This is a genomic window from Bacillus sp. 17RED48, assembly GCF_019837545.1.
Taxonomy (GTDB): domain Bacteria; phylum Bacillota; class Bacilli; order Bacillales; family Bacillaceae_G; genus Bacillus_A; species Bacillus_A wiedmannii.
In genome coordinates, this window is record NZ_JADAXG010000002.1 from 748,598 (window position 1) to 804,674 (window position 56,077).

73 protein-coding genes and 2 pseudogenes (2 of these 75 cut by a window edge) are annotated in these 56,077 nt (G+C 35.5%); 20 read left to right on the plus strand and 55 right to left on the minus strand.

The window, feature by feature from the left end:
- On the minus strand, positions 1–814 hold the 5' portion of the coding sequence (locus ILT06_RS10585; RefSeq protein ID WP_088047837.1) for an alpha-amylase family glycosyl hydrolase. Its footprint begins 500 nt before the window's first position; 814 of the gene's 1,314 nt are visible here — the first part of the coding sequence; its start codon is at positions 812–814; its stop codon lies beyond the left edge, outside the window.
- Positions 815–1,027: 213 nt separating this feature from the next.
- Here ILT06_RS10585 and ILT06_RS10590 point away from each other — a divergent pair, with 213 nt between their 5' ends.
- Complete coding sequence (locus tag ILT06_RS10590) at positions 1,028–2,260, plus strand: ammonium transporter (RefSeq protein WP_088047839.1); 1,233 nt, start codon at positions 1,028–1,030, stop codon at positions 2,258–2,260.
- Positions 2,261–2,425: 165 nt separating this feature from the next.
- Here the strand turns inward: ILT06_RS10590 and ILT06_RS10595 are convergent, their stop codons facing one another.
- From ILT06_RS10595 to ILT06_RS33045, 4 genes and pseudogenes are all read right to left on the minus strand, one after another.
- Positions 2,426–2,665 carry a hypothetical protein gene (locus tag ILT06_RS10595; RefSeq protein ID WP_261784489.1) on the minus strand — a complete coding sequence of 80 codons (240 nt, stop codon included), beginning with the start codon at positions 2,663–2,665 and terminating at the stop codon, positions 2,426–2,428.
- 60 nt (positions 2,666–2,725) lie between these two features.
- Positions 2,726–4,192, minus strand: a complete 1,467-nt coding sequence (gene katB, locus ILT06_RS10600) for a catalase KatB (protein WP_064476830.1) — start codon at positions 4,190–4,192, stop codon at positions 2,726–2,728.
- Between the two features lie 59 nt (positions 4,193–4,251).
- Positions 4,252–5,211: a ferrochelatase gene (hemH, locus tag ILT06_RS10605; protein ID WP_088047842.1), complete on the minus strand. Its 960-nt coding sequence runs from the start codon at positions 5,209–5,211 to the stop codon at positions 4,252–4,254.
- A 188-nt stretch (positions 5,212–5,399) separates the two neighbouring features.
- Positions 5,400–5,492, minus strand: a pseudogene (locus tag ILT06_RS33045) (aspartate--ammonia ligase); the annotation flags it as partial.
- Between the two features lie 201 nt (positions 5,493–5,693).
- Here ILT06_RS33045 and ILT06_RS10615 point away from each other — a divergent pair.
- The 5 genes and pseudogenes from ILT06_RS10615 to ILT06_RS10635 all read left to right on the plus strand — a co-directional run bounded on the left by ILT06_RS10615 (position 5,694) and on the right by ILT06_RS10635 (position 8,321).
- Positions 5,694–6,527, plus strand: a complete 834-nt coding sequence (locus ILT06_RS10615; protein WP_222655042.1) for a helix-turn-helix domain-containing protein — start codon at positions 5,694–5,696, stop codon at positions 6,525–6,527.
- Positions 6,528–6,621: 94 nt separating this feature from the next.
- Positions 6,622–6,867 (plus strand): annotated as a pseudogene (locus tag ILT06_RS10620) (LexA family protein); the annotation flags it as partial.
- The gene (locus tag ILT06_RS10625) at positions 6,845–7,093 is read left to right on the plus strand and encodes a hypothetical protein (RefSeq protein WP_222655044.1); all 249 of its coding nucleotides are present in this window, start codon (positions 6,845–6,847) and stop codon (positions 7,091–7,093) included. The pseudogene ILT06_RS10620 and the gene ILT06_RS10625, both read left to right, overlap by 23 nt.
- A gap of 88 nt (positions 7,094–7,181) precedes the next feature.
- The gene (locus ILT06_RS10630) at positions 7,182–7,514 is read left to right on the plus strand and encodes a hypothetical protein (RefSeq protein WP_222655045.1); all 333 of its coding nucleotides are present in this window, start codon (positions 7,182–7,184) and stop codon (positions 7,512–7,514) included.
- 57 nt (positions 7,515–7,571) lie between these two features.
- Positions 7,572–8,321: a hypothetical protein gene (locus tag ILT06_RS10635; protein WP_222655046.1), complete on the plus strand. Its 750-nt coding sequence runs from the start codon at positions 7,572–7,574 to the stop codon at positions 8,319–8,321.
- A 32-nt stretch (positions 8,322–8,353) separates the two neighbouring features.
- On the opposite strand, the gene ILT06_RS10640 is transcribed toward ILT06_RS10635, so the two are convergent.
- From ILT06_RS10640 to ILT06_RS10760, 26 genes are all read right to left on the minus strand, one after another.
- Complete coding sequence (locus ILT06_RS10640) at positions 8,354–9,187, minus strand: GH25 family lysozyme (protein ID WP_222655047.1); 834 nt, start codon at positions 9,185–9,187, stop codon at positions 8,354–8,356.
- Positions 9,187–9,399, minus strand: a complete 213-nt coding sequence (locus tag ILT06_RS10645; RefSeq protein ID WP_222655048.1) for a hypothetical protein — start codon at positions 9,397–9,399, stop codon at positions 9,187–9,189. Before ILT06_RS10645 ends, ILT06_RS10640 begins: the two co-directional genes overlap by 1 nt.
- A gap of 8 nt (positions 9,400–9,407) precedes the next feature.
- The gene (locus tag ILT06_RS10650; RefSeq protein WP_222655049.1) at positions 9,408–9,659 is read right to left on the minus strand and encodes a hemolysin XhlA family protein; all 252 of its coding nucleotides are present in this window, start codon (positions 9,657–9,659) and stop codon (positions 9,408–9,410) included.
- Positions 9,660–9,688: 29 nt separating this feature from the next.
- On the minus strand, positions 9,689–10,087 hold the full coding sequence (locus ILT06_RS10655; protein ID WP_222655050.1) for a hypothetical protein: 399 nt from the start codon (positions 10,085–10,087) through the stop codon (positions 9,689–9,691).
- On the minus strand, positions 10,087–12,120 hold the full coding sequence (locus tag ILT06_RS10660) for a phage tail spike protein (protein ID WP_222655051.1): 2,034 nt from the start codon (positions 12,118–12,120) through the stop codon (positions 10,087–10,089). The genes ILT06_RS10655 and ILT06_RS10660 overlap by 1 nt, the downstream gene beginning before the upstream one ends.
- 94 nt (positions 12,121–12,214) lie before the next feature.
- Positions 12,215–13,378, minus strand: coding sequence for an acyltransferase family protein (locus tag ILT06_RS10665; protein ID WP_222655052.1), 1,164 nt, complete (start codon positions 13,376–13,378; stop codon positions 12,215–12,217).
- 104 nt (positions 13,379–13,482) lie between these two features.
- Entirely contained in the window at positions 13,483–15,441 is a 1,959-nt protein-coding gene (locus tag ILT06_RS10670; protein ID WP_222655053.1) for a hypothetical protein, read from the minus strand.
- Between the two features lie 15 nt (positions 15,442–15,456).
- The gene (locus tag ILT06_RS10675) at positions 15,457–16,266 is read right to left on the minus strand and encodes a phage tail domain-containing protein (protein ID WP_222655054.1); all 810 of its coding nucleotides are present in this window, start codon (positions 16,264–16,266) and stop codon (positions 15,457–15,459) included.
- The gene (locus ILT06_RS10680; protein WP_222655055.1) at positions 16,263–19,550 is read right to left on the minus strand and encodes a phage tail tape measure protein; all 3,288 of its coding nucleotides are present in this window, start codon (positions 19,548–19,550) and stop codon (positions 16,263–16,265) included. The genes ILT06_RS10675 and ILT06_RS10680 overlap by 4 nt, the downstream gene beginning before the upstream one ends.
- Before the next feature lie 246 nt (positions 19,551–19,796).
- Positions 19,797–20,183 carry a hypothetical protein gene (locus tag ILT06_RS10685; RefSeq protein ID WP_222655056.1) on the minus strand — a complete coding sequence of 129 codons (387 nt, stop codon included), beginning with the start codon at positions 20,181–20,183 and terminating at the stop codon, positions 19,797–19,799.
- A gap of 10 nt (positions 20,184–20,193) precedes the next feature.
- Entirely contained in the window at positions 20,194–20,829 is a 636-nt protein-coding gene (locus ILT06_RS10690) for a major tail protein (protein ID WP_222655057.1), read from the minus strand.
- Between the two features lie 11 nt (positions 20,830–20,840).
- Positions 20,841–21,218 carry an HK97-gp10 family putative phage morphogenesis protein gene (locus tag ILT06_RS10695; RefSeq protein WP_222655058.1) on the minus strand — a complete coding sequence of 126 codons (378 nt, stop codon included), beginning with the start codon at positions 21,216–21,218 and terminating at the stop codon, positions 20,841–20,843.
- A complete protein-coding gene (locus tag ILT06_RS10700) occupies positions 21,218–21,547 on the minus strand; it encodes a hypothetical protein (RefSeq protein WP_222655059.1) in 330 nt (109 codons plus the stop codon). Before ILT06_RS10700 ends, ILT06_RS10695 begins: the two co-directional genes overlap by 1 nt.
- Complete coding sequence (locus ILT06_RS10705; protein ID WP_222655060.1) at positions 21,537–21,866, minus strand: hypothetical protein; 330 nt, start codon at positions 21,864–21,866, stop codon at positions 21,537–21,539. The genes ILT06_RS10700 and ILT06_RS10705 overlap by 11 nt, the downstream gene beginning before the upstream one ends.
- Positions 21,847–22,107 carry a head-tail connector protein gene (locus tag ILT06_RS10710; RefSeq protein ID WP_086709356.1) on the minus strand — a complete coding sequence of 87 codons (261 nt, stop codon included), beginning with the start codon at positions 22,105–22,107 and terminating at the stop codon, positions 21,847–21,849. The genes ILT06_RS10705 and ILT06_RS10710 overlap by 20 nt, the downstream gene beginning before the upstream one ends.
- Before the next feature lies 1 nt (position 22,108).
- Complete coding sequence (locus tag ILT06_RS10715; RefSeq protein WP_222655061.1) at positions 22,109–23,419, minus strand: phage major capsid protein; 1,311 nt, start codon at positions 23,417–23,419, stop codon at positions 22,109–22,111.
- Position 23,420: 1 nt separating this feature from the next.
- Positions 23,421–24,002, minus strand: a complete 582-nt coding sequence (locus ILT06_RS10720; RefSeq protein WP_222655062.1) for an HK97 family phage prohead protease — start codon at positions 24,000–24,002, stop codon at positions 23,421–23,423.
- A complete protein-coding gene (locus tag ILT06_RS10725; RefSeq protein ID WP_222655169.1) occupies positions 23,992–25,176 on the minus strand; it encodes a phage portal protein in 1,185 nt (394 codons plus the stop codon). Before ILT06_RS10725 ends, ILT06_RS10720 begins: the two co-directional genes overlap by 11 nt.
- A 14-nt stretch (positions 25,177–25,190) precedes the next feature.
- Entirely contained in the window at positions 25,191–25,667 is a 477-nt protein-coding gene (locus ILT06_RS10730; protein WP_222655063.1) for a hypothetical protein, read from the minus strand.
- 65 nt (positions 25,668–25,732) lie between these two features.
- Positions 25,733–27,460 carry a terminase large subunit gene (locus tag ILT06_RS10735; protein ID WP_222655170.1) on the minus strand — a complete coding sequence of 576 codons (1,728 nt, stop codon included), beginning with the start codon at positions 27,458–27,460 and terminating at the stop codon, positions 25,733–25,735.
- Complete coding sequence (locus ILT06_RS10740) at positions 27,457–27,894, minus strand: P27 family phage terminase small subunit (RefSeq protein WP_222655064.1); 438 nt, start codon at positions 27,892–27,894, stop codon at positions 27,457–27,459. Before ILT06_RS10740 ends, ILT06_RS10735 begins: the two co-directional genes overlap by 4 nt.
- A gap of 85 nt (positions 27,895–27,979) precedes the next feature.
- Positions 27,980–28,372 carry an HNH endonuclease gene (locus tag ILT06_RS10745; RefSeq protein WP_222655065.1) on the minus strand — a complete coding sequence of 131 codons (393 nt, stop codon included), beginning with the start codon at positions 28,370–28,372 and terminating at the stop codon, positions 27,980–27,982.
- A complete protein-coding gene (locus ILT06_RS10750; protein ID WP_222655066.1) occupies positions 28,369–28,692 on the minus strand; it encodes a hypothetical protein in 324 nt (107 codons plus the stop codon). Before ILT06_RS10750 ends, ILT06_RS10745 begins: the two co-directional genes overlap by 4 nt.
- Before the next feature lie 46 nt (positions 28,693–28,738).
- Positions 28,739–28,870, minus strand: coding sequence for a hypothetical protein (locus ILT06_RS32475; RefSeq protein ID WP_261784490.1), 132 nt, complete (start codon positions 28,868–28,870; stop codon positions 28,739–28,741).
- Between the two features lie 149 nt (positions 28,871–29,019).
- The gene (locus ILT06_RS10755) at positions 29,020–29,199 is read right to left on the minus strand and encodes a sporulation protein Cse60 (RefSeq protein ID WP_222655067.1); all 180 of its coding nucleotides are present in this window, start codon (positions 29,197–29,199) and stop codon (positions 29,020–29,022) included.
- Positions 29,200–29,404: 205 nt separating this feature from the next.
- A complete protein-coding gene (locus tag ILT06_RS10760; protein ID WP_222655068.1) occupies positions 29,405–29,791 on the minus strand; it encodes a hypothetical protein in 387 nt (128 codons plus the stop codon).
- 101 nt (positions 29,792–29,892) lie between these two features.
- On the opposite strand from ILT06_RS10760, the gene ILT06_RS10765 reads away from it, so the two are divergent.
- The gene (locus ILT06_RS10765) at positions 29,893–30,717 is read left to right on the plus strand and encodes a hypothetical protein (protein ID WP_222655069.1); all 825 of its coding nucleotides are present in this window, start codon (positions 29,893–29,895) and stop codon (positions 30,715–30,717) included.
- Between the two features lie 342 nt (positions 30,718–31,059).
- On the opposite strand, the gene ILT06_RS10770 is transcribed toward ILT06_RS10765, so the two are convergent.
- The 18 genes from ILT06_RS10770 to ILT06_RS10855 form a co-directional block, all read right to left on the minus strand.
- A complete protein-coding gene (locus ILT06_RS10770) occupies positions 31,060–31,497 on the minus strand; it encodes a hypothetical protein (protein ID WP_222655070.1) in 438 nt (145 codons plus the stop codon).
- 50 nt (positions 31,498–31,547) lie between these two features.
- Positions 31,548–31,820, minus strand: a complete 273-nt coding sequence (locus ILT06_RS10775; RefSeq protein ID WP_222655071.1) for a hypothetical protein — start codon at positions 31,818–31,820, stop codon at positions 31,548–31,550.
- 1 nt (position 31,821) lies between these two features.
- Positions 31,822–32,361 carry an ERCC4 domain-containing protein gene (locus ILT06_RS10780; RefSeq protein ID WP_222655072.1) on the minus strand — a complete coding sequence of 180 codons (540 nt, stop codon included), beginning with the start codon at positions 32,359–32,361 and terminating at the stop codon, positions 31,822–31,824.
- Positions 32,358–32,525 (minus strand): hypothetical protein, encoded by a 168-nt coding sequence (locus ILT06_RS10785; protein WP_222655073.1) that lies wholly within the window; start codon positions 32,523–32,525, stop codon positions 32,358–32,360. Before ILT06_RS10785 ends, ILT06_RS10780 begins: the two co-directional genes overlap by 4 nt.
- 2 nt (positions 32,526–32,527) lie before the next feature.
- The gene (locus tag ILT06_RS10790; RefSeq protein WP_222655074.1) at positions 32,528–32,956 is read right to left on the minus strand and encodes a hypothetical protein; all 429 of its coding nucleotides are present in this window, start codon (positions 32,954–32,956) and stop codon (positions 32,528–32,530) included.
- 319 nt (positions 32,957–33,275) lie between these two features.
- Positions 33,276–35,618 (minus strand): phage/plasmid primase, P4 family, encoded by a 2,343-nt coding sequence (locus ILT06_RS10795; RefSeq protein ID WP_222655075.1) that lies wholly within the window; start codon positions 35,616–35,618, stop codon positions 33,276–33,278.
- 17 nt (positions 35,619–35,635) lie between these two features.
- Positions 35,636–35,848 (minus strand): hypothetical protein, encoded by a 213-nt coding sequence (locus ILT06_RS10800; RefSeq protein WP_222655076.1) that lies wholly within the window; start codon positions 35,846–35,848, stop codon positions 35,636–35,638.
- Between the two features lie 108 nt (positions 35,849–35,956).
- A complete protein-coding gene (locus ILT06_RS10805; RefSeq protein WP_222655077.1) occupies positions 35,957–36,415 on the minus strand; it encodes a DUF669 domain-containing protein in 459 nt (152 codons plus the stop codon).
- Between the two features lie 26 nt (positions 36,416–36,441).
- Positions 36,442–37,113, minus strand: coding sequence for an AAA family ATPase (locus tag ILT06_RS10810; RefSeq protein WP_222655078.1), 672 nt, complete (start codon positions 37,111–37,113; stop codon positions 36,442–36,444).
- Between the two features lie 16 nt (positions 37,114–37,129).
- A complete protein-coding gene (locus ILT06_RS10815; RefSeq protein WP_222655079.1) occupies positions 37,130–37,726 on the minus strand; it encodes a hypothetical protein in 597 nt (198 codons plus the stop codon).
- A gap of 5 nt (positions 37,727–37,731) precedes the next feature.
- Entirely contained in the window at positions 37,732–38,280 is a 549-nt protein-coding gene (locus ILT06_RS10820) for a host-nuclease inhibitor Gam family protein (protein ID WP_222655080.1), read from the minus strand.
- A complete protein-coding gene (locus tag ILT06_RS10825) occupies positions 38,258–38,539 on the minus strand; it encodes a hypothetical protein (protein ID WP_222655081.1) in 282 nt (93 codons plus the stop codon). The genes ILT06_RS10820 and ILT06_RS10825 overlap by 23 nt, the downstream gene beginning before the upstream one ends.
- Complete coding sequence (locus ILT06_RS10830) at positions 38,539–38,742, minus strand: hypothetical protein (RefSeq protein WP_222655082.1); 204 nt, start codon at positions 38,740–38,742, stop codon at positions 38,539–38,541. Before ILT06_RS10830 ends, ILT06_RS10825 begins: the two co-directional genes overlap by 1 nt.
- Before the next feature lie 15 nt (positions 38,743–38,757).
- Complete coding sequence (locus ILT06_RS10835; RefSeq protein WP_222655083.1) at positions 38,758–38,913, minus strand: DUF6906 family protein; 156 nt, start codon at positions 38,911–38,913, stop codon at positions 38,758–38,760.
- A gap of 87 nt (positions 38,914–39,000) precedes the next feature.
- Complete coding sequence (locus ILT06_RS10840) at positions 39,001–39,159, minus strand: YqaI family protein (RefSeq protein WP_222655084.1); 159 nt, start codon at positions 39,157–39,159, stop codon at positions 39,001–39,003.
- Positions 39,160–39,327: a hypothetical protein gene (locus ILT06_RS10845; RefSeq protein WP_222655085.1), complete on the minus strand. Its 168-nt coding sequence runs from the start codon at positions 39,325–39,327 to the stop codon at positions 39,160–39,162.
- Positions 39,328–39,396: 69 nt separating this feature from the next.
- Positions 39,397–39,561, minus strand: a complete 165-nt coding sequence (locus tag ILT06_RS10850; protein ID WP_179955920.1) for a hypothetical protein — start codon at positions 39,559–39,561, stop codon at positions 39,397–39,399.
- A gap of 65 nt (positions 39,562–39,626) precedes the next feature.
- The gene (locus ILT06_RS10855; RefSeq protein WP_222655086.1) at positions 39,627–39,899 is read right to left on the minus strand and encodes a helix-turn-helix transcriptional regulator; all 273 of its coding nucleotides are present in this window, start codon (positions 39,897–39,899) and stop codon (positions 39,627–39,629) included.
- A 150-nt stretch (positions 39,900–40,049) separates the two neighbouring features.
- On the opposite strand from ILT06_RS10855, the gene ILT06_RS10860 reads away from it, so the two are divergent.
- The 3 genes from ILT06_RS10860 (at position 40,050) to ILT06_RS10870 (ending at position 42,529) form a co-directional block, all read left to right on the plus strand.
- Positions 40,050–40,745, plus strand: coding sequence for a LexA family protein (locus ILT06_RS10860; RefSeq protein WP_222655087.1), 696 nt, complete (start codon positions 40,050–40,052; stop codon positions 40,743–40,745).
- A 15-nt stretch (positions 40,746–40,760) separates the two neighbouring features.
- On the plus strand, positions 40,761–40,979 hold the full coding sequence (locus ILT06_RS10865) for a helix-turn-helix domain-containing protein (RefSeq protein ID WP_222655088.1): 219 nt from the start codon (positions 40,761–40,763) through the stop codon (positions 40,977–40,979).
- A gap of 146 nt (positions 40,980–41,125) precedes the next feature.
- Positions 41,126–42,529, plus strand: a complete 1,404-nt coding sequence (locus ILT06_RS10870; RefSeq protein ID WP_222655089.1) for a recombinase family protein — start codon at positions 41,126–41,128, stop codon at positions 42,527–42,529.
- 30 nt (positions 42,530–42,559) lie between these two features.
- On the opposite strand, the gene asnB is transcribed toward ILT06_RS10870, so the two are convergent.
- Positions 42,560–44,338, minus strand: a complete 1,779-nt coding sequence (gene asnB / locus ILT06_RS10875) for an asparagine synthase (glutamine-hydrolyzing) (protein WP_103655890.1) — start codon at positions 44,336–44,338, stop codon at positions 42,560–42,562.
- 239 nt (positions 44,339–44,577) lie between these two features.
- Between asnB and ILT06_RS10880 the strand changes: the two genes are divergently transcribed.
- Positions 44,578–45,132 carry a DUF2777 domain-containing protein gene (locus tag ILT06_RS10880; protein WP_088047844.1) on the plus strand — a complete coding sequence of 185 codons (555 nt, stop codon included), beginning with the start codon at positions 44,578–44,580 and terminating at the stop codon, positions 45,130–45,132.
- Between the two features lie 58 nt (positions 45,133–45,190).
- On the opposite strand, the gene ILT06_RS10885 is transcribed toward ILT06_RS10880, so the two are convergent.
- Positions 45,191–45,556, minus strand: coding sequence for a YisL family protein (locus tag ILT06_RS10885; RefSeq protein ID WP_000233490.1), 366 nt, complete (start codon positions 45,554–45,556; stop codon positions 45,191–45,193).
- 150 nt (positions 45,557–45,706) lie between these two features.
- Here ILT06_RS10885 and rocD point away from each other — a divergent pair, with 150 nt between their 5' ends.
- Together rocD and ILT06_RS10895 are read left to right on the plus strand one after the other, a co-directional pair.
- Positions 45,707–46,897, plus strand: coding sequence for an ornithine aminotransferase (gene rocD / locus ILT06_RS10890; protein ID WP_000616651.1), 1,191 nt, complete (start codon positions 45,707–45,709; stop codon positions 46,895–46,897).
- Positions 46,898–47,006: 109 nt separating this feature from the next.
- The gene (locus tag ILT06_RS10895; protein ID WP_046956998.1) at positions 47,007–47,291 is read left to right on the plus strand and encodes a hypothetical protein; all 285 of its coding nucleotides are present in this window, start codon (positions 47,007–47,009) and stop codon (positions 47,289–47,291) included.
- 34 nt (positions 47,292–47,325) lie between these two features.
- On the opposite strand, the gene ILT06_RS10900 is transcribed toward ILT06_RS10895, so the two are convergent.
- A complete protein-coding gene (locus ILT06_RS10900; RefSeq protein WP_154131398.1) occupies positions 47,326–48,225 on the minus strand; it encodes a fumarylacetoacetate hydrolase family protein in 900 nt (299 codons plus the stop codon).
- Between the two features lie 246 nt (positions 48,226–48,471).
- Here ILT06_RS10900 and ILT06_RS10905 point away from each other — a divergent pair, with 246 nt between their 5' ends.
- The 7 genes from ILT06_RS10905 (at position 48,472) to gerPF (ending at position 50,731) form a co-directional block, all read left to right on the plus strand.
- Positions 48,472–48,651, plus strand: coding sequence for an aspartyl-phosphate phosphatase Spo0E family protein (locus tag ILT06_RS10905; protein WP_000462847.1), 180 nt, complete (start codon positions 48,472–48,474; stop codon positions 48,649–48,651).
- Between the two features lie 93 nt (positions 48,652–48,744).
- On the plus strand, positions 48,745–48,966 hold the full coding sequence (gerPA, locus tag ILT06_RS10910) for a spore germination protein GerPA (protein WP_001111187.1): 222 nt from the start codon (positions 48,745–48,747) through the stop codon (positions 48,964–48,966).
- A 14-nt stretch (positions 48,967–48,980) separates the two neighbouring features.
- Positions 48,981–49,187 (plus strand): spore germination protein GerPB, encoded by a 207-nt coding sequence (gene gerPB, locus ILT06_RS10915; protein ID WP_048559586.1) that lies wholly within the window; start codon positions 48,981–48,983, stop codon positions 49,185–49,187.
- A gap of 68 nt (positions 49,188–49,255) precedes the next feature.
- Positions 49,256–49,870 carry a spore germination protein GerPC gene (gerPC, locus tag ILT06_RS10920; protein ID WP_064476837.1) on the plus strand — a complete coding sequence of 205 codons (615 nt, stop codon included), beginning with the start codon at positions 49,256–49,258 and terminating at the stop codon, positions 49,868–49,870.
- Positions 49,871–49,876: 6 nt separating this feature from the next.
- Positions 49,877–50,071, plus strand: a complete 195-nt coding sequence (gerPD, locus tag ILT06_RS10925; RefSeq protein WP_001102341.1) for a spore germination protein GerPD — start codon at positions 49,877–49,879, stop codon at positions 50,069–50,071.
- Between the two features lie 15 nt (positions 50,072–50,086).
- Complete coding sequence (locus tag ILT06_RS10930) at positions 50,087–50,473, plus strand: spore germination protein GerPE (RefSeq protein ID WP_222655090.1); 387 nt, start codon at positions 50,087–50,089, stop codon at positions 50,471–50,473.
- A gap of 42 nt (positions 50,474–50,515) precedes the next feature.
- Entirely contained in the window at positions 50,516–50,731 is a 216-nt protein-coding gene (gene gerPF, locus ILT06_RS10935; RefSeq protein WP_001141570.1) for a spore germination protein GerPF, read from the plus strand.
- A 79-nt stretch (positions 50,732–50,810) separates the two neighbouring features.
- Here gerPF and ILT06_RS10940 read toward each other — a convergent pair whose 3' ends face one another.
- The 3 genes in view from ILT06_RS10940 to addB are tightly spaced (at most 12 nt apart) and all read right to left on the minus strand, a layout consistent with a single transcriptional unit that may run on beyond the window.
- Positions 50,811–51,098, minus strand: a complete 288-nt coding sequence (locus ILT06_RS10940; protein ID WP_064476838.1) for an RNA polymerase alpha subunit C-terminal domain-containing protein — start codon at positions 51,096–51,098, stop codon at positions 50,811–50,813.
- 12 nt (positions 51,099–51,110) lie between these two features.
- Positions 51,111–54,836: a helicase-exonuclease AddAB subunit AddA gene (gene addA / locus ILT06_RS10945; protein ID WP_222655091.1), complete on the minus strand. Its 3,726-nt coding sequence runs from the start codon at positions 54,834–54,836 to the stop codon at positions 51,111–51,113.
- On the minus strand, positions 54,833–56,077 hold the 3' portion of the coding sequence (gene addB / locus ILT06_RS10950) for a helicase-exonuclease AddAB subunit AddB (RefSeq protein ID WP_222655092.1). It continues 2,271 nt past the right edge of the window; only the last 1,245 of its 3,516 coding nucleotides appear in the window; its start codon lies off the right edge, out of view; the stop codon is at positions 54,833–54,835. The genes addA and addB overlap by 4 nt, the downstream gene beginning before the upstream one ends.

The following is a 56,077-nucleotide window of genomic DNA, read 5'->3' on the forward strand; positions in this document are numbered from 1 at the left end:
TCGGAATGCCTGGTGCTGTTAATAAATATGTAAGAGCTAGTTTCAAACGAGATGGCGGATAATTCATATTCTCTTTTGCAATACGGGCAAACCTTTTTGTATCTTGATTATCTAAAAATGTAACGGATTCCCCTTCTTTTTTACTCACATCATATAAAGGTTTCACCGATACATCCACTTTAGAAAAAGATTCTACTATTTTTTCGTTATATTCACTATCTTCCTCTGTCATAATACGAAAATCTTTCTTTATCGCTTGCATATCTTTTTGCACGTCATCCCAGAAAGAACGCGACATTTTTTCACTATGCATCACATAGCTTCCATCTAAATCAACTTCTTTGATCCACCATTTCATCGCGTCAATGACTTGTTGTTCGTTTTCTCCAAGCGGAAATTGAAGTACAACTTTTATTCCTTTTGCGTGCGCTTCTTGTACAAATTCTTTCACATCATTTTCTGTTCCAAAATGTTCATTTACCTTTTGAAAATTGTGCACGTCTAACCCATCGTACTTTCCACTTTCAAAAAGTGGAGAAAGCATAACAGCGGTAAAGCCCATTTCTTTTATGTAATCCAGTCTTTTTATAGTCCCTCTTATATCTCCGCCCTGATATCCTTCTAAATTACCAACTTCTAACTGCTTGTCATTTTTCGGTTCTCCATTATTAAAGCGATCAATCATAATGGAATATATAACTTCGTCTCTCCACTCTCTTTTTTCGTCTGCAAACGTATGTATTGGTACAAATAAGACGACAGCTAAACAAAAACAAATGAATAGTTTCCTAGTCCGTATTTTTCCCACACGCATCCCCCATGTTTTTTAATTGTAAGAATATTATACCAATTTTCCGAACAAATCGCATATGTTGATTTCTTTCTCCTCAAAATACTTCATGTTAGATTTCCTAACATGAAGTATAAATTTTTCTGAATTTTTAGTTGATTTTTCATTTCATTTCGAATATGATATGAAACATAACAAGTTGATGTTATTATTTCTAACATTATAGGAGGAGAGAGAATGAATATGGGGGATACGGTTTTTATGTTTGTAACGACAGTAATGGTCATGTTAATGACACCAGGATTGGCACTTTTTTACGGGGGCATGGTTCGCAGTAAAAACGTACTCAGTACGACAATGCATAGCTATAGCGCAATGGCTATCGTTTCGATTCAGTGGATTGTGATCGGCTATTCTTTATCATTCGGACCAGACTGGCACGGACTTATCGGTACACTCGATTGGTTCGGTTTAAACGGCGTTACCTACGCACCAAATCCAGACTACTCATCTACTATTCCTCACAATTTATTTATGATGTTCCAACTCATGTTCGCTATTTTAACTCCCGCTTTAATTTCAGGTGCATTCGCCGAAAGAATGCGATTTTCTGCTTTCCTTATTTTCATCCTTCTATGGACAACAATCGTTTACAATCCTGTCGCTCATTGGGTATGGAGCGTTGGTGGATGGCTAAGAGAACTTGGCGCGTTAGACTTCGCTGGTGGTAACGTCGTTCATATTACATCTGGCGTGGCCGGCCTTGTATTAGCCATTTTTCTTGGAAAACGAAAAAATATAAACGGTACTTCTCCTCACCATTTACCATTCACAATGTTAGGCGCAGGCTTACTATGGTTCGGCTGGTTCGGTTTTAACGTCGGAAGTGCATTATCTTTAAACGACGTAGCTTTAACTGCATTTATTAATACAAATATAGCCGCTGCTGCCTCTGCATTAACTTGGATGCTTTCAGAATGGTTCTTCCAATCAAAACCGACTGCGATGGGAGCTGCTTGTGGTGTAGTTTCCGGTCTAGTCGCTATTACACCAGCTTGCGGGTTCGTTACACCTTTCTCCGCTCTTCTTATCGGAGCAATTGGCGGCGTATTATGCTTCGGCGCAGTCTTCTTCTTAAAAATGAAATGCGGATACGACGATACACTTGATGCATTCGGATGCCACGGTATCGGCGGAACTTGGGGCGGTATTGCAACAGGACTATTTGCAACTACTGCTGTAAACAGTGATGGCGCGAACGGATTATTTTACGGAAACGCCGCTTTACTGTTCAAACAACTGGTAGCAATCGGCGCAACATATGCATTCACGATCATCATGACGTATGCCATTATTAAAATAATTAACTTCTTCCTCCCTGTTCGGGTAGATGAACACGAAGAACATATGGGACTTGATATTTCGATGCACGGAGAGAAAGCTTACGAGTACACTGAGCGGGTGAACTAAAAAAGAGATGCAGTCTATTAGTAGTAGATTGCATCTCTTTTTATTGTACTTGTCAGCGTTAGATACCCCACCTAGTATTCCAGTGAATATATCGACGATTTTTTAAATATATCGATTTACCAATAAATTCCGACATGACGAAACTGAAGAATATTCCGGTATAACTTACGAAACACCATACTTACTTTTATTCAAACTTAATATAATAAGAAACGCAATCGCTATTACAGCTAAAAAGCGAACTGGATTAAACAGTATTCCTACCGTTGCATTAAAACGATGATAAATAAAAGGAATCACCTCAAGTACCATTAGCCCCATCGCAATTTGAAACGTCTCAGCCATCGCTTTATTTTTTATAAACGCAGCGCGCTCATCACCTTGTTTCCCAATCGCTATAAACATTTTTATAATAGCAAACACTACAAATAAAAAGACGACCGCTTAACAGTCGTCTTTTCCTATTTATTTCGGAGCATTTCCCACATATTGCGTAATATCAACATTTAAAGATTGTGCTAAACGCATTCCGTAATCGTGATCTGCACGGAAGAAGTTACAAATAGCTAGTAATTTCGTGCGCTCATTTACGTCTTTTAAGTCATTTGTTAAGTTTGCAATTAAATTGTCTTGCTCTTCTTTAGAGAATGAACGATAACGCTCACCTGCTTGTTTGAAATCATTTGGTTTGTCAATTTTTTCACGAGATACATAACCTTCTACTTTCATAGTTGAATCGCGGTAAGTCGGGTCTTCAACTGGATTTTCAGTATGACGGCTCGGTTCGTAGTTAATTGTAGATGGATTTTGATTTATTTGCATCGCACCATCACGTTGTTGGTTATGAACAGCTGCGTACGGGCAGTTTACAGGAATTTGTAAGTAGTTCGCACCAAGACGGTAACGCTGTGTATCTGGATAAGAGAATAAACGACCTTGTAATAATTTATCTTCAGATGGTTCAATACCATTTACAGTTGCACTTGGAGAAAATGCCACTTGTTCTACTTCTGCGAAGAAGTTTTTCGGGTTACGATTTAACGTCATCGTCCCTACTTCCATTAACGGGAAGCGATCTTCTGGCCATACTTTCGTCGGATCTAATGGATCGAAATCTAAAGAATCCGTTTCCTCTAGTTGCATCACTTGTACGTGTAAATCCCACTTCGGATAGTTTCCTTTTTCGATTGCATCGAACAAGTCACGAGTTGCATGGTTGAAGTCTTTTCCTTGTACTTCTTGCACTTCTTTTGCACTTAAGTTACGTACACTTTGCTGTGGTTTCCAGTGATATTTAATATAGACGATTTTACCTTCTGCATTAATCCATTTAAATGAATGGACACCGAAACCTTCCATTTCGCGATAGCTTGCTGGTGTACCGTAATCAGAAAATACCCACGTCATCATATGTGTAGATTCCGGACTTAACGTCATGAAGTCCCAGTAACGATCTGGTGTTTGAACATTTGTATCAGGTGCTGGTTTTAAAGAATGCACCATATCAGGGAATTTAATTGCATCACGAATGAAAAAGACCGGTAGATGGTTCCCTACGATATCGTAATTTCCTTCCTCTGTATAAAATTTAACAGCGAACCCACGTGGATCACGAGCTGTTTCCGGAGAACCTTGACCATGAATAACCGTTGAGAAACGAACAAATACAGGCGTTTCAGTTCCTTCATTTTGTAAAAATGCTGCTTTCGTATATTGCTTCATGCTGTTTTTCGTTACGAATACACCGTGAGCACCTGCACCACGTGCATGCACAACACGCTCTGGAATACGTTCACGATCAAAGTGAGCCAGTTTTTCTACTAAATGATAGTCTTCTAATAATACCGGTCCACGGCGACCTGCTGTACGAGAATTTTGGTTGTCTCCAACTGGAGCACCTTGGTTTGTTGTTAAGCGATTATTTGGATTCATCTAGGGGGATCCTCCTCTTTCTTTCATAGTAATTATTATTTATTTAAAATTATTATAAACTAATTATTATTCAAAACTAAATTCTTGTCAACTATTTCCTTCATTTTTTTGGAAACAATTTCAGCTAAACAATCGATAAATACAGGTTGTGAATTTGGCATATTTGGTCTAAAATATGCCAAATTCAACTCATCAGTTACAACTTTACATTCGTAATCATTGTCATATAAAACTTCTAAATGCGCTGCGACAAAGCCAACTGGGCAATATATGAAAGATTCATATCCATGCTCTTCATATAAATCTCTCGTTAAATCTTGCACATCTGGACCAATCCATGGATCAGGCGTATTTCCGGCACTTTGCCAACCCGTTGTATAGTTTTGAATATTGGCAGCCCCCGCAATTAAATCTGCTGTATGCTGCAATTGCTTCACATAAGGGTCCCCTGCTGAAATAATTTTCTCTGGCAAACTATGTGCTGAAAAAATTACGACTGCTTTCTCTTTATCTTCAATCTTTGTAAATGTTTCTTTTATTTGATCTGCCCAATAGGAAATAAATTTCGGTTCATCGTACCATTGTTCAATTGGTTCAATAACAGGGCCACCGATTTCTTTTGAAAGACGAATAGCACGGTCATTATACGCTTTAATGCTAAATGTAGAATAATGCGGCGCTAATACGATACTAATCGCTTGCTCAATTCCATCTTCTTTCATCTCTTCTACTGCATCTTCTATAAATGGAGCGATATGTTTTAAGCCTACATAACAAGTAAATTCATACTCTGTAAACATATTATTCATTGCATCTGTTAATTTATGCGCTTGCTCTTTCGTAATTTTTGCAAGTGGTGAAATTCCGCCAATCGCTTTATAGCGCCCGATTAAGTCTTGGAGCGCTTCTTCTGAAGGTTTACGCCCGTGGCGAATATGTGTGTAGTATGCTTCTACATCATCTAATGATTCTGGCGTTCCATACGCCATTACGAGTAAACCTATTTTTTTCTTTGTCATCTATATAACACCTCAATTTTATAAATGAGAATCTTTTTCAAGAACATTTGTTTCCAATTATAACAACTAATAATAAGTACGTCAAAATAATTATTCTAAATAAGTATTCTTTCTAATATGATTTTGAATTTCATTTGACAATTTATTTAATAGAAAAGCGACTTACTTTTATGTAAGTCGCTTTTCTTCTATTCTTTAATATTTACCCCATACTCTTTAAACCAAACATGCATTTGCGCTAAATGAGCTAAAAGCTGCGGACCAGTCATTAATTGACCGAACACCATATAACTACAACAAAAGAGCACAGCGTGTATATAAAGTGCTACCAACACTCTATATACCGTCCGCCTACTCTAGATAGGCAAACACTTGCTGTACTCTTACGGACTATTTTACAGTACGTAAGAGCTCCTTAGCAACAGTTTGCTTACACTTGGCATTCTGTTGCTTTTTTGTTTATACAAAGGGGCTAATTAATGATGAAAAAGAAACGTATCGATGTTATCGCAACTAAAGAATCCTTCCACAATCTTTCTACATTTAAAGAAGTAGAAGAACTTAATAAAACTGTACGTGCATATAGAGACACTATCCGTATGTCTATTAAACGTACTGACGTACAATCAAAACTTATTACATTACTTGAAATTTTAAAGCGTCACAGCTGTAAATATGTAGGCGTTAGTTTCCTATGCAAAAATAGAATAGCTGAAAAAATGGAGGTTTCATATAAAACTGTACAACGTTTAATGAAGAAACTTGTGGATCTAGAGATGGTTAAACAAGTGGCAATGAAACGTACAAAAGATATGCTGCAAACTTCTAATGCTATTATTATTCAACCAATTGTGGAAGAAGTGTCCAACAAGGTAGATACAAAAAGTCCTACAAAGTGTCCTACCATTAAAACAACCCCTGTTTCCTTAAAACAAAATATAAAAGATAAAAACAAACGTAATAGTAATGAGAATAGCAATACTCCAGAAAAGAATATTGAACAAGCTGATTTTGTTGCTCACTGGGTACCAGAACGTTTTATTTCTCTAGTTAGCTCTTTTTACAGTGAATCAAAAACAATTCAAGAACTGTGGAAGGTCGTAAGACAGTGTAATAAAGTTACAAACTTCTCTACAGGTGATAAAGCATTTGATAAAGACCAGGAGCTTACCATCGGCTTAAATGCGATTAAAGAGTTCGTTATGAAAATTAAAGTTGGTACAAAAATGAACAAGGGTAAATTTGCTTATTTCAACGGGATTGTAAATAACTTAATGGACAAGTTCTACTTTGATAAAGAGTTTATGGGGATATAATACCTCCTAAAAACACGAACAAATGTTTGATTTTTTTCTCAACAACTTGGTATTATATGGTTAGATATTCCATACATAAAGTGAGGTATACACCATGCAACCATTAACAAGTAGACAAGCTGAAATATTAACTTTTATCCAAGAAAAGGTCATAGAAAACGGATTCCCTCCCACTGTTAGGGAAATTTGCAAAGCTACTGGACTTGCTTCTAGTTCCACAGTACATGGGCATTTAATGCACTTAGAAGAGAAAGGTTATATTCAGCGAGATCCATCTAAACCTCGTACAATTAAAATCTTACAAGGAGGATTTAAACATGATTATCAATCCAATAGCATTTGAAAAGGACAAATTGATTAGAGAAATAATTTTGGCTCAAAAACAAAGTGGGCATCTGTTATACCACCACAATAATCACATAGAAATTGCACATCTTATTTATGAACATCACGGCTATAAACAATTTTTACTAGACAATCCTAGTGCGGTAAAAATTTCTTTAGAAGAATTAAAAGGGAAACATAAACAAGTAATTAACCTCCTCGAGCGCACAAAAAATCTCTAAATGCACATTCCAAATTTACAAAATGTAATATTTACAGTTATTACGTAAAATTGGTATGATTTACTTATTACTTCAAGGAGGTTATTTCATGAGTTATGATACTGTAGCATCGCTACAACGTATGCAACAATTAGAACAAGCTCAAGCTACAGCTGGGAAACGATTAGTTTTAAAGCCAATATATTCATCTGTAGATGTTGCATTAATAATTGTTGCGGTTATTTTATTCATTCCAACCTTCACTTTTTCTTTAGTGGCATTTTTAGTTTACTATTATACAAAATTCTTTTTCATGAAGACACGATTAGTAAAGAATGTAGCTACAGGTGAGAAGTTTTATGTGGATAAAGAAGAGTTTAAACAATATAAGAAGGATTTTAAAAAGAAAGAAAAACAAGTTAGAAGAATATCGGACTTATAAAAATACTGATTGCAATATTCATTTGTTAAATAGAAATATAATTAAGGGAGAATTATAATGACAAATTCTTTTGATAAAAAATCTTTAGATGAGAAAAGACAATGGTATGAGGAAGAAGTACAGGATTCTCAACCCTATAAACAATCATCTGCATATACAAAGACCTTAATAGACGATTTCAGTAAAGGACTCTATGTAATCTCATTAGCTACTAGCCGAGATTATACATTATATAAAGAATCGGCTTTAATATTCGGCTGTGCTGATTTAGTGGGTTCAGTAATATCTATAGATATGGTATCTAGAGAAATATTGCTTAATGCTTCTAAGAGAGAATTAAGATATATGTTAGAAGCGGTAATAAAATATGCAGCTGTCGATCAGATATGCCATGGAAAAACATTAGAAGAAAAATTGGATTACTTATATAAAGAAATTCCTCGTTCTTCTATTAGTCCTATTAATGAACTTAAAGGTTTAACGGACCTTATGATTGCAGATACAAATGATCTTTACTCCTTACTATCACAATTTATACATCCGTCCATGAAGCAAATTAAGGAATATAAACTACAGTATGAGAATGGAAAAATTGGATTTGAAACACATAAAGAAATAGATTCCTTTAACCGTTTATTATTTAGGACTTTTGATATTATTTTATATTTATTATTAAAAAACATGGGGTATTATGTAACTAAAGATGTTTTTTACGTTCTGAAAGATGATCCAAAATGGAAATTTTTCAATGGGAAACATGTTAAAACATTACCTAATAAATATAGATCAGAAATCCAAACTAAATAAAAAGAGCCGACTCAATTAAGAGCCGGTCCTTTTTATTTATCTTCATACCACCATTCTTTACAATCCAGCCATTCTTTCATAGCTTTTAATTGCGCATCTGATGTTGGTTTAGAAACAAAATATGTTAATCCATCGGATTGTAAGATAAAATCCGCTGTCATTTTAACAGACGTTAATGCTGCCATAACCTCTGGCGTTTCATATGGTGAAAAAGCTCCTGATTGGATAATATTTTGTTTAGATGCTTGTACTTCGTGGACATTGTTAATATACCACCCTAACGTTTTATCTCCTTCTAACAAATTAATATCCACTTTCCCAATACCATCAATATGACCATTATCAGTATATTGCCAGATATCACAAGGATAAGATGGTTTCTTTTGTGGATTGCCATCATTTGTACCGTATCTTGGCAACCATACAAAATCAGCTTGTACACTCTGTAAATTGTATTCACCGTACATATGATGAGCTACATAAAACCCTACTTTCCACCCTGCAGCTTTACATGTATTAATAAACGCTTGCGATGCTTTAGCTAAATCATTAAGATTCCCTTTGCTTTTCATCGACTTTACTGTATCGTCTTCCACATCTAAAACTAAGAATTTAGCATTAGGATTTACCCTTGCTAGAAAGTCTTTTGCTTCCACAATTGCATCAGCTACTGATACAAAGCACCCATAGGCATATGCAGCATGTGGAATACCGTATGATTCCAGTTTAGTTACATGCTCATTATATAAATGATCTACTAGATTTGAACCGTATTGTACACGACAAATAGCCAATTCAATTTGTGGTGCTGCAACAGGCCAATTTATTTTATCGTTCCATTTTGAAATATCAACGATATGTCTCATTATTTATATTCCCCTTCGTTTTGATTATCAACAAACCATTTACCAGCTGATGGATTTGAAATAACCCCCGCAGCAGCTAAAATGAATAGAATTACATCTACATATTCCTGATATCGTCCTAGATTAAAATGAGGGATAGTATCCATTAATACCATCCCTAACAAAGCAAATAGAGCGACCCATAAACCTCTATTTTTAAGTTTTTCTTTCATCATTCTCCCTACTTTCCTGCAAATTTAAAAAGCAATGCGATTGCTCCAGCAATAAGTGAACCGATTACTGTTGTTCCCATCCAAAAAACTAATTTATCTAAACGATCTACACGCAAATGTGCACTTTTTGCTGACTGTTGTGCTTCAATTGCTAACTCCCTGACATTACCAAGCCCATCAATTTTTGTTTCTACCCTTGTTAATCCGATGATTACTTTTGTAAAATCATCGTGGTTTTCATGTTCTGGCAATTTTCCCATCTCCTTTTTGGCAATAAAAAAAGACCAGCTTATGACTGCTCTGTTGGTTCTTCCACAATAGGTTCTTCTTTCACAGGAACGATTTGTTTTACATCAATTCTAGAAAAAATATAATCACCAATTACAACCGTAATAGTATTACTATTGTTCAATTGTTCATTTATAAAAATTGGGTCATAATCATTTGTCGTAATCTCAATTACCTTACCACCGTTCGTATGAACTTCTACCTTTTTAGTACCTTCCACATTGAAAATACTTAATGGAAGAATACGTTTCACATCGATACGCTGAATAATAAAATCACCAATCAATACCGTGATTAAATCATTACTATTTAACTGATCATTGAGCACTTGTGCATCATATACTTCAGTTTGTACTTGGTGCTTTAGTCCACCTTGTGTATGGATTTCAATTGTTTTCATTAGAATGTACCTCCTATACGTGATTGAATGAATAAACGTGAAATAATATTGGCATTAACTCTTCCTAATTTATCAGGCGTAATAGTTATCTCATGCCACTTGTTACGCTCAATCTTCCCTCCACCATCTTTAGATAGATAAGGGATAAGATTAATATTCTGTGCTGATGTAGAGTCCACAGGGACTATATTTCCATCTACCTTTACTGTTACTCTACTTGGTTTCTCTGATAGCTTGTATATCCCATGCTGAATATCATGAGTATGGTCAGGCAAGCTGATAGTATGCGTATGATTTGGGATATTAATTTCATGCGTATGATTCGGAATATTAATTTGATGTGTATGATTCGGAATTTGCACACTATGTGTATGCGCCGGTATACTAACACTGTGAGAATGTGCTGGTATATTAACCTGATGTTTATGTGATGGAACATTAACAGTATGTGAATGTGAAAAAGCATCACCAGGAATAACAACCTCATGTAAATGGTATCCCCAATTCTCTGAACCTACACTGTTTTGTGGAACACCAGACATTAAATGCATCTCTGCAAATGATTTTTGTGTTGTACTTGGGACTGCACCTCCACCTGCTTCACTAGTAAATGAACCACCTCCACCTGAAGTAGAAGTTTGAGTAGATCCTCCACCAGAACTGGAAGTTTGAGTAGATCCTCCACCACTAGAAGTCGAGTTTACAACACCGCCACCAGAACTAGTTGAATTCACAACAGCTCCACCTGCAGATGTAGATTCTACAATTGCTCCTCCACCTTTTGTAGCCCTACTATACGCTCTAAATTCTTCAATCTCATATGTTAGTATCAGCGAGTTTATATTCACCAGATCTTCTGGTAAAAAAAACTTAATTACAGCTGGGTTCTCAGGGTCACAATTATCGTTATAGTCGTGTGAATCAATGTTAGTTGCACCTTGTGAATACGTTTCGTTAATCTTTTGCCTACGTTCTAGGTCAGCTTGTGTCGTACCTAAATCTTCAATTGGGTCTCCAATTTCCAAGCTCATATTTAACGGATTACCAGTAACATCCGATTTACCTTTTTTCATTAAACGTACATCTACTTCAATGCCTAATTCCTCATCAGTAATCCTTACTAACTTGCCATATTCGTATTTTTCAAACTTGTATGGATCTATTAGTTCATAATCGATAGCATTAACAGAATATGTGAGTTTCGGTCTGCTTCTTTTGTTTAATAAAGCTTGTCCAGAACTAAATAAAGTGTCTACATTCTCAAAACGTTTATCTACCCATATATATTTTTGAATTCCATACTTATCAATAATATGTTTTGGCGCTTCAATATAAGGTTTCTTTGTGGGATTCACTTTTGAAATATCTAGCTGGTTAACTCCTTCACCATATCCCATAGGATAAATACGAGTAATAATATCGGTTGGATCTTCTGTTTTTGTAATCCCTTTTAAATTTTTCTTGAATCTAAGTTCACCGGTAATTTCATTACTTGCTTTCTCTAAATTCAATGTCCACGGATAATTTTCTACTGAATCATCCCAAGTCCATGCATGAGGTTCATCGAATGGTTTGGGGACACTAAATAAAGGACCTAATATTGTATTTTCATGTTCCCAACTATAATGAAAATATCTTGTGAAATCACATTTACCTAATCGCCAATGTTTAGTCTCTTGTTGACTCAAAAGATATTCAATTACATCTTTTGTTGTATAGTTCGATAATTGATGGTAACGAAAAAGCACGTCACTTAGCAAAGTAGCTAGAACGTGCTCACATTTATACGTTACTGTTTTTGTATTCTCGTTTTTCACAGTTTCTTTTGGAAGGATACGAAACATCCCAATACGTTTGCCATTATCAAATAGTTCAAGGAAATCAAATGCTGTTATTTCTTTGTCCTTCAAATCATTTAAAGGTAATGAAAAAGCAGCCGTCCATATTGAGTTGAACTGCTGCTCGTAACTTATTTTAAAAGCATTTTCTAAATACGCTTTTAACTGTAATTGTTTGTTGTAGAGTTTTAACAATGTATCACCTCAATTCAAAATAAAAAGAGAGACGATTGTCTCTCTCGATTTATAAATATATTCAAACCATATTTTGTTAAGAAATATACTAGTCTTAGCTAACTTTGCTGTTATTAATATATTCCGTTTTATTTTTAAAGTTAATTTGACTTAACTTACGTCCTATTTTAACTGATGGCTTTTCAACTAAATAATAAGCAATACTAGACACTATTATTGAAATAACAATAGCCAATACTAATGAAATCCACAAAGGGAAATGTTCATTAGACACATATATAACAGCTATTAAAATTGGCATGTGGTACAGATACAAGCTATAAGATATTTCACCTATATAATTTATTGATCTCTTTGACAATATTTTCTTAAATAAATTTGACGACATTGCTAAAATGACAAAAATCGCTGCCCCTATTACGGTCATCCACTCATTTATTATATTTTTATGGATGATTTTCATACTTGGCAATAAAAAGCTATATGTGTAGAAAAGAGTACCTATCATAAAGACTGTAATTTTACTAAAAGTAGTTATTTTATTATATAAACCAATCAATTCATATCTATGCTTCGCTAATAATGCGCCTACTATAAAAATCGTTAAATAATGTAACGTATATAAATAGTGGTTTTTAGCAACGCCTAATTTACTAACCAGCAGTAGACTGATAAAGCTAATTATTAAACTTAAAATAGTACTTTTCTTCCAATCTAATTTCATAACTACAATCATTAAAAGAGGGAATAAAAGAGAAATTCTCATCTCATGGGCCAATGACCATATAACAGAATTGTATGCGTATGTATTATAATCACCAATAAAAAATACATGAGATATAATTAGTTTTATATTCGTAGGGTGATCCCATAATTTATTAAACCAATCACTAACTCCATTTATGTCCGTTTCTGTTTGAAAAATACTAAACATTGATATCGCAAAAATAATAGATATTACATATGGTATATATATTCTACACGTTCTACGAATAATATATTTCCCGTATGACAACTGTTTTTTATTATAAAATGGCAAAGACAAAACAAAACCACTTAGCAAGAAAAAGAGTATTACTGATTCATGCCCAGACCAAAATAAGTGTAAAGGCGAGTCTCTCAGTATGATTGATAATGCGGTTTGTTCTGGCAAACCACCTTTGTAACCACCATATATTGGTATCACTAACATACAATGACTAAAGACAACAAATAAAGCTGCCAACCCACGCATAGAATCTAGTTCTTTATATCTCAAATAAATCTCTCCATCCCTTATACTGTAATCACTTACAAATTTAATAATATAAGAAAATAAGTATATATTACAATATAAAATGCAAGATTTTTATTCGACTAAAATCATACCGGATTCCCCATAGCGTCTACCCATCCATTACCATCTTTATTTACCCAAATTGGCTTATTCAAATTGGTATCAAAAAACTGCAATCCTGGCTCTAAGTTACTTGTTAAGCGGGTCGAACCTCTACGAATTGGATGTAATGTAAACCAGTTATTGAACTCTTTATCATAGATTTTCAGTTTCTTTTCACTTCCGAAATATCTAAAGCATCCACTTGCAGCATTAGAGGGAACACTTACGCCATCAGCAAATTGAATGCCTACAGCGCGTAAATATGCAAGTTGATCTCCATTTCCGTTTCTTACGTCTACTGTATTCGACATATCGCTAATACCAAAGCTAGCCTCGGCTACACCTGTATTAACTAAACGAAATGTAGGATTTGTCCCTTCATATCTAATTTCCTTTGCATTTTTTATAGTAAATGTTCCACCAAGAGCATCAATCGCAATTGCATATAAGGCTCTAAGAATTAAATCTGCGTAAAGTGTATCACTTCCGTTTCGCAATGACCACCGTTCTGATTTAGAATCCGGCTTCATAATAACTGAGTTCACGTTAGGTTCAATCAATTTAAGGATATTCTCAGCTAACATAGAACCTTTATCGCCAAGATTAATATTTTTACCAGATTTAACTTTAAGATTATTCCTTGCTATAAAATCAAGGTTTATATCTTCGGTGGATGGTTGAATACCAGATAAGGAATTAAGACTTTCTCCTACGGATAATCCTAGATGCCAATAAAGGTTTTTATCCATTCCGGCATAAAACACATAATATAAGCCATCGACTTTCACAAAAGTAGAACGGTAGATTTGCCCATTATCAAAAGCACCTGCATTAAGTGAAGGTGTTAAACAAATATCAAAATCTCCCCATGTATTTCCGTCTGGCGAAAGAGAACACATCAATATTTTATTATTAAGAGCTATTTCCCCTTGTTTATATACATTTAAAAGCATTTCGTAGCCTTTATCCGTTTTTACAACATCTATGTGCCAAGCTCTATATATTCCAGGTAATGTGTAGTTTACTTTGACAGGTTGTGTCCAATTAAATCCATTTGATGACTCCATATACATTACATTTGCAGCTTCATTAACGAACCACATTTTATAGCTATTAATTTCAATACTAATGGCTGGACTTAAGCATTGTTTCCCTGAAGGAACTGCATACATGGTTTCTTGAGGTGCCCATGTTTTCCCATCATTTGAAGTTCTTCTATAAATATATTCTGATCCGTCCCCTGCATTATAACGATACCAACATTCCAAGATGTTATTACTATTTAACTCTAAATGTGTATCGCTATAGTGTGCTTTTTTTGCCAGTTCTTCTGCTGTTGGTTCAGCTAACGGATTAACAAGACCCGCTGGAGTTGTCCAATTGATCATATCGTTCGACACCGAAATACAAGGATTTTCAAACTTATCATTGGATCTTGGATAAGGTGTATGGGCCATCCAAAACTTCCAACCGTTCCATCCTCCAGGGAAATATTTAACCTTCGGATGTGTCGTTTGATTAGATCCTTCATACGTCGGGACATATATAGGGAACGAAGCATTAGCTTTATTTATCAAACTATAATTAGTTTTAGATTCAAGTTCTGTAAAATCATCATCTAATCTAGCTTTTAATGAAGTTTTTTTATTACCTTTTGTGTCAACACTTGCTTGATCCGCAGCCGGTGATGAATCTCCACTTACGACAAGTATATCTAACTGCTTTTGTACATTATCAACCCTCGTTTCAGCTGTAGTAGCTTTATTAACAGCATTATTTGCTACACTTATAGTATTACTTGCTATATTAATAGCATTACTTGACTTGGATTCCGCATTAAATGATCTCTTTAATGCTTCATTTGCATTCTTAATACCTTGATTAAGTTTTTGGGTTCCCTCAGGTAATTCGTCTGTTAATAAAATCAAAGGTGCATCTGCCATCTCTCTCACCGCCTATCAATATTTACCTTGAAATTTAAATGTTATTTTCAAATTCAAATTACCCCCATCAATTTTCACCATATTTTCACCCGGGGAAAGTTCAAGATTCTCCAGGTTGCCTTTCACATTAAATAAATAGTTCTTTCCATTTTTTATAACCGTGTAATGTTTTGCATCAATTAATAAGTTTTCATTGTTTAAGTCTCCAAAAGAAAAACTCTTACCATTTAGAGTAAGAGTTAAACCTTTAACAGTTCCTGAAATTTCCACAACAGGTCGAACAACTAATAAACCTATATTATTAACAATTAAATTCTGCGGAGCATCTATATCATACTTTGATTGTCCCGATCTATAAGAAAAAGGGATTTTTGTTGTAAATGGAATAGGTGTACCCCATGTTATTTTATCTGTACTTTTTACAATAGAATAAGCACGTGGATCATATGCAACCAAGGGTAGTACAAGCGTCCCGTCTTCTGGCAATCGTTCCGGCAACATTTGTTGAGATAGTTCCACAAAATAATACTTACTTGGGTCATAATCTCTAATCATTTTAATTTCCCGTGGATTACCATACTTATCAAAGAAAAAGGAAGCAAAACGTTCAAATTTCATTTGCATTTCAGTATGAAATCTTTCCATAATCTTCAATGGATAAGAAAATTCTTTTTCCTTTATTTCAGTCCCATAAGTAATAACACCTTCTCTTCCAGGAATACTATACGTTTTCCGTGAAAAAGAAGGTGTCAATGGGTCGTCATAACCTGGTTCACAAATGAAACCAAAATCTTCAAATCTATATTTATCATCTAGTGTAATCATAAAATCACTCCTTGACCACGAGCGCTAATTCTATTGTTCTGATTTAGCTGCTTACTCATACCAGGAGCAAGTCTTGTATTTAATTCTTCAGAGTCCACATAAACATGAACTACAATATCACCATTTGTTTGTGGCATGGTATCAGCGATACCTTTACCAATTGCACCAAGTGTTTTCTCATTTAAAGGTAAAACTCCCTCTGGCCCAGCTTCACCTGCACCTTGGAAATTCCCACCGTTCATTCCAAAAATAGTAGGACGAGTGAAAATACCACCTTTAGCACGCCATTCCACACCAATACCGGATGGGTAAGTAATATCCTTACCTGCTATGTTTTTGGTGCTTGTTTCTAAATTGAAATGTGGCATTTTAGGCATTTCTGGTTTAGGGATTTTTAACTTCAAATTATCAAAGAATCCTTTGATTTTATCGATGAATCCCTTCACCCCATCAACAGCCTCTTTTATTGGATCCATAATGAATCGTTTGGCTGCTTCAAACTTTTCTTGTGCCGCATTCTTTACAGAATCGAATTTTTCTTTAGCTGAATTATATAAATCAGTAAATGTTTGTTTAGTTGAGTTATAAGCTTCAGTTACTGGATCAATCACGTATTTCTTCACCAAATTCCAAGCTGTGAGCGTATAGGATTTTATAGTTTCCCAGTTTTCTAATATCCAATTTTTTAAGTCACCAAATTTCTCTTTTGCTGTGTTATAAGCTTCTTGCACCGGTTGTACAATATATTGCTTACACAAAGCCCAAGCAATTTGCGTTGCTAACTTCACCATTTCCCATTTTTCACTTAGCCAAGTAACAAGTTCACCAATTTGGGTACTCATCCAGTCATACATTTCTTTCATAGGGTCAACAATATATTTAGATATCAGAGCCCAAGCAATCTGCGCACCTGCCTGTATTAACAACCACCCTGCTTCTAAAACGACAGAAACCGCCGAAATAATTGGATCTAAAACCGTAAGTATTGTATTCCAAGTTTCCTGCCATGCTTGCGTCAATGACCCCCACAATTCAGATGCTGTTTCTACTAAGGAAGACCACCAAGAAGATGCTGTTTCTACAATTCCGGACCATAAATCACTAAAAAACTGACCTATTGGGTCAAAAAATTCATGCATCATTTCAATGAATGACGACCAGGCATCGGAAAAGTACTCAACTGTGGAAGACCATCCATCACTACAAGCCTGAACTATACCAGACCACAATTCACCAAACCAATCTTTAAACTCGGACCACTTTTCAGAAAGCCAGTCGGTTATGGCTCCCCAATTTTTTATTACTGCTATAACGCCCGCAATTACAGCAGCTATCCCAGCAATAATAAGCATAACGGTTCCAATCGTGGTACCTAGTGCTAAACAAGATATAACTACAGCTGCAATAATAGGAGCTAAAAGACCAACTACAGCAGTTAATCCTAGAAAAATAAAAGTAAAATTTTGAATTGGTTCTGGCAATTTAGTAAACCCATCAACTAAGGTTTTAATCCCCTCTACTACCGGAGGTAAAATATCTTTAGCTAGTTCAGCAAGCTTTGCTCCAAGCGGTTCAATAGCTGCTTGCGTTTCCCTTAATGCCTTTTGGAATTGTTGACCCAACGATTCTTCTTGAAGCTTTTTCATTTCTTCCATACGGCCGTTTACATCACCAAGACCACCATGAACATTATTTAAACTCAATACTGCTTCTGCACCCATGTCTTCCCATTTCACGCCAAATAGAGCAACACCAATTTGGTTTGCCTTTACTTTGTCATCCATCTTTTGAAGGTCACCTAATACAGCGTTAAATACATCCGCTGCGGTTCCTTTTCCTTCGTTGAATGATTCCCATACTTTTTGTGTCTCTTCAGATAAATCGCCGAATCCTTCTGATACACCTTTAGATCCATCTTGTACACGAATACCAAACTCTTTTACAAGGTCATTAATGTAATCCAAATTGTATGATCCGCTTTTAGTTCCATTCGCAAGAATGGTGAACATCTCTTCAGCTGAGAACCCTGCTTGTTTGAAGAGGGGAACATATTCTGAAAGGTTGTCAAACAATTCATCTGAGTAATTAAGCCCTTCTTGGGCAGCTGCTGCTAATAGATCAAATGTTTTCTCAGTAGATAATCCAAATTGGCTCATTACTTGTCCTGCACCACGAGTGGCTTCGTTTAAGTCCACGTCATAGACTTTAGCAAGTGTTAGAACATTTTCAGATGCACCTTGTAATTCTTCATGCGGAACATCTCGCATATTTTGAAAAACTTTTATAAGAGCCTGATCAACTTCTTCAAGGCTTTCACCAAATCCCTTTTTCCACACGTCTTGCGAAATCTTACCAAGATTCTCTGCACCTTTTTGAGTTAACCCTAATGAAGATTGTATTTTCCTTTGAGACCTATCGAAATCTATTGCTATACCCACAGTAGATTTACCAAGTTCAATTAACTGTTGTGACATCCCTTGTAGTATTTGAGTGGCTTCCATCATGTTGTTTAAGTCTAATTTCTTACCAAGTTGCTCCATACCGTCTGCAGCTTGATCTCCACTTCGACCGACACTCTGTAATGAATTCTCAAATTGCTTCAATGTGGTTTTCGCTTGATTTAATTTCGTTTCGAGCTGCTTTACTTCTGCGGAATTCTCACCATATACACGCTTTGCTGCACTTAATTGTTGTTCCAAGTTGTGGACGACTCTATCAGTCATTTCCATCTGCTGACGTAATTGTTTCTGTGCTAATTCCAACTTATCTGCTTCACTAGCGTTTGCGCCTAATTCAGCGTTCTGGAGCTTAAATGAGCTCGTCAGGCGCTTTTGTTCAGCTTCTAGTTGTTTAGTATTAGCTTCAAGTTTCTCCATGTCTCCACGTGCTTCTCGTGCTTCAATGGCTTGCTCCGAAAGACCTTCATTTACCCTTTTCATTGCATTATTAAGTGAAGTTTCAGCACGTTCTGCATCAAGTAATTTACCGTACATTTTATTGAGTTGTTCGGCTGTTGTATTAGTATCCTTAGACATTGCTTCAAATTCTGTACGTAACATTGATGTACGCTTTTTAGCAGCTTCCATTTGTATCTCAAGTTTCTTCTTTTCAGCTGCTAATTTATCAGTCATTGTGGCATCTTGTCCCATTGCTGCGATATGGTTCTTATATTCCTTAGCTGCATTATTCATAACCATGTTAATTTGCTTCAATGTCTGAGCATACTGAACTTGACCATCCATCTTGAAATTAAGAACAACGTTTCTTTCTTTATTCCCTGGCATATTTTCACCTCATTTCTTAATAGAATGGAGTCTGATCTAAATAAACTCTTTGTGGCTTTACAGCTTTCTCTTCAAGTGCATCAGGATTGTTGTATCTAAGATGCATAATGTATTGTTTTAAAAAATGATTAGGAGTGATTTTCCAAAAATCATTCATGTTTAAACCGAGCAACGTATTACCGACATAAAAATAAAAATCCCAGTCCAACTCGGACTGAGATTCTTCATTTTCATTCAGTATGTTCTTTACTTTTTTTCTTTCTTCAACTTCTCCATATCAGAGTGTTGGAAGTTTTGTCCTTGAAAAATTTCGAATACTACTTCGAAAATACCAGGTACATCATAAAGTGGAATGGCATTTTTAATTTCAGTCGGTGTACACTCTGTTCCACCGCTGCGTACCATTGCATAAATCAACGAGCGCATCAGTTTTGCTTCGTTTTCTCCTAAACTGAATTCTCCTTTTGCCATCATAGCATTCATTTCTTTTTCAAACTCATGATACGGCTTCCCATAAGATTCTTCCACATGAGGGAATGATTCAAATGTAAAAATGACAGGGATATCAACGCCCTGTATTTTGATTTTACTTAAATTTATTTCAACGTTAACTAAATCACTTAAACGTGCCATAATATCCCTCCTATTGTCCTGTAGTTCCACCTAATTCTGCTAATTGCGACTTATCACAGATAACTTGTTTCATGAAATCCTCAACAGTAATACCTGTTGCTGAAGAACGAGCTTCCGAAAAGTCTACTTCTGTTACATCATTGAATAGCAAAGGAGTAGCTTCCATAGCTAACGCTTGATCTTGAATTTCTGCTTCTTCCGTTGTGGTAGTAAATTTCTCTTCACCTGGTGTAACTTGTACACGAGGATACCAGCGACCAATACGTGAACCGTCACTTAAAGGAGCTACAAAACCAACTGCAAACATTGGAAACTCTTTTAATGTTGCTTTATTGAATACAACACCTTTTTCAGCAAGATAACCGTAGATTGCATCTTTAACGAATTGCGGTAAAGCTACATGACTTAAAGACAATGTATATTTTGAGTTTTTACTCGCATTAACGAATAATTTATTAGATGCCCACTTTTGAGTTACTGTACTATTACCAGCAATACCAATCTCAACGATATTATCCATTTGATAGATTTCTTTATCATAAGTAGGAATCTGAGCTTTCGTATCTTTACCGCCTTCCATCATTGCAATATACAATGACTCAATACCTACTGGATACAATAATTCTTTTTCTTTTGTTGCTGCCATTTCTATCATCCTCACATTCTATCTATTATTTTTTGTGCCATAATATCGACAATCTTATCGCCTTCTGCATCAAAGGTATTCTGAACAAAGTGTTTTCCTTTCACACGACCCTTACCATTTGCTTTTTTATGACCATGTTCAACTAAATACCAATACCAGGCTTTATCTTCAAATTCCACAGACACTCGATCATTTTTAATAACTACCTTTAGACTCTCTCTTAAGTGTGTCCGTTTGTTTTTATTGGATGCTTTGATTTGCGGTTTTAATTTACTCGCAAAATACTTTGCTGCTTCGTCTAATACATCTATTTCGACCTTTTTATTCACTCGTAATAGCGTATTAATATCTTCTAAAGCTTCAGCAAAACCGTTATTATTACTAGCCATTACTGAATGCACCTCACATACGTTATGAATTGCGTTATGGTGTCATCATTTTCGTCATAACCCATTCCATCAAATTGAGAATAAGAAACGCCAGCATCGTTAAAAACAGCCTTTAACGGTTCATAATCTTTTTCAGTACCGCTTGTAATAACTGCAATCTGATAAAGTGGCATTGACTTCATAACCCTTGATGATGCACGTTTATGCTGTTCATTCACAAACTCATACACAATGTAAGGATACTTTGCTGTTGTGGGTGCACTATCACGATAAACTGGAATGCCTGACTTCTTCATGATGTCTCGTAACTCTTGAAAACTAATTTGCATAAGACAGTGACACCTCCATTAGTCGGTCTTCTTCTTTTACGTAAATACGCTCAATATCGTAAATACGCCCACCAACTTTTACACGGTAATCCTTTTGATTGTTTTCAATCTCTCGATCAATACGCACTTCAATTTTCTTTACAATTTCATTCGTATCTTTTGTTGTAAATTTATCAGTGGCCGTAACTCCAATGTTGTTATAGCGAATTTTCCGTTCTAATGGATACCCCATAATAGGACGGTCTGTTTCTGAATCAATGGTCTCTCCTAATTTAAGTAGTTCTCCCATCCATCTGAGTTTATTTGTCTGTCTCTTCATCGACAAAAACCTCCTGGACAAAGAACGGTGTTAAAGCATCAAGTGCCTGGCCTAATTCTTTTTCAGCGACCCTGTAATCATAGAAAATGCCGGCGACCATAATAATTAAATACTCGGTCTGTTTGCCTGTCGCATTCTTTACATAAGTCTTTGCTTGATTGATATAAAAAGAGAGCATAGAATCATCCATGCCCTCTTCCCAATGAATATGAGATTTTAGTTTCTCAGTTAAATCATCCATATTAAGCTCCAGTTGCTGCTTTTAAAACATACTTATAAACTGGCACTTCAAATGGTGAATGAATTAATTGTGCATCTAGTAAGTTCCAGATACGGAAACCTACACGGTTTGTACGTGAGAATAACTCAACTAATTTTTGTACTTCTAACGATCCAATGACATCTTGAATATAGAATTTAGAGAAGTCACCAAAGTAGAAGACTGGCGTATCTGGTTCGCCTGCAATGTCAATTGCATCTTCTTCCTCAACAGGGAATCCTAATAATGTATAACCAATTCCACCTTCCGCTTGGTTAAACGGACGAAGTAATGGGAAACCATCATCTGTTTTCATTGTTTCAATTTTTGTTAGTGCTGCTGTATTTAACACCCATCGTGCTTTTTTACGTACTTCTTTAACAGGTGTATTTTTCATGATTACTAATGAATTGTATAGATCCTTTTCTTCCGTTTTAAATTCAACGGCTTTCTTTGCTAACGCACCATCATTGATGTTATTAGGTTCATCACCATTAACCATATATTGAGTTTCTTTACGAACATAAGCTTTTTTCAACTCGTCCATAACGATTTGTTCAATCGGTAAACCTGTACGTGCTAATAACTTTTTCGTTACAGTAGCAAGCGCATCAAATTCCGTTGGTGATAATTCGATTTCATCGAACTCAATATCTGTTTCTGGGATTTCATTATTTGTTCGCTCAGTTTTATGACCTTGAGCTTCTGCTTTTTTAACTAATACAGGATACTTAATATTTTCTTTTGTTTTTACTCCCGTTCCTAATCGACGTAAGAAGTTTTCTTCTTGAGCATACGTAATAATTTCTTTACTTAAGAAATCTGGAATAGTAACAGAACCATTTCCAGTAACTAAGCCTAATGCACGGGCTTCTGTTTCATCAATGTTACCTACAATATAGTTTGCAAAAGCTGAACGAGTTTCCTTTTCTTTGTTTTTAGTAGATTTATGACCTTTAGTAGAAAGACCTGTTCCAATAGCTGCCATGATTTCAGAACGTTGCTCTTCTGACAGTTCAGTTTTTGTATCTGAATTTTCTTTTGCTGCTGGGTCTTCTTTTTTATCTGGATCTTCTTCTTTCTTTTTGTCCGGATTTTCTTCTTTTTCGGCTGCTTCTAATTTCGCAATTTCATCAGCAAGAGTTTGCGCTTCTTTTGTTAATGCTTCTACTTCAGCCTTAACCGCTGCTAATTCTTCTGAACGAACTTCACCCTTCTCTACTTTACCTTGCAATTCTGCTAATCGAGCCTTATTTCGTGCTTGAGATGCTTTTAAGATTTCTTTTAATTTCATGTTACATTTCCTCCATAACTTTTTTTATTTGTTTAATAATGTTGTTTCTTTCTTCTGTATCATCTTCCACAACTGTTTTTACAGCTGCTTCTTCACTTCTCATTTCAATCATGGCTGTATTTTCGCCTCTGGTTTCAATGGAAGTCGCAACATAGGCTGGTGTCATATCCAAAATAGAAACTTCTAAAAGCTCTAATTCTTCAATAGATCGTTTTTGAACACCAGATTCACCTTCTTCCCAGGAATCTTTTTCAGAAACAAAACCAAATGACCAGCCACGTAATTCTTTATTTCTTGCTTTCTCAATCACTTGTTCATCTGTAACTGTAGCAATGGCCCTTAAACCAATATTGTCTTCATACAATTCCAAATTTCCACTTTCAATAGAGCCAAGCTTTCTAGTTTTATTGTGGTTAAAAAGCAAGTCCACATTCTTCGCTTTCTTTAACGCTTTTTCAAACGCCTTAGGAACAATTCTTTCTTTGAAATATCCCCTCGGAGAAGGCAACATCCGACTTTCTCTGTCCACAACATTTACATAGCCATCAAGTATGACTTGATTACCTCGGACCTCAATTTTCATTCTCTTCACCTCCTCCCAATGAACCATCGGCCGCTTCTTTCTTGCCGATTTCAGTCAAGTCATTTGAAATGTATATAGCTTTTGATTCCTTTGTACCTTGTATAGGGAATCCAAGCATATCGGCGACATTATCAGGTGAAGTAATGGCTGTACGCACAAGGTTGTAACCAATATTCGTTTTGTTGCTATAAGTAACAAAATCAAGAATATTAATCTTAAATTTGATACGTTTCCCTGAATTTTGGCCATAAAAAAGAAGACTCAAATGGTCTTCAAAATTTTTCATTATTGGTCTAACTGCTTTGTTATGGATATACATCATTGCTTTCTCAATATCTTCTTTGATTAACTCTGTGTATGTATCCACATTTATACCTAAATACTTACCTAAATCCTTTTTATATACATTTAGGTATGCTAGGGTCTTTTCATCGTCTAGCGGGCTTTTAAGCGTATCAATTGAGTATCCTTTTCCAAGAGGAATCATTTTTACAGACCTAGATTCATCAATTGATTCTAATTGATCTAAAATTGCATTGATTAACTTTGACTGTGCACCATTCTGTGGATTGATATGAGCATCCAAATTTAACAGGAATGCTAATAGTCCACCCTTTTTATATTTGTCAGTTAAAGTTTTCTCAGCTGACATAACACCCTCAAGTGTATCTCTTCCCAAATCAAGAAGACCTTTTCCTCTTAAATGATCTGCACCAATATTTTTCACATGCCGAATCATAAATGGAGGTATTTCGTGACCACCAATATTAAAATGCTCTACTAAATTATCATCTAACTCTGTAAAAACATTTGAAGCTAAATGTATTTGAGCACCATTTAATATCGGGAATGTTTCTCCCTCGAGTAAATAGGTATTCGTCATTAATTTAATGAATTCAGATTGTGTAAGATAGTTGTTCGGATTCCTTAAGATTTGAAGTGCAATATCATCTTTAGTTTCATTACCGAATTCATCCTCCACAACAATATCAGCCAATACCATTTGATTACTAATATCCTGTAATAATTCATAAACATCACTAGACTGCAAGATATTTGAATCTGTTACATATACACCGCCGTAACGAATACTTTTTCCTAAAACATCATCAAGATAACCTCGCTTTTCAGCCTTTTTAAATAAGTAATTTGAAAACCTATCCCTTAAACCCAATTTCTCACCGCCTTTCACGACTTATCTTCCTTACGGAAATTATATATATTCTGCCTCATAATACGGATTAATCTATTGTAATTTCCACAAAGTTCTATATGATCTTCTCTTTCGACTTCTTGAAAGAAATTGCAATTTTTAATAACCTGGTCCATAAGAGCTACTCTCTCTGCGACTTCCTCCTGCAACAAATGATACTTTTCATAAAGAATTGGTCGAACCTCTTTTTGATATACATTAAAATCAAATTCTTCAAGCTTATCAGCTACATCGATTACTACTGAATTTTCCCCATGAATTTTAAGGATTTTATTATAAACTTCTAAGGTTTCTTTCAATTCATTTCTTTTTTCTTTTTTCTCATCTCGAATAACTTGTTGTTCAAATAAATCCTTTTGAGTTTTTCTACTCCATAGCTGAGTAAAGTAAACAGCCCCCAAAGTAGCTACAGCTGTTGTAATAGAAGAAAATAACGGTATAAAATCTTTCATAATAGCACTTCCTTATCAATTAATATTTATATTTAGTATAACTGATAAGATATAAAACTACTTTTTTATCGATAAATATCACCAATCAATTCATCCATTCCCTCTTCTGTTATGCTATCCATAACCATCATCGTTTCTTTATGGGCACATAAAAAAGCAACAAATCCATCAATCTTCTTTTTGGACTGTCGCTTACTTGGGGCTTTCATTCCGTTAATATTTGTTACAACTACAACGTTAAGAGCGCAATAAACAAACAAAGGATTGTCGGTCATTATACGTTTTTCGTAAATAAGTATTTCTGAATCATCCATCATCGCATTCATAACGTTAGGATACTGACCTACAGAAATACATTCAAGACCAAGATTCTCAAGTTTTTCAATTAACTTTTGAGACATCGCTGGATCATAGTTTATTTGTTGTACATCATACAAATTTAAACATTCCACAATATAATCCATAACCTGGTCCTGATTTATCATCTTTCCATCACAAAAAGTAACAAAGCCACGCTCAGCCATATCAGTATATGGAACGTTATCTTCTTTTTCACGATGTTCAATATCTTCAGTTGGTACGAAATACATTTGTTTAACCTTTAAAATTGACTTTCCATCTTCGGTATAACCAGCGTTAGGGAAATTCAAGCTTACACATGTTAAATCGGTTGTTTTCGATAAATCTAAACCGATATAGCAAGTTTCACCTGTTAAATCGCCCAGATTTTCCACAAGAACATGTTCAACTTGTCCTTGCTCAAAGAAGTTTTCAGCCCCATTTACGAATACATTCAAATGTTTAGAAAGGAATTCGGCTTTTTTATGCGCTGAACGTGATGCTGAAATGAATTCTGTTTCAAGTGCACTCATCGTCACAGACACACCGATATTTGGATTAACCATTGCCCAAACATTACGGTCGGTCCAATCATAATTCTTGTTAGGTTCGTATATCATGACGAAACTTGAGTCATTATCATCACGTTTCAATACTTCTTTTGCTTCACGATATACTCGCATACCAACCGATGAAGAACCTTTACCAGCCGTTGATATATTAAACATAATCGGCTCCGCACGAGAAACCTGCGCTGATTTAAAGTTGTCGTATTGATCCATATTTTCTTGAGCATGAAGCTCATCGTTTAAAATGAAGTGTGGATTGGAACCTTCAATGGATTGAATGTTTTTACTCATTACAATGAATTGGTTCTGATAAGCCAAATCATCACGAATATAATCATATGTCACACTGGAAATCGTACCTTTTGGTCCTTTATAAATGTGTGAGCAATCCATTAATACATCATGGTTCATAATTGTTGCTGCAAATGGCTTTGCTGCATATTGAGCCTGGTTAAAATCGCTCGCACAACAATAACAATCGGCGCTGAGTACGCCTTCACCGTACATCGCATAACCAAGAGCACCAACACCGATTAAAGTTTTACCATTCTTCTTAGGAACTTGAATGTAAGCTTCCCGGATAACTCGAACAACTTTGCCTTTTTCATTTTTATGAAGCCATCCATATATACAGGAATAAGCAAACTTCTCCCAATCCTCAAGAATAAAAGGTTGTCCAGCTAAATCACCTTTAGTATGACGGACAAACGTTTCAACCCAATCCATCATTTCATTAGCACGGTCCACATCGAACCAAATATCTTTACGCTTTTTCCATTTATAATAACGATCTACCATTGCTTTGATAGTATCGGGATATTTTTTAGGATTCTTTCTTACTTGTTTTGCATAAATATCTGCATAGTTAACGCCACGTTCAATCATTTTGCACCACGCCATTTATTACGATGTTCATCCAATTCATTAACTACTGCTTTAGGTTTTTCAATCGTTTCAGTTTTACCAACAGTAGAACCGCCAGTGATTTGTCTACCTGCTTTGGCTCTGTTAGTAAGCCCCAATAAATCCAATGCTTTTGTTTTTTTATCAGACCAAGTTTCCACCTGCTGCGCCAATGGATGCTTTGAATTATTTGTAGCACCAGCTTTATTTGTATGTTGCTGCGTCGGCGGAAACCCTTTCTCTTTCCATTCGATAAACATCGTCATATAAACTTCGAAAATATCTAAATATGATTCAATTAATGGATCTAAAGTAAGGGTGTAAATATCTGCATCACGCATTATTTTTAATATCCGATTTTTCTCAGCTTCTGTTTTATCGGCAACAATTTTTTGACGCTCTTTTTTCGTAGACATTTCACACCCCCCTTTATTTTTTTAAAAATGTTGTCTAACGATAGAAATGCCCCCTACGCTACCTATCCTCCCCAGAAGACAAATTTTAATTTTTGACCGGGGGGCTTTCGAAATAACTCGGAAAAACTTTTTTTGGTTTATCTTCATTTTCTTCGATTGTATGACAAACTGGACAAAGCAATCTTAGGTTATTCTCTTCTAATTTAAGTGTTTCATCTTCTTTGATTGGTATTATGTGATGAACATGAGCACGCCTACCAAAGACGAACCCTCCACATCTTTGACAGCAGCCATTCTCTCTTTCATATACTTTTGACCTGACATACTTCCATGCATCAGTACGATAGAATGGTTTGTTCTCATGATGATAGATGTTCTTCTTGTCTTTCTTCTTCCTTGGTTTGTTACGCTTATGTTCTTCACAATAACGTCCTTTGCTTATCTTGTTATGACAGCCGTTGAAGTCACAGTACTTCATTTAGTATCAATCGTTAATTGCTCAACAATATGATTACGAATTGTTTCTTCTTTCTTTAACTTACCTGGTACTTCGATATCATTCTCTTTAGCAAAGGATAGTAACTCTTCAGCATTCATATCATCCAGGTTAATTTCAGTATCGGTATCAATTACTTCCACACCAACTACTTTATTATCAGCATGCTTAATGATCATACTCTCAGGATTAACAGTAACTTCGAATCCTGGTTCTTCACCAGTTGGTACAAATAGACTTCGTTTTTCTTTGTTATCCCAATACTCTGTACCTGATATTGTTTTTCTAATTTCAGTAATCATTTACTTAACACCACCTATATAATTTTTATATAATAAAAAGCACCCATTAATATAGGTACTTTAATTTATTGAATATTAATGCGATAGCTCCAAGTATTGCAAACACAACCAAACAAAAAATAACTGGTTGCTTGAGCAATATCACCCATGCATTTAATAGCATATCAATTTTAGACATGCAATCACCTCCTGTTTTTCATCATACAATAAGAGGTGTTACAAATATCTTTAAATTAAATTATAAAAATATTAACATTCCATTACAATTCTTTACAATATAAAAAGCACTCCCTAAGGAATGCTTTGAGCTAATTGACATATATTAAGTTACTCTACTGTTTTATAAATAATCATAGCAACATTATTATAATAATGCGTCCCAGCAGTAACAGAAAGTTTAATATCAACTATTTCAACAGATTGATCCGCTAAAGTTTTAAGCTCTCCATTCACCTTTTCTTGTAATTCGTTTGCTTTAGTTGAACTAACAACAACTGTTTGTATCATAAAATCATCTCCATTTCTAATTCTTGCTGTTCTAATAATTATTCGACAACAATACAAATACTCCTACAAAAAGTGACTTTTTTGAAATGATTTTATTAATAAAAGAGCAACCGTGCACCAGTTGCCCTTTCGTCAATTTCTTATGTTATTACTATAATTCATATTTTCAATGGTTTGTATAATGATGCCTTACCTTAAGTAAATGTTAAGTTCTATTTGAGTACTCAACTTTCCCTCTCATTTCAGCATGTTTGTTATAAATATATTGTGGACTGTAATTTAGATGTTCAGCAACCTTCTCTAATGTCATGCCTTCCACATACTTGAAATATGCAATTCTATGTTCTAATCCTTTAAATGTCCGAATTAACTTTTTCAGTTTGTACATATCATTCATCTTATGTGCTAACTCATATTCAATTGCTTCAATACGTTCTTCTACCTTTGCACCTTCCGATTCAGCGGTTAAACGTACCTCTCGCAAATCACCACTGACCCAGCGTTTTAATTCAGCTTTTGCTTTATCTAAGTTGTAATCTAAGTATGCGATTCGTTCTTCTAATTTCTGATAGTCTTTCAGCCAGTCAAACAAATGATGATTCACCTACTTTCTTTTAAAACTCAATATATTACCAAACTATTCCTTTTAAATTTGCTATACTAATAATAAAAACAACTACGAAAGGATAAATTATGTCAAACAAAATAGATGCACATTACCTTTTATTACAACTTGGTTTATACGAACCTATTCCTTTTAATGAAACCAACGCTATTGAATTAGAACAAATATTTAATGATTGCTCTGATATTCAGTTTGATTGTTATTGTATTGAATGTAAAAAAGATTCTACATTTAAATTTCACGATAAAAAAGGCCTTGTATTATATCTCAATGCAGATCCAGATCCAGCTAAAGTAATAAACAGATTAAACACTCATCCAGACCCTATTAATTTAACCTTTAAATGTCAACGAGATAGTTCACATTTGTACTCATTTATGATTCGGATTATCAACAATGAAATAACTAAGGTTGGACAATTTCCATCTATCGCATCTTTAGAATTACACTCTATAGATAAATATCGGAAAATCCTAAAAAGTGACTACCGTGACTTTTCAAAGGCCATCGGATTATATTCCCATGGAATCGGAGCTGGTTCATTTGTTTACCTACGTAGAATTTTTGAAAATCTAATTGAAGAATGTAGGCAAGAGGCACAAAAAGACGATTCCTTTGACGATGATGCTTTCCAATGCTCTAAAATGGATGAGAAAATACTAATGTTAAAAACTTATCTTCCAGGTTTTCTTGTTGAAAATAGAAAACTATATGGGATCCTTAGCAAAGGAATACATGAATTAGACGAAAAAACATGTTTAGAATTATTTCCTAATGTCAAGGTTGCGATTGAATTAATACTTGATGAAAAAATTCATCAACTTGAAAAGGAAAGTAAGATTCAATCGGCTAGAAAATTTATCGCAGCGACTGTTGAAAAATTTAAGAAGTAAAACATTTGACCATCCTTTTTAGGGTGGTTTTATCTTTACTTTCTCCTTAATAACTATAAATTTCATAAAATATGTTTATTTTCCTTTCTAAGGCGTTTTACCGTCCACATGATGAATTACATTAGGGAAGAAAAACACTTTAGTTTTTTCTCAATCTGATAAGCCGTTTTTTCAGCAAAATGAAATTTAATAACGTTTTCCGATTAATATTCGCATTCTGGTAAATGAATTAGATATTCTTCTTCGTCCTCAAAATACTCTAGGCATTTTTCACAGTGATGCATATCGATCCATCCTTTCAATTTATAATCGATATCCTGAGCCGAAACCCAGGACAATTATTTATTCAGCTACTTTTTCATCATCAACAATCTTTAATTGACCAGGAGCAACTTCCGTTGTCCCATCAGGGTTAACGTTATACCCCACTCCTTCATGTGGCTCTTCATAGAACTCATCAATCGACATTTGGGAAGGCTCAAGAATGATATCAACATTTCCCCCGGCGAAAGGATAAAGCTGATTTACTACACCTTTTGCATCACGTTTTACATTTAATTTAATTGCTGTTTTCTTGCTATCACGTTGAATATTTGCGAACTCCGCACCGATTGGTTCAACATCACTTTTCTCCACAGTTAGATGAACAATAGTACCTGGCATTTTTAACAACTCATTAGCATGTGGTAATTCATCACTTAATACATGAAACTGTAAAACTTCCTTTTTATCGTCCTTTTGCATTTTCTTGAATAATACGTTCAATTTTACGTTTGTCATGGTTCAGGCTCCTTTTGTATTAGATTGATATTGGAACTAAAGTTTTCCTGTTATTTCTGTACGTTTCTAGCCTTAGAAAGTCTTTCAGCCGCTTTCATTCTTTGTTCTTCCGTCATAACTCGTAAATTCTTCATTGTTACTTGTTTTTCTTGAAGAATGCCTTTAACAGCTGTTGGTCTTCCATCCTCTTCTTCTAAGGTTTGTAATTCACATAGATTACTAAGTTTTCGAATGTGCTTAGGAACAGTAGAGTAAACATTCCACTGCCCTTTACTATTATCAAAAACCAATGTAGTTTCTTGTTCTTCACGAGAATAAGTCATATTAAAAAGCTCCTGTTTTAAGATAATGTTTTGCTTGATAATAAAAGTGGTAATATATCCAGTTACCGCTGTACTTGTTATCTAAATACACAATTTCAAAACCGTACTTTGCTTTAAATGTATTAAGTCTTCCAAGTAACGCTAATGGGTTGTATTTCGAACGATACTGACCTTTTAGCATCTTTTCATAACCTTTTAGGTCCTCCACAATTAGCGTGAATGGAATATCTTTCGAACGAATTAACTCATTTTCAAATGCTGTTTGAGTATCCTTTTGTAAGTTCCCTGTGATCTCATCCATATGGGCTTTTCGTTCTACTCGGCTATCTAAGTAAATATCCCGTTGTATCCCTAACTCTTCATTTTTAGGAATCATGCAGCCATAATCGCCCGTATCTAATTTTTGAATTTTTACTGGTATATCTTTTTGATTTAAATAATCAAGGATATGACCATTTACATTCTCACGAGTATCGATAACGATTGTGAGTGTTTTAAGAATGTTAGTTATTTCTTTATCTGTGTAATGGAAACGGATCATTCAGACACACCTTCTTCATACACTTGAATAATTCGGTATTTACCATCTAAACAACCAGCTTCCGCACCTTCACAGATAACGAAATTTAAAATATCGATTACACCATCATTTGTTAATGGTTCTTCAAATTCACCGGTTATTTCAATTTCAACTAATGCTTTCATTCTCAAGCTCCTTTCCTTGCATATAAAACCGCCCGTTCATATATCTTCCTTGCCATTGCATTCGATTCATCATTTTCAAATGGCCGATAATCCTCATACATATCTGTCCATCCGTTCTTAGCAAGTACAATCGTCCAGTCATAAAACAATTGCAACGAATCTTCTTCATCAAGTAACCACTTATGTAATTTCTCATTATGCTGCCATCCGCAAAAGTGATGAAATATCTTCACTAACGTGATTTTTTCCGAACTTTCACCTTTCCAAGATTTAAACCAATTATAAATAGCTTGATAGTTTTGTTCGGCCGCTTGCATAACTTCCGTTGGAATTAAATTTTGTTTCTTTATCGCAACTTGATTGTCTTTTTCATCAAGATAGATATTTGCACCTGATTTCCAAATCGTACTTAAAATTAGTAGTACCTTCATTTTTGTATAAGCTCCCTTCGAGTTATTAAAAAATGAAAAAGTTAGTTTAAAAAGCTCAAAAGTTACTGAAAAAAACCTTTAATAACTCGTCCAAACCTTACAGCCACAAGGGATTACGCCAAAACCGTTATTAAAGTTATCGGTGTTTGGGTATTACGGCTCCTAATATACTTATATTTATTTTTTATTTTTTTGTTTATATAAAAAACCAATAACAAAAATAACTAAATATATATAACAGATAAGTTAAACCCTTGATACGACTGCATTTACAGGTAGTTATTAAAAGTTACTGAAAGTTATTAAACTAACAAAATAGTTACTGAGTGACCTTAAATTTGCTGTTTTCTTCACTTTCAGTAACTCCTTTAGTAACTGGTTTACGTTCATTTAAGGTAATTCCTGTAAGAAACGTCTTATTGCCATTTCCCTTCGCTTTTCCAAATCCTTTTGTTTCTAACATGCGATAAAATGACCTATTCCCTAAAGCTCTTTCACCAGAATTAAAGCACCATCTTTCATAAACGTTGTATAGTTCTTTAGCTTCAATCGTGATTGATTCATTTTCACGATCATCTACATAACAAACTTCATCTAGGAATGGCGCTAAGATATCCATATCGTCTTTGTATTTCCCAGTTGCCTCTGCTACGACCTTCGGCTCTTTCAATCTCCCTTGCTGCCACTTCATGCAACCCTCAATCACCCAATTCAAAATACCTGGCATTTCTAGTGATAACTTTTCAGGTAACCTTTTATCTCGTTTATGAGATGGTAGATTCAAGTTAAAAGGAATTAATTTAACACGTCTCCAAATACCTTCATCGAGACCGCCGATTACAGGCTTATGATTAGTAGTGAAGAACACTTTAAACTCTGGAATAAACTCAAAATATTCTTGTCTCAAGAATCGTGCTAATACTGGCTCTCCACCTGTAATTTGTTTTACAAATGACTCAGAAAGTTTTTCTCCTTCTTCACTTTCAATAGCACTTACAAACCGCGCCCCAACAAGTCGAGCTATATCATTATTTGCTCCTGTATCCTTTTTCTTGATGAATGTATCAGACTTAGCTTGTTTACCATATTCACCAATTAAATCTTTGATGGTATTAATAAATGTTGATTTACCATTCGAACCACCACCAACTAAGAACATCATGATTTGCTCTGAAATATCACCTGTTAGGCTATATCCAATGAGTCTCTGCATATACTCCACAAGGTCTTTATCGCCTAAGAATATTTGATCTAAGAATGCCAACCATGTTGGACATTTTGCATTTTCATCAAATGAAACATTAGTAATTTTAGTTAAGCCAAGCTCACGATCATGTTGCTGCAGCTTTCCTGTTTTTAAATCAACAATTCCGTTCTCAACATTGAATAAATATTTATACTTATCAAATTCCTCACGTTCTCCTGGCACTAAAGGCATAAGATCCTTGATGCTATTCATACGAATATTTCTTCGTTCGCACATTCGAGCCCATTTTGTTTCTAATTCATCTTCTGATTTATAAAGACTTCTAAGTACTTTTGCTGTAATTCTTTCAATCTCTTTTTTCGTGTCCAACTTCCATCGTTTACCGTCCCATATGTACCAACCAATATCGCTAACATATTTGATTACATGGCCATATTCATATGCGATACGTTCAGCGTTTCCTAATTCCGTTAAACGGAATTTCTTTTTCGGCTTGTCCTCCACAACTTCAACCGCATCTTCATTTATGAAATCAAAGGAAAATTCTTCGAATTGCTGTTTATTATCTAAAATAGTTGTGGAAGTAGATGAAATGGCTGTTCCTATCGTTCTTTCGCCGTACGTTTCATTCGTATCGCTAAAATGGATGACGTCCCATTTGTCACGGATTAAGCTAGTCTCACGGAACATCGTATCCATTCGGGTTGCTGACTTGCCTGTCCAGAAAGCTAGGTGATTACATAAAGCAAGGTCAGTTGCTGAATGATCATCATTTATTAAGTTACCGTTGTATAATGAACGAATCTCGTCACCATTTTTACTTCTAAACATTCTTTCCCATAAAGCATCATTTGAAATTTTAATTTCATCTTTTTCAAACTCTGCTAAATTTACACGCCCTTGAATGTCACTATCATCAAAATACTTTTCGAATACTTCAGCTAGTTCACCCGTTCGCTCATATACATCATTGGAATTCTCACGATTTCCAGTAAAGGTAAAGAAACGGCCGTATGAGTAAATTTCCAAACCATGCTTTGTATTTTTTCGCCCAGTCCCTAAAACAGATTGTGGAAGACCACCCCTGATAATGATGTGAATCCCATTTCCCGACGGCGAAAATTCTGTATAGCTATCTAATGTATCGATAATTTCCGTTGCAAAAGCATTTGTTTTTCCGTCCACAACACACTTATCAATATCTATTCCGATGTAACTGTCCTGCCTACTAAACACGAAGCCTATTCCGTCATAGTCACCTTCTAAGTAGAACTTGACCGCTGTTGCAAACGTTGACCAGGTGCGCCTATTATTTGCTTGGGCCATTTCACCAGTTACCTGACATGGAACTTTTGTCTGTTTACCATTTCGCGTTTCGAACTTCCACAAGATCCACTGAGGTAGGGCCTTTAATTCGGCAGGAATTTCATTAAAATTGTATGGATTCTTTTTCATTTCGCCCTCCAAAGTTACTATTCAATAGGTTTATATAAATGAGGTACAATATATGGTTCTTTACCGTCTCCACTATCTTGTACTAACATTGACATTTCTTTAATACGATGGTGTTTAGGTATTTCATCAACTAGAACTTCGTACCCATTTAATTCCTCAGAAACTTTAATAGTTTCATGCGTATAGTATTTCCCACTCTTTTTAAAGTAAGTAATATTTACTGTTTTCATTTCAATTCTCCTTATTTCGCTGATTTAGGGTATAAAAAAGAGAAGTCGGCAAAACCAACCTCTCTATTTAGTTCTAATTAATCGTATCCATTCACTATTGCCCACGGATTAAAAGGGTAAATCATCATCGCCAATAGTAATCGGCGTACTTGTTTGCATTGGTGGGTTAACCTTTGACGCGCTATAACTTGATACTTTTGGGAATACGCGTCCATCATCTTTTTTATCGTGTGTTATATAAACATTTAAGTGTTTATTAAAAACATCTTTCGCCATTTGCGCTGGTCCTTGCGGACTATAACTTTCAGGCATACCACAAGCTAGTAAGAATGATTTAGCAATCCCTCTAGCTACTGGATGTTCAAAGGTAAATGTTGTATATTGAACTTTTTGACCTTGATGACCTTGTGGAACATCTGAACGAATTTCAAAGTCAACTGTTAATTTAGCTTTATTGTTTTGCGTTAAACCCTCTACAGCATTTAATACAACAACTTCATAATTACCTACTTCAATTAAAGAAAATCCTTTTACTTCTTCTACTTCATCCATTTTGAAAAATGACATTATAATCTCTCCCTGTTTTTTATATTTTAGTTTGTAGATACCATTATTAATTCTTCTTGTACGCAACCTTGACGCGCATCTAAATGATTCTTGGCATAAACACTTTGGTCACCTTCTAAGATGAACCCTCGTGTACCATCAGCTTTTTTAACCAATCGTCCAACAACATGAACAATTCCCATAATATGATTAACGATTTTATCCCGAATATCAGGAATGAATTGTGTATATTGCTGACCATCATCATGAGTAATATTTCTTGTTGTCTCCCAAGCTGTGAAAATAACATTTGCATCTAGTGAATTAAATGTTTCTACTAACTTTAAAAGATGGTTATCTAGTAAAGCGTAGTCCTTTAATTCCGGCATACCACTTTTTGTCTTTTCACCTTTTTTAAGTAACCATAACTTTTGGTAATGCGTTAAGTTATCGATAAAGATGTTGTCATACTTACCAATGTTTGCTTTAGCAAGTGCAAAGAATTGTAAAATGCTATCATGTGGATTTTCACCATCAATATTAGCTACATCTACATTTTCATAACCCGATAACACTTGGCTTGTCCCATCGATATCAAACACCAATGTTTTACCTGGTAATAATCCAGCAACCGTTGTTTTTCCGTTACCTGGCTTTGAATAGGCAATGATTTTTGCTTTTTTACTTTTCGTAATTTGAGCACCGTTTGTGATTTCCATTTATAAACCTTCTTCCTTATTCTTTAACATCTAATTCTGTAGCTTTATTTTGTAGGCTCTCTAGCATTTGTGGGATATTAAGCCTTTGAATAATATCAACAGATAATTGTTCTTTTAGATTGTTTTCAAGCGCATTGACTATTGTTTCCTCTGCATCTTTTCTTGCATTTTGAATCATCGTGCTAACTTTAGAAGTAAGCTCCTTAGCAAGATAGTTTTGAATGAAATACTCGCTTATGGATAACTTTCTATCACCTGAGTACTTAGCCTCACGGCCATTTTCATCAAGTGTTTTTTCAGTTAGGTACCGTTCATACCTCATACCAATAAACTCGCTAATCGGTATTAATTCCACTTCCGATCCCCAACCGCTTTTCTTATGTGGTATTTTTAATTCATCGATTTTCTTTTCTAAGGCTCCATGAACAAAATTATCTACAACGTCATTTGCTTTTTCCTCAACTTCACGTTCGATTTTCGCTAAAACCTTTTGCTCTGCTTTTTCAATCAATCTATCCTGTAAACCACTGATAACTTGACTCTTGATTAAATCATCAAGATTTTCACCTTCCTCTAACCAATCTATATCTAATTCAACTTTTACTTTAGCCATTTTGATTAAACCTCCACACTATAAGAAATAGACTCAGGTTTAACCGTCACCCCTGGGACAATTTGTCCGTCCTCATCCACAATTACTTTTTCACCGCTAATTTCTTCAATCTTGAATTTCTTCTTCAAATCGCCCCATTTAACTTCTGTTTTTAAGCAATCATCAAGATGATTTTCAATAGCGTATTGAAGTAATTGTTCTTTATCCTGTTGCTCCGGCGCTTCACTACTCGTACGAGTTTTTGATTTACCATAAGGCGTACTAATCATTTTCTGCTTTGGATCCGCTGCAAGTTGTTCCGCATGATAACGTTGGATATGAGTTTCAAAGAATGAAATACTATTGTGGATGGGCTTTAATTCACTTTGCTCCCATTGCACAATACGGTCACGCTCAACATTTGCTAGTGTTGTAACTTCCTTTTCTTGCGCTTTAAGTGCAGTCAATTTACGAAATGCCCAATTAAGGCTTTCTAAATCATGAATTTCGAATTGTTGTTCCGCATCTTGTAATTCATCAACTTCCGCTAATTCAATTGCTTGTAATGAGTTCATCGATATTACCTCCAAAGATATTTTTTATTTGTTCCTCAGTGTGGATAGAATAATAGGTTATTCCGTTTTTCTTAAAGTTAGCTCTAAAGGGATATTGAGAACACTCACGTGTTACTACTTCCAAATCTCCTTTTTCGTTCAGAAGTTCTTCAAACAATTCATCAGTTACTTGTACTTCATTTTCAAAGATATTCAAAACTCCGTTATCATAAGCTTTGTTCACTGCATGTACATATTCTTCAATCGCTTTAATATCCATTAAAGTTCCACCACCCTGTCATACTCCACTGTTTTGCGGATAACTTCTCCACCGACATCATTGGCTACTTGTTTTGATTTTCCATATTCAAATTCCATTGCATTTTTTGCTAACCTTGTTACTACCAATGGTTTTGGATGACTAACAAATAAATTACCTACACTTACTAGATATGTAGTTTTAGTTCCTAACTGTTTATCCATGCAGATTCTCCTAATCTATAAGTTTGGAATTATACGAGTTGCACCAGTAAAACGATGTACCAGGTGCAATTCCTCATTTACTTTCTTGAAAATCAACCAATGTTCTGGAGCTAAATTGAATGATTGAATATGAATCTTTTCACGTTTATTTGGCTTCTTACCGTTCTTCATGCTTGTCCCTCCTTTACACAAAATCGATTCATGCTATAATGACTGTGAATTTTCTTTTCTAAATCACCTGTTGGCGCAGGTGGTTTTTTATTGCGCTTGAAAGCAATTAATATTGTGATGTTGAATTAAATACGATTTTAAATTTTCTTCGAGCACAATATGTTCACCGAATACGAAATATGTTTCACCACTTAAAATTTCATCACCATAAAAATCTTCAATTGGATGATCAGTGACTTCCTTCAATTAACTCACCTCCCTTCGAGATGAAACCTTACGGTTCATTGCATACATTCTTTGCTTTGCTTCTAATTCAGTAATAAGCAACAATGCTGGGTTATTTCTCATCTCAGCACACTGTTGACGTACTTGAGATGCCTTCATTAATTTGCTTGCGGATAATACTCCGTTCACTTTAGTTCACTCTCCTTTGATTTGTAGAACAAACATTAATCGTCAAATTTCGCAAATACATTAAAAAAATTATTTACTTTCATTTCCCTTATTTCGTTGTTCTACTTTCCTTTGTATGATTAGCTCCCGTGCAGCTGGTATCAACGGTGTTAAAAATTTCTTCCACTGTTCTTTTGTAAGGATTACTTTCACCACATACCCATATTCATCACGAATAATTTGTTCCTTACTCATCCTCTATCACCTCAATGCATTTATATGTATGTGGGACAGTAGGACTATCCATTTATAACGAAATTTCATGAAACGATATTTTTTAAAACGCTCGCTCTTTCCTTAACACGTTTTTTTACCTGTACGAATTTTTCGTACTTAGATCCAAAAAATATATCCTCGTAAGGAATATCAAATAAGTACATGTACTTTTTGATTAATTCATCTGGCATGTTAGTTGAATCTTGTTCATATAACCATAACGTTTTTGGGGATACTTCTAATATATCCGCAAGTTCTGCTTGATTGAACCCTGCACTTTCTCTAAGTTCATTCAATGTTCTTTTGAAATAATCCATCTTGCAACCCCCTTCCTTCGAGATTCATTGTATTACTAATTTTATGTAATTTCAATACAAAAGTACGAAAAAACCATACAAAACGTACACTTTACGAATAATTCGTAATATGATATATTAAATAACGTAGTCAAAATTGGAGGTGACGTTATGAATGATTTACAAAAGCAAACTATAGTTAGAAACATAAAAAAGTTTTTAAAAGAAAAAGATATGACTCAATCTGAATTAGCTAATCAAATTGGAATTGCGAGAAGTACACTAAGTGATTATATGAATTACAGGGCTAAACCAAGTTCAGGTGTTTTAGAGAAAATGGCAGCCGTATTCGGTGTAACAAAATCTGATATTGATACAACTTATAGAAACGTTAAACTTGAAGTCGTGAACGGAGAACTACAATTTGTTAGTAAAGAAGCATCTGAAACAAATAAAGGGCTAATCAAAAAACGTGAAATACCGGTAATCGGTAAAATAGCGGCCGGTACACCTATAGAAGCTGTCCAAGATATAGTCGATAAGATTACCCCTCCATATCAAATAGGCAACATAGATGAAATGTTTGGACTAGTTGTACACGGTGAATCGATGAATAAAATTGTTCCTAATGGCCATTACGCAGTATTGAAGAAACAACCTGATGTGGAAAATGGTGAAATAGCAGCTGTAATTGTAAATGGACATTATGCAACTTTAAAAAAGGTATACAAATTTACAGACTTAATGGTTTTAGAACCTTGTTCACATGATGCGAATTTTAAAGATCAACAATTCTCACGAGCTAACTGTGAAGATATAAAAATAATAGGTAAGTTTTTATATAGCGTGAGCCCAATCATTCAATAATTAGGCGGTGTAAAGGTGTATGTAGTCGGCAAATGTCGACTGAATGAAATATTAAAAGAGAAGAGATTAACTCAAGTAGACCTAGCACTGAAACTCGGCATGGCTAAACAACAAATACATTCTTATGCAAATAACGATAGGGTCATGTCTTATCAAACCGCTAAAAATATCGCTTCTCAACTTAATGTAAATATGGAAGATCTATATGAATTCATTCAGTCACAAAAACAGTGAGTTATCTCACTGCAAGCCCGAGTCAACTACTTGTTTGACTGCAACTCATAATCCACCCTACTACAGCCTGTATTTTCACATAGTATTCGTCTAATAAATAAAAAACATACATAAAATATAAATTAATTAAGAAAGGAGTTTCACTAATGAAATGTGTCATTTATAGACGTGTATCCACTGACATGCAAGTTGAAGAAGGTATTTCATTAGATATGCAAAGACTTCGTCTCGAACAATACGCTAAATCGCAAGGTTGGGTAGTAGTGAATGATTACTGTGACGAGGGATATAGCGCAAAAAATACAGAACGACCAGCTTTTCAACAAATGATAAAAGATATGAAGAAAAAACAATTTGATATTATTCTTGTTTACAGATTAGATCGCTTCACTCGTTCTGTGTCAGATCTACATTCTATTTTAAAAACAATGGATGAATATAATGTTAAATTTAAAAGTAGTACAGAAATATTTGATACAACGACCGCTACTGGAAGAATGTTCATTACATTAGTTGCGACACTTGCACAATGGGAACGAGAAACCACAGCAGAACGTGTGCGAGACTCCATGCAAAAAAAGGCTGAATTAGGTCTTAGAAATGGAGCTAAGGCACCTATGGGATACGATTTAAAAAAAGGGAACTTGTACATTAATCATACTGAAGCTGAAATTGTTAAATATATATTCGAGATGTTTAAAACAAAAGGCGTAATAAGTATTGTAAAGTCTTTAAACAGTCGTGGTGTAAAAACAAAGCAAGGGAAAATATTTAATTATGATGCAGTGCGCTATATTATAAATAATCCAATTTATATAGGGAAAATTCGCTGGGGAGAAGATATTTTAACTGATATTGCCCAAAAGGATTTCGAAAGTTTTATTGATAAAGATACATGGTATACGGTTCAACAAATACAAGATAGTAGAAAGATAGGAAAAGTTAGATTGCATAATTTCTTTGTATTCTCTAATGTTTTAAGATGTTCAAGGTGTGGAAAACACTTTTTAGGAAATAAACAAGTAAGAAGCCATAATAGAATTGTAATGAGCTATCGATGTAGCTCCAGACATCATAAAGGAACATGTGATATGCCTCAAGTTCCAGAGGATGTAATTGAAAAGGAATTTCTAAATCTCTTAGAAGAAGCAATCGTTGATCTTGATAATACTGAAGAGAAACCAATAGAGTTAAGTAATTTACAAGAACAATATAATAGAATTCAGGATAAGAAAGCACGTTTAAAATATCTGTTCATAGAAGGAGATATTCCTAAGAACGAATATAAAAAAGACATGTTAACACTGACTCAAGAAGAGAACATAATCCAAAAACAACTGGCTAATATAACTGATACAGCATCTTCATTCGAAATAAAAGAACTTTTAAATCAGTTGAAAGATGAATGGTTCAATCTAAACAACGAATCCAAGAAAGCAGCAGTAAATGCAATTATATCTTCTATTACAGTCGATGTAATAAAACCTGCTCGTGTAGGTAAAAATCCAATTGCACCAGTAATAAAGGTTACAGATTTCAAAATAAAATAATCGCAGCCTAACTGTATTCATTTGATGTAGTTAGGTTGTGTTTAATTGACCGAACCAAGGGGATTGAAATGCACTACCACCTGACTCAATTAATCCGCGCAGCTGTTCTTTATCAAATAGTTCGTGTAAAATTGATCCTTTATCCGTTAATAAATCTTGTAGCCATACTGTTACCGCTTTCGTATAGTGCGGATTATGCGTTTTCGGATATGGGCTCTTCTTTCTATATAAGATGTCATTTGGAAGTAACCCTTCTAATGCTTTACGCAATAGACCTTTTTCGCGGTTTTTATACATTTTCATTTCCCAAGGAATATTCCATGCATATTCGACAAGTCGGTGGTCTGCAAACGGAACACGTACTTCTAAGCTTGCCCCCATACTCATACGGTCTTTTCTGTCTAATAATGTTGTCATAAACCATACCATGTTCAAGTAAAATAATTGTCGTCTCTTTGCTTCAATTGGGCTTTCTCCCTCTAAAACAGGAACTTCTTGAATAGATTCTTCATAACGCTGCTGTACATATTGTTGTAAGTTTAATTTATTTCTCCATTCTTTCTTTAGCAGTTGTTCACGCGCTTCTGTAGAGCGCATCCACGGAAATGCACTCGATTGTAAATCATCTTCTCTATAAAACCACGGATAACCACCAAATATTTCGTCTGCACATTCCCCAGATAAACCGACGACAAAATCTTGTTTAATTTCGCGGCAAAACCATAATAATGAGGAATCGATATCTGCCATACCAGGCAAATCACGAACGAGTACCGCTTCTGTTAAATACTGTGCTAATTGTTCATTTGAAATGACGCAGCGATGATGGTTTGTTTGAAACGTCTCAGTCATCAAATGAATAAATGGCGCATCTGAATTCGGCTGAAACGCATTCGCTTTAAAGTATTTGTCATTATCTTCATAATCAACAGAGTATGTGTGTAATTGCCCTTTTCCTGACCTTGCGTATTCTTTCGCAGCAATTGCTGTAATTGCACTCGAATCTACACCGCCTGATAGAAAAGTACATAGTGGTACATCAGAAACGAGCTGCCTTGTAATCGCATCTTGTAATAAAAAGCGTGTTTTCTCTACTGTTTCTTCAAAGGAGTCTTCATGTTTTTTGCTTTCTACATTCCAATATCTCCATATACATAAACCGTTCTTTGAAAATGTCATCGCATGACCTGGGCGTAATTCTTTTATACCAGCATAAATGCCATGACCAGGTGTTCTAGACGGCCCAAGACCGAATATTTCAGATAACCCTTCTAACGTTACTTCCGCCTTCACATCTGGATGCGCTAGTATCGCTTTTAACTCTGAACCGAATAGTAATCGTCCACTATCATATTTATAAAATAGCGGTTTTACACCTAATCGATCTCGCGCAATAAATACTTGTTCTTTCTGTTCATCCCATACAGCAAACGCATATATACCGTTTAAATGATCGACACATTCTTCTTTCCATTCAATATACGACGCTAATAGCACCTCCGTATCAGAATGACCTTTGAACGTATATCCTCTTCTTAATAATTCCTTTCGAATATCTTCTGTATTATACAATTCACCGTTATAGCAAATTGCATAATTCGTCTCATCTTTTAAACAAGTCATCGGTTGTTTACCACCCTCAGGATCAACAACGATTAACCGTTTATGCCCAAATGCGACATTGCCTTTAATCCAAACTTTATTATCATCTGGGCCACGTTTCGCTAACGTCTCAGCCATCTTCGTAACGACGTCCCGTTCTCCTTCTAATGAGCGTTTATAATCCACCCATCCTGTAATTCCGCACATACGAATCATCCTTCCATCTTATTTCTTTTCCTAAACGAGCAGTAATCCCCACCCTTAGAGGTGCGGATCAAAAAATGAAAAACTTGACAACAACCTACCATCCACATACGGAATAGCATTTTCACTCAGTAAAACGTGTTTTATTGTATGCCCACCTATGTCTAGGTGTGTCTAGTTATAAAGAATGCACGAACTGTCTATAACAGAAATAACTACTTTTCATAAAGGAGAAATCATGTATGATAAAACGTAACCATATTTTATATAACCAGCCTCGCGCTCATACAGTCGGTAATGTAGAATATATAAACAATGAATGGGTGTTCTTTGATGATGAAAATGATGAAGCATTTTTATTAGAAGATATTGCCGAAGATGGCTTTGAGATTTTATATAACAACAACTGGCTACCAGCTCGTTTCTATGAACAAGATGTATTACAAATCGCCAATGAACAGCATCATTTGCAAAACGGAGAAATGATACGAATTCGAAAAAGATTACTTCTTAGCTATACGGAATGGCTCGAGGAATTACCTGACTCTGTCTTTACGTTATTAACCGAATCATTGCAATCGCTTCACTACTCTTTATATGATTGCATGTATTGTCATAATTATTTATCTTTCTTACCGAAAGAGGAAGCTTGCGAAGGAGTAAATATTCTTTTGTTCGATAACGAAGAGATGATTTGTGCGCTGCAGCACCATTTCGTTCGTCACGCTACGTCAAATAAAAACATGTTTCGTTTTACGAAAGTAAACGGAGAAGAGTTGCATATCGATGCGACCTAAAATAAAAAACCACCTTATCTCCCAAACATTTGAGATTATAAGGTGGTTTTATTTTTTATTAGAATACTTGCCAACCAATCGGTAATTTCAGTCCAAGGTAAAATACTGCTACTAGTGCAACAATAAATAATCCCCAAACTGCCCCTGTTGCTTTGTTCTTGCTCATTTTCACAAGAACCATTTCCATTCCACCGATAACTAAAATACCAGCTATCATTTTTAAACCATACCACATGTGCATGTTACTTGTTGCAGTCTTCATAATACCCATGTACAACATGAAACCTGTCACAATAATGATAATGTACATAAGACGAAGCCCCATATGTACACCTTTACCTTTTCTTCCTGCTGAATAAAGTGAATACGCAACGAAGAATAAAATTAAACCTAACGCCCATGCTGTAATATGCATATGTACCATCGTATCCCCTACCTCCTCTTTTCACACTTTTTCACTCTATATGATAACATGTTCATTTATTTTCAGGAAATGTTTCGCTTTTTTACATTTAAATGCTATAATATTTAGAGTATTTACAAACTTCTTGTAATAACAAAAGGGGGAACAATCATGATTCAAACTAAGGATATTATCGAACTTACAGACACATACGGGGCAAATAACTATCACCCACTTCCAATCGTTATTTCTAAAGCAGAAGGTGTTTGGGTAGAAGATCCTGAAGGAAACCGCTATATGGACTTATTAAGTGCATATTCTGCAGTAAACCAAGGTCATCGTCACCCAAAAATTATTAACGCTTTAATTGACCAAGCTAATCGTGTTACGTTAACTTCTCGTGCTTTCCATAGCGATCAATTAGGTCCTTGGTACGAAAAAGTTGCGAAACTAACTAATAAAGAAATGGTACTTCCAATGAATACAGGTGCAGAAGCTGTTGAAACTGCAATTAAAACAGCACGCCGCTGGGCTTATGACGTGAAGAAAGTAGAAGCAAACCGTGCTGAAATCATCGTTTGTGAAGATAACTTCCACGGCCGTACGATGGGTGCTGTTTCTATGTCTTCAAACGAAGAGTACAAGCGTGGATTCGGTCCAATGCTTCCTGGCATTATCGTAATTCCTTACGGTGATTTAGAAGCGTTAAAAGCTGCAATTACACCAAATACAGCTGCATTCATTTTAGAGCCAATCCAAGGTGAAGCAGGAATTAACATCCCACCAGCTGGTTTCTTAAAAGAAGCTCTTGAAGTATGTAAAAAAGAAAACGTTTTATTTGTAGCAGATGAAATCCAAACAGGTTTAGGCCGTACTGGTAAAGTATTTGCTTGTGACTGGGACAATGTAACTCCTGACATGTACATACTTGGTAAAGCACTTGGCGGCGGCGTATTCCCAATCTCTTGCGTAGCAGCAAACCGCGACATTTTAGGCGTATTCGAGCCAGGTTCTCACGGTTCTACATTCGGTGGTAACCCACTTGCATGTGCTGTTTCTATCGCAGCTCTTGAAGTGTTAGAAGAAGAAAAATTAACAGAGCGTTCTCTTCAATTAGGCGAAAAATTAGTTGGGCAATTAAAAGAAATTGATAACCCAATGATTACTGACATTCGTGGTAAAGGCTTATTCATCGGTATCGAATTAAACGAGCCAGCTCGTCCTTACTGTGAACAACTAAAAGCAGCTGGTCTATTATGTAAAGAAACACACGAAAATGTAATTCGTATCGCACCACCTCTAGTAATCTCTGAAGAAGATTTAGAGTGGGCGTTCCAAAAAATTAAAGCGGTATTATCGTAATAATAGAGAGGTTGTCCTACATGTTGGGACAACCTCTTTCTTTTTATATTGATTTATACTAAAATAAAATTGCAATTTTCTGTATTTTATTTTAGAAAGCAGGTACGATATGTTATTACGATATGGTAAACATATTAACTATTTAGCTACATCTTTTATTTTAGTTACATTCTTTGGCTTCCTCCTTTCCGTAACATTGCTTAGTCACTACTCAACTTCTACTACATTCACACTACTGAAAGCATCATTTTGGACTGCTGTTACCCTTACTATCATTGGTTTTGGACGAGAAAAAAGCGCACTTACGGTTATACTATTTGGTATTTGTACACTTGCATTCGTTGGTCTTTACACTTTTTCGGTTATCGATTACCTCTATCACCCAAGACCATAGAAAAGAGCTATCTTTTCACAAGATAGCTCTTTTTTCATTTCACTACATTTCGCAAAGTACCAATTCCTTCTACTGTAATGACCACTTCATCACCAGCATGCAAAAACTTCGGTGGTGTGAAACCTTTTCCGACACCAGCCGGCGTTCCTGTTGCGATAATATCGCCTGGCTCTAACGTCATTCCTTTACTTATCGTTGAAATGATTTCTTCTATTGAAAAAATCATTTTATTTGTATTTGAAGTTTGCCTTATTTCCCCATTTACTACCGTCTCAATGTGTAACGCATTTGGCGTTTCAACCATTGATTTATGAATTAGGTACGGTCCCATCGGACAAAATGTATCGAAACTTTTTCCAAGGAAAAATTGTTTATGCTTCCTTTGAATGTCGCGAGCAGTTATATCATTTATAATGGTATAACCAAAAACATGCTCAAGCGCTTTTTCTTTTTTTATTTGTTTCCCTCGCTTACCAATGATGATAGCTAGTTCTCCTTCATAGTCTAGTTCATTCGTTGCGTGGGGATGACTATTAATTTTTTCATCCATTCCAATAACTGTCGTCGGCGCTTTCGTAAAGATCATTATATTTTCTGGAATTGATTCTACTCCGCCCATCTCTATCGCATGCTCACGATAATTTTTTCCAACGCAAAGAATATTCTTCCTTGGCCTTGGAATTGGCGCTAATATTTTCACCTCAGTTAACGGATAATACGCCGCCCCTTCATTTTCCTTCGCCCAATTTACAATATCACATATTTTTTCAAAGCATTCGGTTCCTCTTTCAATACACTCTAACATTGTAATCGGAATCGTAACCTTTTCCCCTTTTTGTCTTTGCGCTTCTCTTACATGCAATACCTTTTCTTCCTCTTCATCCACAATACCGACAAATACCTTTTCATCTTTTTTCGCCGTTACCAAACGCAATATTTCCACTCTCCATCCTAAAACTCATACCCTTTAATTGTATTCGCATCCGTAAGAAAAAAACCTTCTCATGCACGCTAATTTTTACAATATTCTTCTCATATCCTATTCGTTACTCCTTTATATTTGGCATAAAATGTAGAAATTTTACTTTTTTTAGCGAAGGTATTTCTTTTTTATGGGTTTTTTGTATAATATGTACTACATATATACTAAAAATTTCATTTAGAGATGGAGCCGATTTCAATGTTTGAGCAAGCGATTGAAAAAAAACGTGAAAAAATGATTTACTTTGCTGAACGCTACGGAATGACTTCTCAAAAAACAGTGGATTGTAGCCAAGAACTGGACAGGCTCTTAAATGTAATTTGGCATGTACATACGGATTTTCACCCTAATCAAACACTCAATACACACACGCAATAACGTGTGTGTTTCTTTTATAAAAAAAAACACATTTTATTGAAAACGCCCATACAATAGTAAAAAAGAAAATTTTAAAAACGAAAGGTGTTTTGTATGCCAGCTATGGTCGGACATATTCGTATCGTCAATATTGGATCAAGTGGTATTTTTCATATTGGAGATGTATTTGCGATTAGGCCTATTAGTTATTCACGCGCTTTCGCCGGGGCCGGCTCTTTTAATGTTGGAGATAACGTTTCTGTCTACAATTATCAAAGCGCAACGACTGTCAATGATTCAGATGTAATTGATCAAGCGATAATTGGTTCAACTTAGAGGAGGCGATTGCATTGAATCTTTATGTAAACCAAAGCATCATCATTAATAGCATTAAAATTGATAGCATTACAACCTCTTCTGTATTCCAAATTGGTACTGCAGGAAGTATTAAAGCTCTATCTAAATTCTCAAATAGTGGTGGATTTACAGAGCCCCTTCGCCCATTGCAGGCGAAAGGACAAATTATTTCTATCAAACCATCAACTAGTTCTTCTTAAGACATCCTTGTCATAAATATATAGCAGGAATATTTTTACCCTCCCTACTGAAAAGGAGGTTTCACAAAATGAATCAAGATATATATACTTACTTACACCAACTTCAACAAGCTCTTCAAGCACAGCAATCAACCATCCTTCATCTAGAAGATCAAGTGCGCCTATTACAAGAAGAGCTTACCGAATTAAAAAATCGCCCCTCCTCTTCTGTAGGAAAAGTGGAATACAAATTCGATCAATTAAAAGTAGAAAATTTAAATGGCACTTTAAATATTGGTTTAAATCCGTTTTCAGCAAAAGGACAGCAAATTGAAGATTTTCAAGTGGATACAGAAACGTTAAAAGTAAATCCTGAAACAGATACAAACCCAGATTTTTACCAAGGTATCCTTCAAGAAATGCATCGTTACTTAGATGAAGAAGCATATAATCGAATTCTCCATTTTGAACAAGAAGAGAGAACGCCGCTCGATGAAATGTATCGACAAATGATGGTTGATGACATAAAAAAACAGATGGAGCATAGGCTTCCTTATTATTTATCACAAGCACAATCATACGAAGATTCTTCAACAAATCCAGATTATTTACGCGATATCATTCTCCAAGCAATGAAACATGATATCGACAAAGCCTTTCTATCTTTTATTCAACACATACCGGGTAATTTCCGAAAGGAGTAAGTATGTATGAATGTTAACGTTGTAAATCGCGAGTTAAAAGTCGGACAGATTAAAATGAACGGTGTATCGTCATCCGCACTCTTTTTAATTGGGGATGCAAATTTCCTCATACTATCTTCTATTCTTGATACACCATTTGAAACTGTTACAGAGGGTCCATTTGTACCATTAGTCACAGATGTCCCTCCTACTCCAGGTTAAGGAGACTGAGAAATTATGTTACATCATGTGTCTGTTGTCCAAAATGTTTCTATTATTTCTTTGGGGATTACTGCTGTGTTTCAAGTTGGAGATGCAAATCAAATGGAATTAAAAAGTAGAGCTCTTGCCGTCCACAGGGAAATTCCTTGTTATATAAAAGACGAAGGCCGCTTAGACGCATTTGAAATCTTTACGGATGAACACATTACAATCCCAAAACGAACGACAGATGTAAAATTAAACATTGTAAATGAATGCCCTTTTATTGAAGTAAACAATGTTGAATTGCGAACACTTTTAAATTCTGGTTGCTTTCAAATTGGAAATGTTGATTATGCTTTCAATAACTCTCGTATTATGCAAATTCGCCAATATATTACGGATGAACCTTCCGCACAATAATTCATATAGTAATTAAAAAGCTTAGTAAAGTGGGTGGATAGTATGCCTTCTGTTGTTGGAAATCTCGTCGTTCAAAACAGTAATGGTTCGTTCAATTTAGGGGATTTTTATAACGTGTCTCCAAAAGAAAATACGAAAGCTTATAATGGATCCGGAGCTTCCAATGTTGGATTTGTCGTGAACACTTTTAGCGGTGTTAGTGCAACAAATACGTTTGATTCTGATGTGGCCGATCAAGATCAGATCGGAACAGCATAAAAAAAGTAGGAGATATTCTCCTACTTTTTTCTTTTATCTCATTCAAGATTATCAAAAAAACACTGTTTACTGTTTCATTTTATTTAAATGATAATCCACTCTCCTCCAAAGCCTTTCTAAGCTTCGGCAAAGATGCTGGTCCCATACCATGTAGTTTTAAAATTTCTTTTTCACTATACTTTGAGAGTTCTTCTATCGTGTGAATGCCATGATGTTGCAACGCATTTCGTGCTGGTGATGAAAGAAGTGAAAGAAACCCTGTTGTTGGTTTCTTTTCTTTCTCACAAGCTGGGCAAGTTGGACAATCGCTACTTTTATAGTATTCATGTCCTTTTTCACACGTTCTTAACGTTTTTTCCGTTGCCATTTTCAAGTCCCTCTATTCTTCAATTTTCACAACATGATTGCCATCAAAGAAGTATAAGCATTTCTCTTTCACGGGATGTTGCAAGCTTTTTTCAAGTGCCTTTGCATATAACGAAAGCTGCACTTTGTATCGATCTTCTAAAATTGGTTTTGCTTGATCGAATCCACCTGGGAACCTTCCTTCAATCGTATCCGTTTTAAAATCAATTAAAGTGATACCGTCTTCCTCTTCAATCATGCAGTCGATAACCCCTTGGACAAGTATTGTTTCGTCATTCTTACCTTGCCAATCTTGATACGCCTCTTCTGCTGCAAGCATCATCGTAAATGGTACTTCACGCTCAACACTTTTCGCCGCTAATACCCTTTTACCTAGGTCACTGTCAAAGAATGAAATGACTTTTTCAATTGCTATTTCTTCAGCTTGTTCGAATGTTAATAATTCCTTATTTACCATTCCGGCAATTTGCTCTCGAATCACTTCTTCTGTAATCGGCTTCTTCAAATCAACATGCTGCATAACAGCGTGAACTGCCGTACCTCTTTCAGCATACGTTAATCCTTTTTTCTCCATAAAACGAGGGCGTGTTTTAATTGGTGCACGCAGTTTTTTAATAAAGGCATTATCGCTACCTTCTTCTGATTGATAATTTCTCTTTATTTCCGTAACAGACTGTTTCGCACGGTGAGACGTTGCTTCCTCATATCCGTACTTCCACATCAATCTGTCGTACACTTCTTCTTTCCGTTCACTTTGTAGCGGAACAGCTTTTTTTTCACGAAGTGCTTCTAACAATTCTTGTTTCTCTTCTTGAACCGGTTCCGGTGCAAGTAACGTTTTGCCGTCAACAACTTCTACTTTCCAGCTCGTGTCATATCCATAAATTTCACCCGGAATGCTTCCTTGTCCTAATTCAAGAAGCATTTCACTATCACGATGTCTATATAATGAAGGTGCAATCCAGTCTAAATAACAAGACGCTCCGGCACGTATATGGTCTGGTAATAACCATTCACTATGCTCCCTTGCATCGAGCCATTTTTCCATTTCTTTATTGGCATCTTTAACCGTTCCAATTAAAATTAACTTCTCTTTCGCACGCGTTAACGCTACGTATAACACGCGCATTTCTTCCGCGATTAATTCCATTTTCATTTTACGCTTAATTGCTAGTTGCGATAATGTCGTATATTTAATTCGTTTACGAGGATCGATAAATTGTGAACCGAAACCGAAGTCTTTATGCAGTAAGAAACGTTTCATTAAATCTTGTGTATTAAAACGACGACCTAGTCCCGCTACAAATACGACTGGGAACTCAAGTCCTTTACTTTTATGAATCGTCATAATACGAACCACATCTTCTTGTTCACCTAAAGCTCTCGCTGTTCCCATATCATCACCGCGTTCTAAAATACGCTCAATAAAGCGTAAGAAACGGAATAATCCTCTAAACGATGTTGCTTCATATTGTCTTGCACGGTCATAAAGTACACGTAAGTTTGCTTGCCTTTGCTTTCCGGCTGGTAAACCGCCGACAAAGTCGTAATAACCTGTCTCACCGTACACTTTCCAAATTAAATCAGAAAGTGACTGTTGACGCGCGAATTCACGCCATCCTTGCAGTAAGTTATAAAACCACTGTAATTTATCATGTAATTCTTGTTCCTCTTCAAGCGGTGCCCCTTTTAAGAATGAGCTCATTACTTCATAAAACGAACCTTTCTTTCCGTGAGCACGAAGTGTCGCAAGTTCTTCATCATTTAGTCCAACGATTGGTGAACGAAGTACGGCGGCAAGCGGGATATCTTGCATCGGATTATCGATCACGCGGAATACGTTCATCATAATATTTACTTCTGTCGCTTCAAAGTAACCAGTCGCAAGATCAGCGTATACTGGAATTCCTTGCAGCTTTAACTCTTCCATAATTTGCGGCGCCCACGGCATAGAGCGAAGTAAAATAACGAAGTCACGGTATTGTACAGGGCGCATACTATCCGTTTTACGATCATACACTTCATAACCTGAATCAACCATCGCTTTAATACGCTGCGCCATAAGACGAGCTTCAAGTTGTGCTTTTTCTACTTCTGCACCTTCTTCACCTTCTGGCACTTCTTCTTCTGTTTGCTGAATGCATAGTAGTTCAGCCGCTACATCTTCACCTTCTGGATAGCTAGCACCTAGCTTTAATTCAGCATCAGCATCATAATCGATTTCTCCGACTTCTTCGCCCATAATTTGTTTGAAGATAAAGTTCGTACCCGCTAACACTTCATGACGACTACGGAAGTTTTTCGCTAAGTCTATCTTCATTCCACCGTCTAATCCTTCTTGTGTGAAGCGTTTATACTTCCCTAGGAACAGGCCTGGTTCTGCTAGTCGGAAACGATAAATCGACTGCTTCACGTCACCTACCATGAATAAGTTTCCTTCACTCTCAGAATCTTTCGTTACAAATTTAATAATGGATTCCTGCACAAAGTTCGTATCTTGATATTCATCAACTAGTACTTCAGCAAATTTATTACGATATTGAAGCGCTACTGCTGATGGATTCATTTCACCGTTTTCATTTTGTTCACTTAAAATTTGTAAACAGAAATGCTCTAAATCTGTGAAATCAACCATTCCTTTATCTCGCTTCATCGTTTGAAAACGCTCTGTAAATACTTTTACAAGCTGTACGAGTTTTTCTAATACAGGATGCATATCTTGAAAATCTCGTAAGAAACTTTCAGGTCTACGGCTAAATAACTCTTCTTGTAATTTCTTCACTTCATCTTTCGCTTTATTACGAAGTGAGTCTACTTGTTTTACAACATCCTCGTTGTAATCACTTTTCTTAATGCGCTTTAACGTTTGCCACGATACATTTTGCATCGCTTCATATACACTTGTCCATGACTCACAAGCTGATGATGATAACGTTCCAAGTAAAACTGCATCTGCTTGCAGGGTTTCAACGCGGGGCGCCGGACCGTCAGGAAGCATTGCAAGTTCCGTCGCTTTACGAATATGTGCCTCTGCTGTTTCAAGCTGGAATTTCACATCTTCTAATAAGTAAGAAGCATACACTAAATCTTCAATTGTCTTTCCTTCCACGTCGTATGCTTCTACTAATTTATCGAGCCATTTTTCCGGATTTGGATGCGCTCTTGATTCTGTATGAAGCGCTAAAATCATACGCTGTAAGTCATCATCACTACGGTCACTCGTATAACAATCAACGAGTTCAAAGAAAATACCATTATCTTCAATTCCGTACTCTTCTTCTAATATGTCATCTAATACTTCTTCTTTTAACAGTTCATTTTCCGTTTGATTCGCAATGCGGAAACGAGGATCCACATCAAGCATGTAATAGTATCCTCTAATTACTTGTAAACAAAATGAATGGATTGTCGAAATAGAAGCTTTATTTAATAAGCTAAGCTGCTTTCTTACGTGCTGCGAGCCTGGCTCATCAATTAATACTTTTTCTAGCGCTTCCCCAATTCTGTTTTTCATCTCTTGCGCCGCTGCATTCGTAAATGTTACAACGAGCAGGCGGTCGACATCGACTGGGTTTTCTTCACTTATAATCTTTTTAATAATACGTTCAACTAATACTGCTGTTTTCCCTGATCCAGCTGCTGCCGCGACTAATATATCACGTCCGTTCGCTACAACCGCTTTCCACTGGTCATCTGTCCACTGACTACCTTCTGGTTTTTTAGGCCAATTTCCAATCATTCTCCGCCAACCTCCTCTCTAATTTTCTCCATCGCTTCGCTATCTTTCATATCTTTTAGCGTACGGAACTGGTTATCTTCAAGTGATTCATCGAACTGACAAACAGATTTGAAGTTACAGAACGTACACGCCGCTTTATTCCCCTTCTTATAAGGAGCAATATCAATAACGCCTTCTGTAATGTCTTTTCCGATATTTTCAAACGTATGGTGTACGTATTTTTGAAGTACGTTAAACTCTTGTTCACTTGCAATACTTGAACGCGCACTAAAGCTACCGTCTTTTTTCAAACCAGCAGAAATAATATCAGAACTTCCTGTTGAAAGTTTGTTATCCATTAAACGAACAACATCAGCGTCTCCTAGTACGAGCCCTTTCATTTTAAATTTCTTTAAAATTTCTTTCTCAATTTCTGCTTCAGATGCGTCACCTTTCATCTCAACGATCGGGTTATGAATATGGAAGTACAGTACACCAGCCGGTGATGCCGTGCCGCCTTTTTTCATCCACGTATGTGCATTTGAAGTAACAACATCTAAATACGTTAACATTTGAAGTGCTAATCCGTAATACACTTCCGTTAAATCTAACGCTTTTGAGCTTGATTTATAGTCAATAATGCGTAGGAACGTTCCGTTTTCATCTTCCGCCTTATCAACACGGTCAATACGACCAACTACTTCCATCTTCACACCATTTGGTAATGAGAACTCCATCGGCGGAAGCGACCCTGTACCGCCCATACCGAATGGCACTTCTAAATCAACTGGTACGAAACCGCTTGACTTCGCATGTTCACGAAGAATGATTGATGTACGGAAAATGATTTGTTGTAGTTTTTGTTTTAAATAGAAATGACGATTTGAACTTAATAAAATTTGTCTTTGTAATAACGGTGCAATCTCTTCTATTACTACAGTAGAAAGATGCTCACACTCTTTTATTGATAAATCCGCCCAAGTACGGTTTTCACGTAATAGCCTGTCCGCAATTCTCTTCAGCGCTGCATGGAATAGTTCCCCGATATCGGGTGCATCCAGTTTGAAAATATCACGCTCTCTTAAGGATAAACCGTGCTGCGCGAAATGAGCATATGCGCAACGGTTAAATAGTTCCATACGAGATACGCTTCCTTTTATTTTATCCCCGTATAAATCTCTACTTACAACTGTACTTAGCTTTTGCGCACGATTTCGGTAGAATAAACTTGATAATACGCGGCTACTTTTTTGTTTCCATTC

Excerpts from the sequence above, each read along its gene's own strand:
- ILT06_RS10685 (WP_222655056.1), bottom strand. The coding sequence starts at position 20,183 with ATGGCACGTTTAAGTGATTTAGTTAACGTTGAAATAAATTTAAGTAAA.
- ILT06_RS10780 (WP_222655072.1), bottom strand. The coding sequence starts at position 32,361 with ATGATCCGTTTCCATTACACAGATAAAGAAATAACTAACATTCTTAAA.
- ILT06_RS10630 (WP_222655045.1), top strand. The coding sequence starts at position 7,182 with ATGAGTTATGATACTGTAGCATCGCTACAACGTATGCAACAATTAGAA.
- ILT06_RS10805 (WP_222655077.1), bottom strand. The coding sequence starts at position 36,415 with ATGTCATTTTTCAAAATGGATGAAGTAGAAGAAGTAAAAGGATTTTCT.
- ILT06_RS10590 (WP_088047839.1), top strand. The coding sequence starts at position 1,028 with ATGAATATGGGGGATACGGTTTTTATGTTTGTAACGACAGTAATGGTC.
- ILT06_RS10695 (WP_222655058.1), bottom strand. The coding sequence starts at position 21,218 with ATGGCTAGTAATAATAACGGTTTTGCTGAAGCTTTAGAAGATATTAAT.
- ILT06_RS10870 (WP_222655089.1), top strand. The coding sequence starts at position 41,126 with ATGAAATGTGTCATTTATAGACGTGTATCCACTGACATGCAAGTTGAA.
- ILT06_RS10670 (WP_222655053.1), bottom strand. The coding sequence starts at position 15,441 with ATGGCAGATGCACCTTTGATTTTATTAACAGACGAATTACCTGAGGGA.
- ILT06_RS10905 (WP_000462847.1), top strand. The coding sequence starts at position 48,472 with ATGTTTGAGCAAGCGATTGAAAAAAAACGTGAAAAAATGATTTACTTT.
- hemH (WP_088047842.1), bottom strand. The coding sequence starts at position 5,211 with ATGACAAAGAAAAAAATAGGTTTACTCGTAATGGCGTATGGAACGCCA.
- rocD (WP_000616651.1), top strand. The coding sequence starts at position 45,707 with ATGATTCAAACTAAGGATATTATCGAACTTACAGACACATACGGGGCA.
- ILT06_RS10720 (WP_222655062.1), bottom strand. The coding sequence starts at position 24,002 with ATGAAAATTGAGGTCCGAGGTAATCAAGTCATACTTGATGGCTATGTA.
- addA (WP_222655091.1), bottom strand. The coding sequence starts at position 54,836 with ATGATTGGAAATTGGCCTAAAAAACCAGAAGGTAGTCAGTGGACAGAT.
- ILT06_RS10715 (WP_222655061.1), bottom strand. The coding sequence starts at position 23,419 with ATGAAATTAAAAGAAATCTTAAAAGCATCTCAAGCACGAAATAAGGCT.
- ILT06_RS10710 (WP_086709356.1), bottom strand. The coding sequence starts at position 22,107 with ATGGATGATTTAACTGAGAAACTAAAATCTCATATTCATTGGGAAGAG.
- gerPC (WP_064476837.1), top strand. The coding sequence starts at position 49,256 with ATGAATCAAGATATATATACTTACTTACACCAACTTCAACAAGCTCTT.
- gerPD (WP_001102341.1), top strand. The coding sequence starts at position 49,877 with ATGAATGTTAACGTTGTAAATCGCGAGTTAAAAGTCGGACAGATTAAA.
- ILT06_RS10680 (WP_222655055.1), bottom strand. The coding sequence starts at position 19,550 with ATGCCAGGGAATAAAGAAAGAAACGTTGTTCTTAATTTCAAGATGGAT.
- ILT06_RS10675 (WP_222655054.1), bottom strand. The coding sequence starts at position 16,266 with ATGATTACACTAGATGATAAATATAGATTTGAAGATTTTGGTTTCATT.
- ILT06_RS10790 (WP_222655074.1), bottom strand. The coding sequence starts at position 32,956 with ATGAAGGTACTACTAATTTTAAGTACGATTTGGAAATCAGGTGCAAAT.
- ILT06_RS32475 (WP_261784490.1), bottom strand. The coding sequence starts at position 28,870 with ATGTCTAAAATTGATATGCTATTAAATGCATGGGTGATATTGCTCAAG.
- ILT06_RS10755 (WP_222655067.1), bottom strand. The coding sequence starts at position 29,199 with ATGATACAAACAGTTGTTGTTAGTTCAACTAAAGCAAACGAATTACAA.
- ILT06_RS10850 (WP_179955920.1), bottom strand. The coding sequence starts at position 39,561 with ATGAGTAAGGAACAAATTATTCGTGATGAATATGGGTATGTGGTGAAA.
- ILT06_RS10745 (WP_222655065.1), bottom strand. The coding sequence starts at position 28,372 with ATGAAGTACTGTGACTTCAACGGCTGTCATAACAAGATAAGCAAAGGA.
- ILT06_RS10800 (WP_222655076.1), bottom strand. The coding sequence starts at position 35,848 with ATGAAAACAGTAAATATTACTTACTTTAAAAAGAGTGGGAAATACTAT.
- ILT06_RS10735 (WP_222655170.1), bottom strand. The coding sequence starts at position 27,460 with ATGATTGAACGTGGCGTTAACTATGCAGATATTTATGCAAAACAAGTA.
- ILT06_RS10785 (WP_222655073.1), bottom strand. The coding sequence starts at position 32,525 with ATGAAAGCATTAGTTGAAATTGAAATAACCGGTGAATTTGAAGAACCA.
- ILT06_RS10650 (WP_222655049.1), bottom strand. The coding sequence starts at position 9,659 with ATGGGAAAATTGCCAGAACATGAAAACCACGATGATTTTACAAAAGTA.
- ILT06_RS10820 (WP_222655080.1), bottom strand. The coding sequence starts at position 38,280 with ATGAACTCATTACAAGCAATTGAATTAGCGGAAGTTGATGAATTACAA.
- ILT06_RS10625 (WP_222655044.1), top strand. The coding sequence starts at position 6,845 with ATGATTATCAATCCAATAGCATTTGAAAAGGACAAATTGATTAGAGAA.
- ILT06_RS10640 (WP_222655047.1), bottom strand. The coding sequence starts at position 9,187 with ATGAGACATATCGTTGATATTTCAAAATGGAACGATAAAATAAATTGG.
- ILT06_RS10635 (WP_222655046.1), top strand. The coding sequence starts at position 7,572 with ATGACAAATTCTTTTGATAAAAAATCTTTAGATGAGAAAAGACAATGG.
- ILT06_RS10770 (WP_222655070.1), bottom strand. The coding sequence starts at position 31,497 with ATGACAAACGTAAAATTGAACGTATTATTCAAGAAAATGCAAAAGGAC.
- asnB (WP_103655890.1), bottom strand. The coding sequence starts at position 44,338 with ATGTGCGGAATTACAGGATGGGTGGATTATAAACGCTCATTAGAAGGA.
- ILT06_RS10750 (WP_222655066.1), bottom strand. The coding sequence starts at position 28,692 with ATGATTACTGAAATTAGAAAAACAATATCAGGTACAGAGTATTGGGAT.
- ILT06_RS10655 (WP_222655050.1), bottom strand. The coding sequence starts at position 10,087 with ATGAAAACAATTGAAATCCATACACAAGGTGGACTAAAGCACCAAGTA.
- ILT06_RS10730 (WP_222655063.1), bottom strand. The coding sequence starts at position 25,667 with ATGAAAGATTTTATACCGTTATTTTCTTCTATTACAACAGCTGTAGCT.
- ILT06_RS10930 (WP_222655090.1), top strand. The coding sequence starts at position 50,087 with ATGTTACATCATGTGTCTGTTGTCCAAAATGTTTCTATTATTTCTTTG.
- ILT06_RS10740 (WP_222655064.1), bottom strand. The coding sequence starts at position 27,894 with ATGTCTACGAAAAAAGAGCGTCAAAAAATTGTTGCCGATAAAACAGAA.
- ILT06_RS10705 (WP_222655060.1), bottom strand. The coding sequence starts at position 21,866 with ATGAAGAGACAGACAAATAAACTCAGATGGATGGGAGAACTACTTAAA.
- ILT06_RS10940 (WP_064476838.1), bottom strand. The coding sequence starts at position 51,098 with ATGGCAACGGAAAAAACGTTAAGAACGTGTGAAAAAGGACATGAATAC.
- katB (WP_064476830.1), bottom strand. The coding sequence starts at position 4,192 with ATGAATCCAAATAATCGCTTAACAACAAACCAAGGTGCTCCAGTTGGA.
- ILT06_RS10895 (WP_046956998.1), top strand. The coding sequence starts at position 47,007 with ATGTTATTACGATATGGTAAACATATTAACTATTTAGCTACATCTTTT.
- ILT06_RS10835 (WP_222655083.1), bottom strand. The coding sequence starts at position 38,913 with ATGAAGAACGGTAAGAAGCCAAATAAACGTGAAAAGATTCATATTCAA.
- ILT06_RS10765 (WP_222655069.1), top strand. The coding sequence starts at position 29,893 with ATGTCAAACAAAATAGATGCACATTACCTTTTATTACAACTTGGTTTA.
- ILT06_RS10880 (WP_088047844.1), top strand. The coding sequence starts at position 44,578 with ATGATAAAACGTAACCATATTTTATATAACCAGCCTCGCGCTCATACA.
- ILT06_RS10775 (WP_222655071.1), bottom strand. The coding sequence starts at position 31,820 with ATGACTTATTCTCGTGAAGAACAAGAAACTACATTGGTTTTTGATAAT.
- gerPF (WP_001141570.1), top strand. The coding sequence starts at position 50,516 with ATGCCTTCTGTTGTTGGAAATCTCGTCGTTCAAAACAGTAATGGTTCG.
- ILT06_RS10690 (WP_222655057.1), bottom strand. The coding sequence starts at position 20,829 with ATGGCAGCAACAAAAGAAAAAGAATTATTGTATCCAGTAGGTATTGAG.
- ILT06_RS10825 (WP_222655081.1), bottom strand. The coding sequence starts at position 38,539 with ATGGATATTAAAGCGATTGAAGAATATGTACATGCAGTGAACAAAGCT.
- ILT06_RS10795 (WP_222655075.1), bottom strand. The coding sequence starts at position 35,618 with ATGAAAAAGAATCCATACAATTTTAATGAAATTCCTGCCGAATTAAAG.
- ILT06_RS10615 (WP_222655042.1), top strand. The coding sequence starts at position 5,694 with ATGAAAAAGAAACGTATCGATGTTATCGCAACTAAAGAATCCTTCCAC.
- ILT06_RS10830 (WP_222655082.1), bottom strand. The coding sequence starts at position 38,742 with ATGGATAAACAGTTAGGAACTAAAACTACATATCTAGTAAGTGTAGGT.
- gerPA (WP_001111187.1), top strand. The coding sequence starts at position 48,745 with ATGCCAGCTATGGTCGGACATATTCGTATCGTCAATATTGGATCAAGT.
- ILT06_RS10855 (WP_222655086.1), bottom strand. The coding sequence starts at position 39,899 with ATGGATTATTTCAAAAGAACATTGAATGAACTTAGAGAAAGTGCAGGG.
- ILT06_RS10595 (WP_261784489.1), bottom strand. The coding sequence starts at position 2,665 with ATGTTTATAGCGATTGGGAAACAAGGTGATGAGCGCGCTGCGTTTATA.
- ILT06_RS10815 (WP_222655079.1), bottom strand. The coding sequence starts at position 37,726 with ATGGCTAAAGTAAAAGTTGAATTAGATATAGATTGGTTAGAGGAAGGT.
- ILT06_RS10645 (WP_222655048.1), bottom strand. The coding sequence starts at position 9,399 with ATGAAAGAAAAACTTAAAAATAGAGGTTTATGGGTCGCTCTATTTGCT.
- ILT06_RS10885 (WP_000233490.1), bottom strand. The coding sequence starts at position 45,556 with ATGGTACATATGCATATTACAGCATGGGCGTTAGGTTTAATTTTATTC.
- ILT06_RS10810 (WP_222655078.1), bottom strand. The coding sequence starts at position 37,113 with ATGGAAATCACAAACGGTGCTCAAATTACGAAAAGTAAAAAAGCAAAA.
- ILT06_RS10860 (WP_222655087.1), top strand. The coding sequence starts at position 40,050 with ATGAATGATTTACAAAAGCAAACTATAGTTAGAAACATAAAAAAGTTT.
- ILT06_RS10700 (WP_222655059.1), bottom strand. The coding sequence starts at position 21,547 with ATGCAAATTAGTTTTCAAGAGTTACGAGACATCATGAAGAAGTCAGGC.